The following is a 40,715-nucleotide window of genomic DNA, read 5'->3' on the forward strand; positions in this document are numbered from 1 at the left end:
GAGTAGGTCATCGTCAAGATTAAATTCCGAAACCCCAATTGCGAAAGCAGTTGGGGTTTTGTTTTGCCCGCAGGAAAGTTCTTACAGCATTCTCAGCCGCCTTGCGGCTGTCGCCGCCGGCCGACAATGCTAAGGTTCAGCCCTAGCTTTTGTACTTTTCCAAGGAAGCCTTCATGCCGGACACCCAGTCCCTCAACGCTGCATTCATGGTCGTTCAGAGCAACAGCCTGGATGAACTGCGCAGCCTTGTGATCAGCATCATGCGGCGCTATCCACTGGCTCCCCTGGAGAACGAAATCGCGCTCGTACAGAGCAACGGCATCGCTCAATGGCTCAAGCTGGCACTGGCTGAGGACCCTGAAGAGGACGACTCCGGCGGCTGTGGTATCGCCGCCGCTATTGATGTGCAACTGCCGGGCAGTTTCATGTGGCAGCTTTACCGGATGGTTCTGGGACGAGAGGAAATTCCGGCAAAGTCGCTGCTCGACAAGGCACCGTTGACCTGGCGTCTGATGCGCCTGTTGCCACAGGTCATCACCCGTCCGCATTTCGAACCGCTACAACGCTTTCTCACCCATGACACCGATCTGCGCAAACGCTACCAGTTGTCCGAACGTCTGGCAGACCTCTTCGACCAATACCAGGTTTACCGCGCTGATTGGCTTGAGGACTGGGCAGAGGGGCATCATCAACTCCGAAATGTAAGAGGTGAAGCGAAGCCGCTCTCGCCGACCAGTTGCTGGCAGGCAGAATTGTGGCGCGCTCTGCTGGACGATGTGGGCGAGCAAGGCATGGCCCAGAGTCGCGCGGGCGTGCACCAGCGGTTCATGGAGCGCATCAACAGTCTTGAACGCGCACCGACCGGACTTCCACAGCGAGTGATCGTTTTCGGAATTTCCTCGTTGCCCGCCCAGGTACTGGAAGCATTGGCCGGGTTGTCTCGTTTCAGCCAGGTTTTATTGTGCGTCCATAACCCCTGTCGTTATCACTGGGCCGATATCGTTGCCGACAAGGATCTCTTGCGTCATCAGTACAAGCGGCAGGCCCGAAAAAACGGCATGCCTGTGGTGCTGGATTCGGAATCGCTCCACCAACATGCTCACCCGCTCCTCGCAGCGTGGGGCAAGCAAGGTCGCGATTACATCAACCTTCTCGACAGCTACGACGAGCCGGACAGCTATCGCGCAGCATTTCGCAATGGACGTATCGATCTGTTCAGCGAAAACCAGCCGAAGAACATGCTCAATCAGTTACAGGACGACATTCTGGAGCTGCGGCCGCTCAGCGAGACTCGAACGCTCTGGCCGGCAGTCGATCTGACTCAAGACGATTCGATCCGCTTTCACATAGCTCATAGCGCCCAGCGCGAAGTGGAGATTCTCCACGACCAACTCCTGGCCCGTTTCAGTGCCAACCCTCAATTACGCCCTCGCGATGTGATCGTGATGGTGCCTGACATCGATAGTTATGCGCCGCATATCCGCGCCGTATTTGGCCAACTGGATCGTCAGGATCCACGCTTCATTCCTTTCACCATGGCCGATCAGGGGCAGCGCGGACGGGATCCATTACTGATCGCTGTCGAGCATCTGCTCAAGCTGCCGGACAGTCGTTTCCCCGTCAGTGAAATTCTCGACCTGCTCGACGTTCCTGCGTTACGCGCCCGGTTTGGTGTGCAGGAGCGAGACTTGCCGACTCTGCATCGCTGGATCGAAGGGGCCGGCGTACGTTGGGGGATCGATGCCGGGCAACGGGCCGAACTGGGATTGCCCGACGAACTGGAGCAAAACAGTTGGCGCTTCGGCCTGCGTCGGATGCTGCTCGGCTATGCCGTCGGCAGTTCCGGAGCCTGTGGGGATATCGAACCCTACGATGAAATCGGTGGTCTCGATGCCGCGTTGATCGGCCCGTTGGTAGCGTTGCTGGATGCACTGGAACTCTCGCATCAGCAACTGATGAAACCCGCGCAACCGCAGGAATGGGGACATCGGCTTCAGGCGTTGATGCAGCTGTTTTTCAAGCCCGAAGATGAGCATGACGACTATCTGCTGGCTCAACTCGAGGAGTTGCGCGAAACCTGGCTGGAAACTTGTGAAGCCGTCGGTCTGCTGGACGAGCTGCCACTGACCGTCGTCCGCGAGGCCTGGCTGGCGGGACTGGATCAGGGGCGTCTGTCGCAGCGCTTCCTGGCCGGTGCCGTGAACTTTTGCACACTGATGCCGATGCGCGCGATCCCGTTCAAGCTGGTTTGCCTGTTGGGAATGAACGATGGCGATTATCCACGCGCCCAACCGCCGCTGGACTTCGATCTCATGGGCAGCGACTACCGGCCGGGAGATCGATCCCGTCGGGAGGATGATCGCTATCTTCTGCTCGAAGCGCTCTTGTCCGCCCGTCATCAGCTTTACATCAGTTGGGTGGGCCGCAGCATTCGCGACAACAGCGAGCGGCCAGCCTCTGTGTTGATCGGCCAGTTGCGCGATCATCTCGCCAATGGATGGCGATCGGTCGACGACAACGAAGATCTTCTGATTGCCATGACTCAGGAGCATCCGTTGCAGCCATTCAGTTCGCGCTACTTCCATGAGGAAGACAAACTGTTCAGCTATGCCAGCGAATGGCAAGTGCTGCATCAGCATCACGAGCAGAATGACGTCGCAACAATGCTTGCCCCCCATGTTCAGGAGGAACCGTTGAGTCTGGAGCTGCTGCAGGACTTCCTGCGCAATCCGGTTCGACACTTTTTCACTCAGCGACTCAAGGTTTACTTTGAAGCGGCGCAGGTACCTCAGGCTGACGAGGAACCCTTTGTGCTGGATGCGTTGCAGCGATACATGCTCAGCGACAGCTTGCTCGGGGCAGCCTTGAGACACCCGGACAATGTTGATCAGGCGCTCGAGTCTCAAGCCCGACGCCTGCAGAACAGCGGACTGCTGCCCATGGCCGGGTTCGGTGAATGCCTTCAACGAGAGTTGATCGAGCCTTTGCCAGACTTGTTGCAACGATATCAACAGCTGTTGGCGTTATGGCCGACACCGCTAACCAACGCGCTACCGATCAATTTTGAATGGCAGGAACTGCGCCTTGAAGGATGGCTAGGCGGTTTGCACCGGCGCGCCGATGGCGGCGTACTGTCGGTCACAACAATCCCCAACAGCATAGGCTCGATCAAGAGCCGCAAATGGCATCGCATGACCAAGCCCTGGGTCAGCCATCTCGTCGCGTGCGCCAGTGGACTCTCCCTGACGACCGCACTGGTGGCCAGTGATGACACGCTCCTTCTTGAACCTCTTGAGCGGACTCGAGCGGGGCGAATTCTCGAGGATCTGCTGCTCGCCTGGCAGACGGGCATGTGCCAGCCACTTCCGGTCGCGGTGAAAACGGCTTTTGCATGGCTGGCCCAGACCGATCCGGTCAAGGCTGAAGCGGCTGCCCGTAAAGCCTATGAGGGCGATGGTCAGACCAGCGAAGGCGAGCGGCGTGAAAGTCCGGCTCTATCCCGACAATTCGTCGACTTCGATGCACTGCAGGCGGATGAAACATTCTCCGGTTGGTGTGATGCACTGTATCGCCCTTTGCTTGAGGCACCGTGGCGTTCATGGACCCAAGAGGAGGCAGGCGCATGAGCAACCAACAGCCGCTCGCCCTGGCATTCCCGTTAAGAGGCAGTCAACTAATCGAAGCCAGTGCGGGCACTGGCAAGACGTTCACCATTTCGGCGTTGTATCTGCGGTTGATCCTCGGCCACGGAGGCGAGGCGAGCGGTTTCGGTCGTGAGCTGTTGCCCCCGCAGATTCTCGTGGTGACCTTCACCGACGCGGCCACCAAAGAACTGCGCGAACGTATACGCACGCGTCTGGCCGAGGCCGCCCGTTTCTTTCGTGACGAGACGCCTCCCCCTGATACGCTGATCGATGAACTGCGTGCACAGTTCGATCCGCAACAATGGCCCGGTTGCGCGAACCGCCTGGATATCGCCGCGCAATGGATGGACGAAGCCGCCGTTTCGACGATCCACAGTTGGTGTCAGCGAATGTTGCGCGAGCATGCGTTCGACAGCGGCAGTCTGTTTACCCAGACCCTGGAAACCGATCACAGCGACCTGCTCGGCGAAGTGCTGCGCGATTATTGGCGGCTGTTCTGCTATCCGATGCAGGGCGATGCATTGAGCTGGGTCCGCAGTCACTGGGGAGGTCCGGCGGCCCTGTTACCGCGAGTGCGTGGGCTGTTTGGCACCGAGCGCGAAGCGGACTCTGACAAGACCCCCTCCGAGCTGATCGAAGAATGCCTGCAGGAACGCCGTGCGGCATTGGTGGAGTTGAAGGGACCATGGCGGCAGTGGGCCGATGAGTTGCTCGCGATCTGTCATCAGGGCGTCGCCAACAAAACCGTGGACGGGCGCAAGATGCAAGCCCGCTATTTCGAACCCTGGTTCGAAAAGCTCAAGGCCTGGGCCGAGGACGAGTCGTTCGAGCAACTGGATATCGGCACCGGGTTCGCCAGGCTCACGCCGGAGGGCATGGCTGAAGCCTGGAAGGGCGAGCCGCCGAGTCACCCGGGCCTGGATGCCATGCCTGTGCTCAAGTCGAGCCTCGACAATTTGCCGACGCCCGATGCGGCCGTGCTGCAGCATGCTGCCAAATGGGTCGGTGCCCGCTTTGAAGACGAGAAGCGCCGTCGAGCCGAAATGGGTTTCGACGACATGCTATTGCGTCTGGACTCGGCCTTGCAATCCGACGGTGGGGAGCGGCTCGCCACGCTCATCCGCGAGCAGTTCCCGGTCGCCCTGATCGATGAGTTCCAGGACACGGACCCGGTGCAGTACCGGATCTTCGAAAGCATCTATCGCGTTGAAGAGAATAACCCCGAGACCGGGCTGTTCCTGATTGGCGACCCCAAGCAGGCGATCTATGCCTTCCGTGGCGCGGACATCTACACCTACCTGCGAGCCCGCCAGGCCACAACCGGACGCCTGCATACCCTGGGCACCAACTTCCGCTCCAGTCACGGGATGGTCAGTGCGGTCAACCATGTTTTCGAACGTGCCGAGTCCCGTGAGCAAGGGCGCGGAGCATTTCTGTTCCGAGAGAAAAGTGGCGATAACCCGGTGCCGTTCCAGCCTGTGGAGGCTCAGGGTCGTAAAGAACATTTGCAGGTATCCGGGCTGGACGTACCGGCGCTGAACATCTGGCATTTATCCACCGACAAACCACTGTCCGGGGCGGTTTATCGCCAGCAGTTGGCGGCGGCCTGCGCCAGTGAGATCACGACTCTGCTCAATGGCGGGCAAACCGGTCGTGCCGGGTTTGCGCAGGACGGCAAGGATTGGCGTGGGCTGCGGCCAGCGGACATTGCGATCCTGGTGCGCGACGGTAAAGAGGCGCAGGCGGTACGCGGTGAGCTTGCAGCGCGCGGAGTCCGCAGCGTTTATCTGTCGGACAAGGACTCGGTCTTTGCCGCACAGGAAGCCCATGACCTGTTGTCGTGGCTCAAGGCGTGCGCCGAGCCGGATGTCGAACGCTCCCTGAAAGCGGCGCTGGCGTGCATCACGCTGAACCTGCCGCTGGCTGAACTGGAGCGCCTGAATCAGGACGAACTGGTCTGGGAATCCCGGGTCATGCAGTTCCGTGGTTATCGTGAGCTCTGGCGCAAGCAAGGGGTGCTGCCGATGTTGCGGCGCCTGCTGCACGACTTTCAACTGCCGCAGATGCTCATTGCCCGCAGTGATGGCGAGCGGGTGCTGACCAACCTGTTGCATCTGTCGGAGTTGTTGCAACAGGCCGCGTCGGAACTCGATGGCGAGCAGGCACTGATCCGTCATCTGGCCGAGCATCTGGCGCTGTCAGGGCAGGCAGGTGAAGAGCAGATCCTGCGTCTTGAAAGCGACGAACAACTGGTCAAGGTCGTGACCATTCACAAGTCCAAGGGGCTTGAATACCCGTTGGTGTTCCTGCCTTTCATCTGCTCGGCCAAACCCATGGATGGCAGTCGATTGCCGCTGCATTACCACGATGAGTCCGGCAAGGCCCGCATCAGTCTGAAGCCCGACGCCGAACTGATCGCCCTGGCGGACAACGAGCGCCTGGCGGAGGATCTGCGTTTGCTCTACGTCGCGCTGACTCGCGCACAACATGCGTGCTGGCTCGGGGTGGCGGATCTCAAACGCGGCAATCACAGCAGCTCGGTGCTGCATCTTTCTGCACTGGGCTATCTGTTGGGCGGTGGCGCAACGTTGGGTGAATCCAGCGGTTTGGCCCGTTGGCTGGACGATCTGCAACAGGGTTGTTCGGCGCTGAGCGTTGTTGAAATGCCGGCGGCCACCAGCGAGGAGTATCAGCCTCCGCGTAACGAAGCCATGCTACGTGCCACCCTTTTACCGAGCCGCAGGGCCAGCGAAAACTGGTGGATCGCATCGTACAGCGCCTTGCGCATCAGTGACGTGCTGAGCGTCGGCAATGACGAAGCTCCTGACAGTCCGCAAGCGCAAAAACTGTTCGACGACGAACGCCTCGATCCTGAAGCTCCGCGCGAGATCATCGCCGGCGGGGCCGATATTCACCGCTTCCCTCGCGGGCCGAATCCGGGAACGTTTCTTCACGGTTTGCTGGAGTGGGCAGGGGAGGAAGGGTTCGCGGTCACCCGCGAGTCGCTGGACGATGCGATCGCCCGGCGTTGCAATCGGCGGGGTTGGGAAGGCTGGATCACCACCCTCGGCGACTGGTTGCAACACTTGCTCAAACTGCCACTGCCCGCAGGGCTCGACCAACCGCCAGTGGTGCTTGGGCAATTGAAGCAGTATCGGGTCGAGATGGAGTTCTGGTTTGCCAGCCACAAAGTCGACGTGCTCAAGCTCGACGAACAGGTGCGTCAGTTCACCCACAACGGCGTGGCCCGGGTCGGCGCCGAAGCGGTGCAGCTCAATGGCATGTTCAAAGGCTTTATCGACCTGACGTTCGAGCACGAGGGTCGTTACTACGTGGCCGATTACAAATCCAACTGGCTGGGCGTCGATGACGCTGCGTACACCGAGCGGGCCATGGAGCAGTCGATCCTCGACAACCGTTATGACCTGCAATACGTGCTGTACCTGTTGGCACTGCATCGTCAGCTCAAGGCGCGGCTCGCCGATTACGACTACGACCGGCATATCGGCGGCGCGTTGTATCTGTTCCTGCGCGGGACACGGGCCCCTGGCGGTGGCGTTTACTTCGCGCGACCACCAAGGGCGCTGATCGAGCGTCTGGACTTGATGTTCCAGGGCAAACCGCAACCCAAGGCCGAGCCCGCGTGGGAACAGGGAGTATTGCTATGAACCGGACATTCGCCGACCTGCTGCCAACGCCGCTGACCGCCGACAGCCTCGCGCAACTGACGCCCCTGACCCGTGCCGATGATCTGTTGCTGTTGCTGACCCAATGGGTCGAGCGTGGCTGGTTGCGGGCACTGGACAAGGCATTCGTGGCCTTTCTTCATGAGTTGGCACCCGATGTCGATCCGCTGGTGTTGCTCGCCGCCGCATTGACCAGTCACCAGCTCGGCCATGGTCATGTCTGTCTGGATCTGTTCGAAACCCTCAAGGCGCCGGATTTCGCTTTGTCCCTACCGCCAGAGGGGGATGCACAACCCGGCGTGTTGCTGCTGCCATCGCAACTGCTCGAAACCCTCGACGGAGCGCACTGGTGCAAGGTACTGGCCGGCAGTTCGCTGGTGGCACTGGCCGCCGACGAAAGTGCGTCGTCGCAGGAACGCCCGCTGGTGTTGTCCGGCAAGCGCTTGTACTTGCGGCGCTATTGGGCCTACGAGCGGCGTATCGACAGCGCATTGCGTCAGCGGCTCGCGGAGCAGGAAGCGACACCATCCGATCTTGCACGGCGGCTGGACGAGCTGTTCGATCCAGCGCAGCGTGCGGATGTCATCGACTGGCAGAAACTCGCCTGCGCCCTGGCCACCCGAAGTGCCTTCAGCATCATCACGGGCGGTCCAGGTACCGGCAAGACGACGACGGTGGTCCGTTTGCTGGCGTTGCTCCAGGCACCTGCGGTCGAGGCGCATCAACCATTGCGCATTCGGCTCGCGGCGCCTACCGGTAAAGCGGCGGCGCGGCTGACCGAGTCCATCAGTCAGCAGGTGCAATCGCTGAAGGTCGCTGATAGCGTCCGGGAAAAAATCCCGACCGAGGTGACCACGGTGCACCGCCTGCTCGGCAGTCGTCCCGGCACGCGGCACTTTCGCCACCATGCCGGTAACCGTCTGCCCCTGGACGTTCTGGTGGTCGATGAAGCGTCCATGATCGACCTGGAAATGATGGCCAACCTGCTCGATGCCTTGCCGCCTCATGCCCGATTGGTGTTGCTGGGCGACAAGGATCAACTGGCCTCGGTGGAGGCTGGTGCGGTGCTGGGAGATTTGTGCCGCGATGCCGAAGCCGGTTGGTACAGTCCGCAGACCCGCCAGTGGCTGGAGAGTGTAAGCGGCGAATCCCTGCAGGACAGCGGCTTGCACGAAGGCACTGACGGTTCGCACCCGCTGGCCCAGCAAGTGGTGATGTTGCGTCACTCGCGGCGTTTCGGCGAGGGCAGCGGCATCGGCCAACTGGCGCGGCGGGTGAATCAGCAACTCCCGGACGAGGCTCGGCGGTTGCTGGAAGCCAAGACTCATGGAGATGTGTTTTCGTTGCCGCTTCAGAACGAGCACGACCGGAAACTTGAGCACCTGGTGCTCGATGGACACGGCGAAGGCCCTCACGGTTATCGACATTATCTGAGCGTCTTGCGCGATCGACGTCCGGCGATTGGAACGCCGCTCGAACATTCAGGCTGGGTCGACTGGGCGCGTGACGTCCTGCGGGCCTTCGATACCTTCCAGTTGTTGTGCGCAGTGCGCAAAGGGCCGTGGGGTGTCGAGGGGCTGAACCAGCGCATCACCGACGCGTTACTCAAAGCGCGGCTGATCGAAAGTGATCAGCAATGGTACGAAGGCCGGCCGGTGCTGATGACCCGAAATGACTACGGTCTGGGGCTGATGAACGGTGACATCGGTATCGCCCTGAAATTGCCCGAGCGCGATGGCCCGGATGCCGGCAAGTCGGTGTTGCGAGTGGCGTTCCCGCGTAACGACGGGCGCGGCGGGGTGCGTTTCGTGCTGCCGAGCCGGCTCAACGATGTCGAGACCGTCTATGCGATGACCGTGCACAAGTCGCAGGGCTCGGAGTTTGCCCATACCGCGTTGATCCTGCCGGACGCCCTGAATCCCGTGTTGACCAAGGAGCTGATCTACACCGGAATTACCCGGGCCAAGGACTGGTTCACCTTGATCGAACCTCGGAGCGGCGTGTTTGAAGAAGCGGTGCAGCGCAAGGTGAAGCGCCTGAGTGGACTGATGCTGGAACTGGAAGAAGGGGCGCCGCATAAAGGATGAAGGTGCCTTCGATTGCCGCCGATAATTGATCGACCGGTCAGAGGTCGCTGTATCGCTGGTGTTCCAACCCTGTGCTATCGTTGCGGCATCATTTCGTAACGATCCAAGAGAATCCCTGCATGAAGGTGGCTGTCTGGGCGACAGAGCGCGTAGTTGGCTGCAAGCGGGCGTTGCTTGCCGGTGTGCTCTGTTTGCTCACGGGTGTGGCCGCTGCCCAGGCTCAACCCCCGACGGGCATGGCCGAACAGCGGGCCAAATCCGTCACCCAGGTTGTCCTCGGTATCCTCAGTTACGCGCGCTGGCCGGTAGAGCCGGCGCAATTACGTTTGTGCATCGTCGGCCCGACCGAATACACCGACGACCTGGTCAAGGGCACGACCCAGGCCACGGGCCGTCCGGTCATCGTGCGTCGACTGTTGGCCGACAATCCGGCCATCGTCAGCGAGTGCGACGCGGTCTACATCGGTAAGCTTACGACCGACGAACGCAGCCGGCTGTTCGCGTCCCTGATCGGCCATCCGGTGCTGAGCATCAGCGAAGGCGGCGATCAATGCACGGTCGGTAGCCTGTTCTGCCTGCGGGTTGGTGATGAACAAGTGTCGTTCGAGGTCAATCTCGACTCCGTTGCCCGCAGCGGTGTGCGCATTCATCCCAGCGTGCTGCAGTTGTCGCGCCGCAAACCGGCGGTGCCATGAGACGCGACAAATCCACAGGGCGCCCGACCCTCGGCTCGGTCATCGGCCGTGGCAACCTGATTGTGGCGCTGGTCGCCGTGGCAATGGCCAGCGTGTCGCTGACGCTGCTCGGGGTGCTGGCGCTGCGGGTCTATGCCGATCACAACCTGCACTTGATCGCCCGCTCGATCAGTTACACCGTGGAAGCCGCCGTGGTGTTCAACGACAAGGCCGCCGCGACCGAAGCGCTGGCGTTGATCGCCTCGACCGAAGAAGTGGCCGATGCCCAGGTGCTGGACACTCAGGGCCAATTGCTCGCGCGCTGGCAGCGTCCGGAGAACGGCCTGATTTCCGAGCTGGAGATGCAGGTCGCGCGAGTGATTCTGGAAAAACCCATCAACCTGCCGATTCAGCATCAGGATCGCGAGATCGGGCGCATTTTACTGATCGGCCACGGCGGCAGCCTGATGCGCTTTCTGTTGAGCGGTCTGGCGGGGATCATTCTCTGCACGGCGATCAGCGCCTGGGTCGCGCTCTATCTGGCGCAGCGTCAGTTGCGCAGGATCATCGGCCCGTTGCACAGCCTGGCGGCGGTGGCGCATGCGGCCCGCAGCGAGCGGGCACTGGATCGACGGGTGCCACGGGCGAAGATTGCCGAACTGGACAACCTCGGCAATGACTTCAATGCCTTGCTCGATGAACTCGAAGACTGGCAAACCCACCTGCAAAGCGAGAACGAAACCCTCGCCCACCAGGCCAGCCACGACAGTCTCACCGGCTTGCCGAACCGGGCCTTTTTCGAAGGCCGCCTGATCCGTGCGCTACGCAGCGCCCACAAACTCAACGAGCGCGTGGCGGTGCTGTTTCTCGACAGCGACCGCTTCAAGGACATCAACGACAACTTCGGTCATGCCGCCGGTGACGCGGTGCTGGTGGCGGTGGCTAATCGGGTGCGGGCGCAGTTGCGTGAAGAGGATCTGGTGGCGCGTCTGGGCGGTGACGAGTTCGCCGTTCTGCTCACGCCCTTGCACAAGACCGAAGACGCCGAGCGCATTGCCGACAAGATCCTCGCCAGCATGGACACCCCGATTGCGCTGCCGGGCGACAGCAGTGTCGTGACGTCGCTCAGTATCGGCATCGCGGTTTACCCCGATCATGGCGTCACGCCCGGCACCTTGCTCGATGCGGCCGATGCCGCGATGTATCAAGCCAAGCGTTTGTCGCGCGGCGCCCAATCCACGGCCGGGTCGGAGCACCCGGTCGATCCCGTTCAAACCAGGAGCTGATGCCCGTGTTCTCACTTTCCTTTCGACTGTTTTCCACCCTGTTGCTGACGGCCATGCTGGCCCTGACCGGTTGCCAGACCGCCCCGCAAAAAGGCCTGACGCCCGCCCAGGTTGCGGTCCTCAAGCAGCAAGGCTTCGAGTTGACCGATGATGGCTGGGAGTTCGGCCTGTCGGGCAAAGTGCTGTTTGGCAGCGATGTCGAAAGCCTGAACCAGCAAAGTACCGAAATCGTCGAGCGCATCGGCAAAGCGTTGCTGGGTGTCGGCATCGAGCGCGTGCGGGTCGATGGCCATACCGACGCTTCGGGCAAGGAAACCTACAACCAGCAGCTGTCTCTGCGTCGCGCGAAAAGCGTCGGTAAAGTGCTGACCTCGGTCGGCATGAAAGAAGAGAACATCCAGCTGCAAGGACTCGGCAGCCGCGAACCGGTCGCCTCGAACGACACCGCCGCCGGCCGCACCGAAAACCGCCGGGTGTCGATTGTGGTCAGCGCCGATTAATCGGCGAATTGCATTTCGCGGGTCTCACCCATCAACAGCGCCTGATTGCGCTCTGTCACCTCACGGATGTAATCCCACAGCAACGTGATCCGCTTCAACTTGCGCAGATCCTCCCGGCAGTACATCCAGAACTGCCGGGTGATGTCGATTTCCTCCGGCAACACCGGCAGCAGGCGCGGATCCTGTGCCGCGAGGAAGCACGGCAGAATCGCCAGCGAGCGCCCCTGCTGCGCTGCGACGAACTGCGCAATCACGCTGGTGCTGCGCAGATTGGCGCTGGCGCCGGGCAACACGTTCGCCAGATACAGCAGCTCCGAGCTGAACGCCAGATCATCCACATAACTGATGAATTGATGCTTGCCCAGGTCGGCGGGGCGGCGGATCGGCGGGTGCTTGTCCAGGTATTCCTGGGTTGCGTAGAGCTGCAAGCGGTAGTCGCAGAGTTTGCAGCACACGTACGGCCCGTGTTCCGGGCGTTCGAGGGCGATGACGATGTCTGCCTCGCGTTTGGACAGGCTGATGAAGTGCGGCAGCGGCAGGATGTCCACCGAGATCGCCGGGTAGGCGTCGACGAAGTGGCTCAGTTGCGGGGTGATGAAGAAGCTGCCGAAACCTTCGGTGCAACCCATGCGCACATGCCCGGACAGCGCGACGCCGGAGCCTGAGACCTGCTCGCAGGCCATGTGCAGCGTGCTTTCGATCGACTCGGCATAACTCAGCAGGCGCTGGCCTTCGGCAGTCAGTACGAAACCGCTGGTACGCGACTTTTCGAACAGCAAAGTGCCGAGCGCCGCTTCCAGCGAACTGATCCGCCGCGACACGGTGGTGTAGTCGACCGCCAGGCGCTTGGCCGCCGTGCTGGCCTTGCGGGTACGGGCGACTTCGAGGAAAAACTTGAGGTCGTCCCAGTTCAGCGAACCTAGAGACGTGATGTTTTTTTGCATGATGGACGGGCTTATATGTGCGTTCTTATTAGAAGTTTGCACATCTATACTCCAAAAACAGTCCGACAACCAATTCGTGACACACGCCTCATCTCAAGGCGAACCTTTCGCCTTGGCTCCTAAGATAAAAACAAGTTCTGGAGACCAGCATGAACGCATCGCTTACGCCCAACGAAACCACGATCCAGAAGGTCAAGCTGCTGATCGACGGCGAGTGGGTCGAGTCGCAGACCACCGAGTGGCACGACATCGTCAACCCGGCGACCCAGCAGGTTCTGGCCAAGGTTCCGTTCGCCACCGCCGCTGAAGTCGACGCCGCCGTCAGCGCCGCACAGCGCGCCTTCCAGACCTGGAAACTGACCCCGATCGGCGCGCGCATGCGCATCATGCTCAAGCTGCAGGCGTTGATCCGTGAGCATTCCAAACGCATCGCCGTGGTGCTGAGCGCCGAGCAGGGCAAGACCATTGCCGATGCCGAAGGCGACATTTTCCGTGGCCTGGAAGTGGTCGAGCACGCCTGCTCCATCGGCAGCCTGCAAATGGGCGAGTTCGCCGAGAACGTGGCCGGCGGCGTCGACACCTACACCTTGCGCCAGCCGATCGGCGTTTGCGCCGGCATCACTCCGTTCAACTTCCCGGCAATGATTCCGCTGTGGATGTTCCCGATGGCCATCGCCTGCGGCAACACCTTCGTCCTCAAGCCATCCGAACAGGATCCGCTGTCGACCATGTTGCTGGTGGAACTGGCGATTGAAGCGGGCATTCCGGCCGGTGTTTTGAACGTCGTCCATGGTGGCAAGGACGTGGTCGATGGCCTTTGCACCCACAAGGACATCAAGGCGGTTTCGTTTGTCGGTTCGACCGCCGTCGGCACCCACGTTTATGACCTGGCCGGTAAGCATGGCAAGCGCGTGCAATCGATGATGGGCGCGAAGAACCACGCGGTGGTGCTGCCGGATGCCAATCGCGAGCAAGCGCTCAATGCGCTGGTCGGCGCCGGTTTCGGTGCGGCCGGTCAGCGTTGCATGGCCACCTCGGTGGTGGTGCTGGTGGGTGCGGCCAAACAATGGTTGCCGGATCTGAAAGCGCTAGCGCAGAAACTCAAGGTCAACGCCGGCAACGAGCCGGGCACCGATGTCGGCCCGGTCATTTCGAAAAAGGCCAAGGCGCGGATTCTCGATCTGATCGAAAGCGGCATCAAGGAAGGCGCAAAACTCGAGCTGGACGGTCGCGACATCAGCGTGCCGGGTTACGAGGAAGGCAACTTCGTCGGCCCGACCCTGTTTTCCGGGGTGACTACCGACATGCAGATCTACACCCAGGAAATCTTCGGCCCGGTGCTGGTGGTGCTGGAGGTCGACACCCTCGATCAGGCCATTGCGCTGGTCAACGCCAACCCGTTCGGCAACGGCACCGGCCTGTTCACCCAGAGCGGTGCGGCGGCGCGTAAGTTCCAGACTGAAATCGACGTTGGCCAGGTCGGCATCAACATCCCGATTCCGGTGCCGGTACCGTTCTTCAGCTTCACCGGTTCGCGCGGTTCGAAACTCGGCGACCTCGGCCCGTACGGCAAGCAAGTGGTGCAGTTCTACACCCAGACCAAAACGGTCACGGCGCGCTGGTTCGATGACGACAGCGTCAACGACGGCGTGAATACCACCATCAACCTGCGCTGAGGAATGGCCATGAAAATCGCATTTATCGGTCTGGGCAACATGGGCGCGCCGATGGCGCGCAACCTGATCAAGGCCGGGCATTCGCTGAATCTGGTGGACCTGAACAAAACCGTGCTGGCGGAACTCGAGCAACTGGGCGGCACTATCCGCGCTTCGGCTCGCGAGGCCGCTGAAGATGCAGAACTGGTGATCACCATGCTGCCGGCGGCGGTGCATGTGCGCAGCGTCTGGCTCGGTGAGGACGGTGTGCTGGCCGGGATCGGTAAAGGCGTGCCAGCAGTGGATTGCAGCACCATCGATCCGCAGACCGCACGCGATGTGGCAGCGGCGGCCGCCAAACAAGGCGTGGCCATGGCCGATGCACCGGTGTCCGGCGGTACTGGCGGCGCCACGGCCGGGACGCTGACCTTCATGGTCGGCGCCACTCCTGAACTGTTCGCCACCCTGCAACCGGTGCTGGCGCAGATGGGCCGCAACATCGTGCATTGCGGTGAGGTCGGCACCGGCCAGATCGCCAAGATCTGCAACAATCTGTTGCTCGCCATTTCGATGGTCGGCGTCAGCGAGGCGATGGCGCTGGGCGATGCGCTGGGCATCGACACCACGGTGCTCGCCGGGATCATCAACAGCTCGACCGGGCGTTGCTGGAGTTCGGAAATGTACAACCCGTGGCCGGGGATCGTCGAAACGGCGCCGGCCTCTCGTGGTTACACCGGTGGCTTCGGCGCCGAGCTGATGCTCAAGGATCTGGGGCTGGCCACCGAAGCGGCGCGTCAGGCCCATCAGCCGGTGGTGCTGGGCGCGGTGGCGCAGCAGTTGTATCAGGCGATGAGTCAGCGCGGGGAAGGGGGTAAGGACTTCTCGGCGATCATCAACAGCTATCGCAAGCCGCAGTAATCGTCGTCAGGCCTGCGCTCGTCGCAGGTCTGCAATTCAGATGCAGTAGGTGTTGCCGGGAAATCACGTCGGGTGGTTTCCCGGCTTTTTTGTATCAGGCGAACACGAAATATTTGCGCACGGTCTCGACCACTTCCCAAGTGCCCTTCATGCCTGGCTCGACCACGAAGATGTCGCCGGCGCGCAGGTGAATCGGCTCCATGCCGTCCGGGGTAATCACGCAGTAGCCTTCCTGGAAATGGCAGTACTCCCACTTCACGTAATCCACCCGCCACTTGCCCGGCGTGCAGATCCACGTGCCCATGATCTTGGTGCCGTCTTCGCTGGTGTAGGCGTTGAGGTTGACGGTGTGCGGGTCGCCCTCGAGTTTTTCCCATTTGCAGGCGTCGAGTACGGGCAGGGGATGGGTGTCGCGCAGAACGGTGATAGGTGCGGGCATGACGGCTCCAGGCCAAAGGGAGTTGGAGCCGTCACCGTAGCCTTCGCGGGTGCTGTTGGAATGTCTTGGGTCGACCTCCAGATGCCTGTAAGCGCTGAGGAGATCTGCGCATCTACCGAATTGCACCAACGCTGTGCATATAAAAAGGTTTTGGTACAAGCGTGCACCATAAAAGTTCAATCAATTTTTAGACTAAAACGAGATAACCATTCTGACACCTATTGCAAAACAAAATCGTCTGTACTATAACATTCGTACTAAAGAACTATTCCTCCAAAGGGAGCTTAACCTGAGTCACGGACAGACTTGAATCGGCTTTTTCTCATCTCGAAACTGACTTGGCTCTTGGCTCAAGTGTGAACTTCTACCTGTTGTTAATGAATAATGACAGTTGAATGAACCGGACAGTTAATAAGCGGCGCGGACGCAATGTCTCGCGTGCTTTGAGTTGAAGCCTTAAATAAACAGTTAATTATTATTTGTGCGCTGGCGGATTTATATCTGCGGGATATGCACGTCTATCGAATTTTTATGTGCCCGGCATCAATGGAATGAGGCTTTATTGTGGACGACATAAACGTAATTGAAGTTTCGACGATTGTTGATAGTGCGAGTGAACTTGGCCGGCACGTCTGGGTGCGTGTCGGCAGTCGCCTGACACATGTGCAGATAAGCGATGACTGCTTCATCGGCTTCAGGTGCGATTTGCGGTATGCGTCCATCGGCAAATCCAGCATGTTCGCCACCGGCGCCCAGTGCCTGGGGACGGCGCAGTCTCCGGTTCGGATTGCCGAAAACGTCTGGCTGGGCGCAAAGGCCACCGTGGCCGCCGGTGTTTCCATCGGTGCCGGGGCCGTGGTGGCGGCTGGCGCGTTGGTGACAGCGGATGTGCCGCCGAACGCAATCGTCGTCGGTCGTCCGGCGCGGGTCATTGCCCGGCGCACCGTGGTCGAGGACGGCCGGCCGAGCCCGGAACCGGTGCTGGCCAAAGTCCGGGACCGGGCGCGCCAAGGCTTGCCGTCAATGCTCGATCGGTCCACGCAGTCGGTCGCGCGGCTCAAGTCGCTGAACCCCGACACCCAGACCTGGGACATTAGCGACGACGCCCTGATCGATGCCGAATTGCGCGGCGGAGCGTCGGTGGAAATCGCCCGGGACTGCATTCTGATCGGGCGCAGCAACCGCCAGGGCGGCATGTCTCAACTGGGCGGCATCGAATTGGGCACCGGCGTGCGACTGGCTGCCGGTGTGGTTATCGAGGCGGCCGGCGGCGTATCCGTCGGTGCTTTCAGCGAGTTGTCCGAGGGGGTCACGATCGTTGCCTCCACTCATGATCATTCATTCCGCTCACTGCCCTGGGAGGAGGCACCGGTGCGCATTGGAAGTCGTTGCGTTATTGGCGAGGGCGCCATCTTGGTAGGTCCACTGAATATTGGTGACGGTGCCGTTATCAAACCGTACTCGGTGGTTATAAGGGATGTATTGGAAAACACTGTGGTTCATGGCGTTGTTCAACTAATGGAGATTCAGGAATGATTTTATTTGCCCCCAATCCAACCGGTTCCGGTCACAACATGCGCGCGCTGTCCATCGCTCAGGCGATCAAGAAACAGCGTCCGGACATGCCATTGACCGTTGCACTGGCTTCCTTGCAGCCAACCTTCACGCCGATGTTCGAAAAGTCTGGCGTAGAAGTTGTGGATATTGCCGGTCGTTTGGTCGATTACTCGAAAAAGAGCAACTTGTCGAAAGAACTCGACTGGAATAATTACATTGGCGGTTATATCGCCAATACCTTCTTGTCCGGCGAGCGGATTCTGTCTTACCTGGCCCTGATCGCCGAGTACAAACCGACCGCTCTGGTGTCGGACTACAACATGGCCGCCTGCCTGGCCGCGATTTTCAGCGGTACGCCGCTGGTGTTCGTCACCGAGCGCTACGACTTCACCCTGTGCCAGCTCGAAGACCATGATCTGGCCGACGGCGGTTTCGAAGTCAACGCGCTGGAAATGGCCCGGGCCCGCACCGCGCTGCACAGCCAGTTCAACTGGATGATCAATCAGAGCCAACTGGTGCTGACCGACAAACCGTACGTGGCTTCCCTCGATCAGGGCACGCCGGTGGCCGAAGCGCTGGTCAGCGGCAAGGCGCATTTTGTCGGCCCGATGATCCGCGACATCAATGTGCAGACCGGCTTGAACGTGCGCGAGCAACTGAACCTCGGCGACTCGCCGTTCATTGTGGCTTCGATCAGCGGCACCACGATGTTTGCCCAGAACAAGGATGCGCTGCTCGCTGCGTATCTGGACAGCTTCAAGATCCTGCGCGAGCGCAATCCGGAACTGAAACTGGTGTTACTCGGCCGTCAGGATATCCAGGCTCAGGACGGCGTCGTCTGCGTGCCGTACTACCCGGACTGGATGGGCCTGCTGCGCGAAGCCAGCCTGCTGATTTCGGCGCCGGGCTGGATCACCGTGACGGAAATCGCCGCACTCCAGATTCCGACGCTGTTCGTGCTGCCGTCCAAATCCGAGTACCACGAACTCGAAGCGCTGCGCCGTCTGGAGCTGCTGGGTTTCCCGACGCATCTGGGCCACGACCGCGATGCGATCGTCGAACTGATCCAGGGCGAACTGGAAAAAGACACCGACGCATCGACCTACTACGCGCCGCATCAGCAAGTGGCCGCGCCGGATGGCGAAGGTGCCGCCCGCGCCGCGACGCGCATTATTGAGTTGTGCCAGGGCAGCGTTGTGTCGCTGACTGAAAGCAAAGCCGCTTAACCTCAAGGAAGAGGGATTCACCATGTCACTGCATCCGCAGTTTCAATTTGATCAAGGCCTCAAGGACATCGACCACGGCGGCTTTTTCGCCGTGACCGATGCCAGTGGCGAGGTTGCGATTTCCAGCGACAAGCAGTTGCAGGATCAGGTCGCGGCGACGCTCTACCAGGCCGAGCACGGCGACGATGTCGAACTGCGTTTTGCCCATGACGGGCTGATGCGTTTGCATGATGCTTCGAATGGCGGTTTCCATGAGCTCGCCGACCGCTACTGGACGCCGCACGGCTCCGGACGCTGCCGCACGCTGGCGCTGCAACTGGATGCGCTGGCGGCATTGATTGCCTATCAGCGCCGGGTGCCGCAGGACGCGGCGAACAATGCCGCGATCCACGGCCTGCTGGAAAAGGTCGGAGCGCTCTACGCCCGTTCCACGGTCGCCGGCCTGTACAGCAGCGACTGGTCGACTCCGCTGGAGCTCGCGACCTCGATCGATCTCGACATCAGCGCCACGGCCTTGCTGGCGCGTATCGACAATCAGCCGTTGGGTCTCGGCTTGGTCGGGCACTTGCAGATTCATGCAGAAAACCTGATCGGCCGGGTGGCCGGCAGCGACAGCCAATCCTGTGTCGATGTGGCGCTGACCCGTTGCGGTGTGCGGGCTCAGGTAAGCCTGGTGCTGGCGCAACTGGCTGATACGCGGGACGACAATGCGCTGTCGAATCTGGCCCGTTCGTTCCTGCTGCAAACCCTGGCGCTGTTCCGCGATCCGGCGTACGGCGGGTATTGGGATCGGGTCGGGATCAACGGCAAAGTGCGTTGCGACTGGCACACTTCGTACAAAAATCACGAGTCGCCATTTCCGATCAAGACTGCCTACGACGTGGCGTTGCTGTTGCAGGCGATTCAAGCCTTGCCGTCCGGCGCGAGCGAAGCCGACCGGGCTTCGGTGACGGCAGCGTTGCTGGAGTTTCACGACGCCCGCAATGGCGGGCTGTTCATGGGCAAGGGCTATTTCTGGTCGACCCCGGATGACCCGACCGTGCCGTTCATTCGCCAGTTTTGGGCGCCGCCGCGTCAGCCGGGGATTTTCAGTATCGGCAACCTGACGTACCTGCCGTTGCACCTGAAGAGTCTGAAAACCCAGCTCGCCGCGGCCCACGCCTTGCAGTCCATCGAACCGGCCGCTGCCGTCACTCATCATGACGATGCGGCGTTGGTAAACCGTGAGCTGCAAGTGATCGATGGCGGTGGTGATGTGCAGCGCATTCATCCGAATGGCGTGCCGACCATCAATGTCGATCTGCAGCGTTATCTGGCGTGGCTGGCCAAGGCCCGGGCGTCGAATGAAACGCCTTACGGGCTGACCGCCGAAACCGCGCCGCTGGGTTTCCGTGCCGACAAGACCTGGCAGGTGTTCTCCGGGTTGCACGTGATCTCGGACTTGCACGCGCTGGGTCTGCAAATCGAAAACAAGGCCAGCCTGATCGATTGCATCAGGGCCTCGCAAAACACCGACGGCGGATTTGCCGAGCAACCGGGTCACCTGAGCGATGTGTTCGCGACCTACTGCGCAGTGTTGTCGCTGCGAGTGCTGGGCGCGTTACCGAACGATATCGGCGGTTGCGTGCGTTACCTGCAAGCGTGCCAGAACCCGGACGGCGGGTTCGGCGATGTGCCGGGTTTCGGCTCGGACATCTGGCACACCAACCTGGCGGTGCTGTCGCTGCATGCCCTTGAAGCCAAGGCGCCGGACGAGCAGGGCGTGATGGCGTTCGCCTTGCGCTGCCGCTCGGCCGATGGCGGTTTCGCCAACAAACCCGGGTATCCGCCGGACGCCTTTTCGGTGTACCGCGTGGTGTCGACGCTGTTCATTCTCAACCGACGCATCGTCGATGCCGAACAGACCATCGCCTGGCTGCAAAAGCTGCAACTGGCCAACGGCTCGTTCCACTACCGGCCGGGCAAAGCGGTCAGCCTGGTGGGTACTTACATGGCTATCGCAGCAATGTATCTGCTCGACGCGCAGCCGACGTATTTGCAGGAATCGAAAGACTGGATCGCTGCCCATCAGAAGCAGGACGGTGGTTTCGGCCCGCTCAACGCAACCTCGGCAACCACTGACGAAAGCTTCGTCTGCATCCAGACACTGCTGATTCTCGAACAAGGGCTGTCGCAATACTGGGTCGCGTTGTTGAACTGACCCGCACACAGCATCGAAGGACGTTCAATCATCATTTTGCCAGGGGAGGCGCTGATGAAAATTTTAGTGACAGGGGGCGCGGGCTTCATTGGCTCGGCCGTGGTGCGGTTTCTGATTGAAGAGACCGAATGTGAAGTGATCAACGTCGACAAACTGACCTACGCCGGCAACCTTGAATCGCTGGCCGATGTGTCCGATTCGCCGCGTTACCGTTTCTGCCAGGTCGACATCTGCGACAAGCCGGCGCTGGACGAACTGTTCGCGCGCCTGCAACCGGATGCGGTGATGCACCTGGCCGCCGAGTCCCACGTGGACCGCTCGATCGATGGTCCGCAAGCCTTCATCGAAACCAACATCGTCGGCACCTACACGATGCTCGAAGCGGCGCGTGGTTACTGGAACCGACTGGACGCGGCGCGACAGGCGGCGTTCCGTTTCCATCACATTTCCACCGATGAAGTGTATGGCGACCTGGAACCCGAAGATCCGGCGTTCACCGAGCGCACGCCGTATGCGCCAAGTTCGCCGTACTCAGCGACCAAGGCCGGTTCCGATCATCTGGTCCGCGCCTGGCATCGCACCTTTGGCCTGCCGGTGGTGATGAGCAATTGCTCGAACAATTACGGGCCGTATCACTTCCCGGAAAAACTGATTCCTCACGTCATTCTCAATGCGCTGCAAGGCAAGCCGTTGCCGGTGTACGGCGATGGCGCACAAATCCGCGACTGGCTGTTCGTCGAAGATCACGCCCGCGCCCTGTACGCGGTGGTCACGCGCGGTGAGGTCGGGCAGACCTACAACATCGGCGGCCACAACGAGAAGACCAACCTGGAAGTGGTGCAAACCCTGTGCGATTTGCTTGAGGCACGCGGCGCGGAAAAGCCGGCGGGTGTTGCTCACTTCCGCGATCTGATCACCTTCGTCAAGGATCGTCCGGGCCACGACAAACGCTATGCCGTCGATGCCGGGAAAATCCACGCAACGCTGGGCTGGACCCCGCAGGAAACCTTCGAAAGCGGCATGAAAAAAACCGTCGACTGGTATCTGGACAACCGCGCCTGGTGGGTGCGGGTGATGTCCGGTGCCTACGCGCTGGAGCGCCTCGGCGAGCAACGCGACGAAGCCCTCGTGGCTTGAACATTCAGTCATTCAAATCTCACTGCTTGAAAGGAAAAAAGCATGGCCAAGTACAAAGGAATTCTGCTGGCGGGCGGCGCCGGTTCGCGTCTGCACCCGATCACCCTGGGCGTCTCGAAACAGTCGCTGCCGGTGTATGACAAACCGATGATCTACTACCCGCTGTCGGTGCTGATGCTGGCGGAAATCCGCGAGATCCTGATCATCTCCACCCCGGAAGATCTGCCGGGCTTTCAGCGCATGCTCGGCGACGGCAGCCAGTTGGGCCTGAGCCTGAGCTACGCGGTACAACCGAGCCCGGACGGTCTCGCTCAAGCGTTCATCATCGGTCGCGAATTCGTCGGTGAAGACAACGTCTGCCTGGTGCTCGGCGACAACATTTTCTACGGCGCCGGCTTCGGCGAAACCCTGCTGCTAGCGGCGGCGCGTGATGAAGGCGCTACGGTGTTCGGTTACTACGTGGCCGATCCCGAGCGCTTTGGCGTGGTGGAATTCGATGCTGCCGGCAAGGCCTTGAGCATCTGCGAAAAACCGAGCGATCCGAAGTCCAACTATGCCGTCACCGGCCTGTATTTCTACGACAACGAAGTGCTGAAGATTGCTGCCGACATCAAGCCATCGCCGCGAGGTGAACTGGAGATTACCGATGTCAACAACGTCTATCTGCAACGCGGGAAATTGAACGTATCGGTGATGGGTCGTGGGATGGCCTGGCTGGATACCGGAACCCACGATGCGTTGATTGAGGCCGGCAATTTCGTGCAGGCCATCGAGAAACGCCAGGGCCTGAAAATCGCCTGCCTCGAAGAGATCGCCTACAACAAGGGCTGGATCGACGACGCGCAGTTGCTGGTGCACGCGGGCAGCATGAGCAAGACCGGTTACGGTCAGTATCTGGCGCGTTTGATCCACGATGACGTGGTGGTGGCGATGGATGCGCAGCGCCCGTTGAAAGGCGCTGCCTGATCAAGTGTGGGAGTGAGCGTGCTCGCTCCCACAGGTTCAGTGGCCGGTCACGCTGTCGAGTTGTGCAGCTTTGGCCGTGGAGTGCGGATCGGCCGACAGGGTTTGCAAACGGGCCAGGCGATTGGCATGTGTCGGCGCTTCGGCCGCCAGCGGCGAGCGGCGTTTGCGGGTTTCTTCACGCAACACCGGCAACACTTCCTTGCCGAACATGTCGAGTTGTTCCAGCACGGTCTTCAGCGGAATGCCGCCATGGTCGAACAGGAACAGCTGGCGCTGATAGTCGCCGAAGTACTCGCGGAAGGTCAGGGTCTTGTCGATGATTTCCTGAGGGCTGCCGACGGCCAGCGGGGTCATTTCCATGAACTCTTCCAGAGATGGACCGTGGCCATACACCGGGGCGTTGTCGAAGTAGGGACGGAATTCCCGGCGTGCATCCTGCGAGTTGCGGCGCATGAAAATATGCCCGCCGAGACCGACGATCGCCTGCTCCGGTGTGCCGTGACCGTAATGGGCAAAACGCGCGCGGTAGAACTCGACCAGCGCCATGAAATGCTCACGGGGCCAGAGGATGTGGCTGGCGAAAAAACCGTCGCCGTAATACGCGGCCTGCTCGGCGATTTCCGGGGTGCGGATCGAGCCGTGCCAGACGAAGGGCGGCAGGTCATCGAGAGGCCTCGGGATCGAGGTGAAGTTTTTCAGCGGAGTGCGAAAGCGTCCGCTCCAGTTGAGGTCTGCTTCGCGCCAGAGCCGGTGCAGCAGGCGATAGTTTTCCATCGCCAGTGGCAGACCGTCGGCGATGCTCTTGCCGAACCAGGGATAGACCGGTGCGGTGTTGCCCCGGCCGAGCATCAGGTCCATGCGCCCGCCACAGAGGTTTTGCAGCAGCGAATACTCTTCGGCCAGGCGAACCGGATCGTTGGTGCTGATCAGGGTGGTGGACGTCGAAAGAATGATGCGTTGGGTCTTGGCTGCGATGTAGGCCAGCAGCGTGGTGGGAGAGGAGGTGATGAACGGAGGATTGTGGTGTTCGCCGGTGGCGAACACGTCCAGCCCGATGTCTTCGGCCTTCTGCGCAATTTGCAGGGTGGCCTGGATGCGCTCGGATTCGCTGGGGGTACGGGCGTTGGTAGGGTCTTGTGTGACGTCGCCAACGGTGTAGATCCCGAATTGCATAAAGCCTCCTTGCCTTGGGTAAAGGTGTGTTTGAAACCCTTGCCGCGAAGAATGAATCATCGCGGCACTTGAAATGTACGCCTGTACACGTACAATCGCAATTCTGCATCATCGTCTGAACGGCTTTGAACACCTCATCGAGAGAGGAACGCGACATGGAACTGGGATTTATCGGTCTGGGCACGATGGGCGCACCGATGGTGCTGAACCTGCTGAAAGCCGGGCATCGGGTCCGCGTGTGGAATCGTTCGACGGCACCGCTGGAAGCACTGGCCAAGGCCGGCGCCGAACCAGTCGAGACACCGGCGCTGGCGGCGAAGGCCGAGGTGCTGATTTCCATGCTCGGCGATGACACGGCAATCCGCTCGGTGTTCTTCGACGCCAAGGCGCTGGACGGTCTGCAGGCCGGCAGCGTGCACGTCAACATGTCCACGGTGTCCGTGTCGCTGGCCAGGGAACTGGCGACCGTGCATGAAACACGCGGCGTCGGTTACGTGTCGGCACCGGTGCTGGGGCGGGTCGATGTGGCGGCCGCTGGCAATCTGAACATTCTCGCCTCCGGGCCCGCCGAAGCAATGGCCCGGGTACAGCCGCTGTTCGACGTGCTGGGGCGCAAGACCTGGACGCTCGGCGACACGGCTGAAGTGGCTTGCGCCGCCAAACTGTCGGCCAATCTGATGATCGCTTCGGCGATCGAATCCATGGCCGAAGCCTCGACCCTGGCCGGCGGCTACGGTATCAGTCGCGAGGCGTTCATCGAGATGATCACCTCGACCCTGTTCGCCATGCCGGTTTATCAGGGCTACGGCAAGCTGATGGTCGATGAGAAATTCGAGCCGGCGGGTTTCAAGTTGTCGCTGGGTCTCAAGGATGTACGCCTGGCGCTGGAGGCCGGTGAAGCGGCGCAGGTGCCGCTGCCGTTTGCCAGCGTGTTGAAGGACAACCTGCTGGACGGCATGGCCCATGGTCAGGCCGATCAGGACTGGGCCTCACTGTCGAAAGTCAGTGATCGGCGTGCCGGCGTGAAGTAATCCAAAAGTTTCAAGCAACGTAACTTGTTCGCAAGTTACGTGGCCTCTTGCGCCTCGCGTTATTGTCGGACAGTAATTGCTCTTTTATTTGGGAAATGAAAGAAGTCTGATAATAGTGCTTGTCAAATGTACGACTGTAGACGTACATTTTTATCGGGGTTTAACAACAATAAAAAGTTCTGTCTGTTTTTTCGTCTGCTGATCGTAAATAAATAATAGCTAGGAGCCGTTATGAAAAATCTAATGCAATGGAACAGCCTTCCCTCCGAATCCAATGAATGGCTCGAGAAGGTGCGTGCACTGAATCCGCTGATTATTCAGCACCGCGATTACAGCGAGCAGACCAACGCGACGCACAAGGATGTGATGTCCCGATTCTTCAAGGAAGGTTTTGGCCGTACCTCGGTGTCCAAGGCGTTCGGCGGATCCCAGGTCGATATCCAGACCACCTCGGCCCTGCTGCTGGAATTCGCCCGGTTTGACGCTTCGCTGTCCTGGCAGCTGGCGGTGCAAGTGGCGATGGGGCGCCTGTCGGATTACCTGCCGGAAGCCACTTCCGAAGCGATCTACAACCACTGCGACGGTTTCGTGATCGGCGCCATCCACTCCGGTGGCGAAGCGCTGCCGATGGGCGACGAGTACCTGCTGAGCGGCAAATGGGCGTTCGCCAGCGGCTCGGCCCACGCCGACTGGCTGGTCTGCACCGCCACCGTCAAAGGCACCGAAAACAACACTAATCCGGAAGTGCGGATGTTTTTCGTCCCCGCCAGCCAATGCACCATCCTGCCGACCTGGGACACCCTGGGCATGCGCGGCACCGGCAGCCATCACTTCCAGTGCTCCAGCGTGATCGTCCACAAGTCTTTCTCGCTGGATGTCGAAACCCTCAAGCAATCCCCCGAAGCGCGCAGCACCCGGGCCTACGCCACCGGTTACTACGAGTTCGGCACCTTGGCGGCGATGTCCACCGTGCTGGGCGTGGCCCGGGCGGCGGTCGATCACTTCCGCAATGACCGCGCCGTGAACACCGACCCGGGCCTGGAAGGGGTGATCTTCGAGAAGACCGGTCGCGCCATCTCCTCGGTGCATACCGCACAACTGCTGCTGGAAGATGCGATCCATCAGGTGATCAACCGGGGTGAAACCATCGGCGAACCGGTCAGCGCCCGTGTCGGCCTGGCAGCCTCGGTGCTGACCGAGAACTCGGTCAATGCGGTCAACCAGATCTATTCGATGGCCGGTTCCAAAGCCGTCTACAAGTCGCACTTCCTGGAGCGTTGCTTCCGCGATATCCACACCGGTTCGAAGCACTTCACGTTGTCGCCTTTGAACTTGCATGGTATCGGCAAGTATTACCTGGATAAAACCAACGTACTGGCCGCGGCGTAACAGCGGATAAATAAAGCGGGCGCGTTTACAAGTGAAAGTTCACAGGGATCGATAACGCGCCCGCCTTAAGTTGCACCTTTATTTTCTTAAAACTCAAACTTTTGTGCTCGCAGCAAAGAGTCAAGGGAGTGCCACATGCTTGCTCGAAACATTATCAAGTCGCTGATCTTTATTATTCTTGTGGTGGTGTTGTCCGCTGCACTGGGCTGGCGTTTCTGGTCGCCGCCACCGGCGGCGGCCGAGCAACGGATTCCCAGCACCCGGGTCGGTCTGGCCGTGGTCAAGAAACAACCGTACACCTACTACCTCGAAGCCATCGGCAAACTCGAAGCCCAGCGCCAGGTGCTGGTGTCGGCTGAAGTCAGCGGCAAAGTGGTGGACATCGATTTCGAGTCCGGCGATGAAGTGAAGGCGGGGCAAGTGCTGCTCAAGCTCAACGATGCGCCGGAGCAAGGCGAACTGGTTCGCCTGAAAGGCGAGTACGAATCGGCCAAGGCCCAGTTCGCCCGGGTCCAGGAACTGGCCAAGACCGGCGCCGAAAGCCGTCGCGCCTTCGACAGTGCCCGCGCTCAATACGACGCGGCCAAAGGCGACATGGAGCGCATGCAGGCGCAGATCGCTCAACGGCATATCCGCGCGCCGTTCGCCGGCACCCTCGGCATTCGCCAGGCGCACCTGGGCCAATACCTGCAGGCCGGCAGCGCGGTGGCAACCCTGACCGATCCGGGCGTGCTGCGCGTCAACTTCACCCTCGCCGAGCGCGATGGCTCGCAAGTGCAACTGGGCCAGACCGTGCAGGCCAAGGTCGATGCCTGGGGTGATGTGACCTTCGCCGGCAAGATCGTCGCGGTCGATCCGCAGATCAACCAGTCCCACACCATCAACGTGCAAGCGGTCATTACCGACACGCAAAAACGCCTGCGTCCCGGCATGTACGCACGGGTCTCGGTGACCCTGCCGCAGACCGCCGAGCTGCTGATTCCGGAAACCGCGATCACCTACAACGCCTACGGCGAGAGCGTGTTCTCGGTCTACACCGACGAAGCCGGCGTGCAGAAGGTCAAGCGCGAAAGCATCAAGGTCGGCGAGCGCCGCGATGGCTGGGCGGTGGTCGACAAGGGCCTGACCGAGGGCGTGCAGGTGGTGACGTCCGGCCAGCTCAAGCTCCACGACGGCGTGGCGGTGGAAGGCGTGCCGGACACGATTGCTCTTAAACTCAGTGGGCTGGAAAAATGAATTTCACCGACCTCTTTCTTCGCCGCCCGGTGCTGGCCGTGGTGGTCAGCACGCTGATCCTGCTGTTCGGGGTGCGCGCGCTGATGAACCTGCCGATCCGCCAGTACCCGATGCTGGAGACGTCGACCATCACGGTCACGACCCAGTACCCCGGCGCCTCTTCGGAGCTGATGCAAGGCTTCGTCACGCAGCCGATCAGCCAGGCCGTGGCCTCGGTCGAGGGCATCGACTATCTGTCGTCGACTTCGACCCAGGGTCGCAGCCAGGTGACGATCCGCATGGCACTCAACAGTGACTCCATCGCGGCGCTGACCGAGGTCATGGCCAAGGTCAACCAGATCAAATACCGCTTGCCGAAGGATGCTTACGACCCGGTGGTGGAACGCACTTCCGGCGGCTTCACCAGCGTGGCCTACGTCGCGTTCGCCAGCTCCAACCTGACCATTCCGGAGATGTCGGATTACATCTCCCGCGTCGTCGAACCGATGTTCGCCGGCATCGAAGGCGTGGCCAAGATCAACATCATGGGCGAGCAGAAACTGTCCATGCGCCTGTGGCTCGATCCGCAGCGTCTGGCCGGTTACGGCATGACCGGGCAGGACGTGTCGGCGGCCATCGAGGGCAACAACTTCCAGGCGGCTCCCGGTCAGGTCAAAGGCCTGTACGTGGTCAGCAACCTGCGGGTCAATACTGACCTGAACAGCGTCGAAGATTTCCGCGACATGGTGCTGCGCAACGACAACGGCCACATCATCCGTGTGCGTGACGTCGGCACCGTGGAGTTGAACGCCGCCTCCACCGACACCAGCGGCGCGATGAGCGATGTGCCGGCGCTGTTCCTCGGTCTGGACGCGGCACCGACCGGCAACCCGCTGGTCATCGTCAAACGTGTGCGTGAATTGCTGCCGCAGATCCAGGAAACCCTGCCACCGGGCGTGACCGTGCAGATCCCGTTCGAAGTGGCGCACTTCATTCAGTCGTCGATCGACGAGGTGAGCTACACCCTGCTCGAAGCGTTGGTGATCGTGGTGCTGGTGATTTACCTGTGCCTGGGCACGTTCCGCACCGTGCTGATTCCGCTGGTGACCATCCCGCTGTCGATGCTCGGCGCGGCGATGCTGATGCAGATGTTCGGCTTCAGCCTCAACCTGCTGACCTTGCTTGCCATGGTGCTCGCCATCGGGTTGGTGGTGGACGACGCCATCGTCGTGGTGGAGAACGTTCACCGTCACATCGAAGAGGGCAAGACGCCGTTCGACGCCGCGCTGATCGGCGCCCGTGAAGTGGCCGGTCCGGTGGTGGCGATGACCTTCACCCTGGCGGCGGTGTACGCGCCGATCGGCTTGATGGGCGGCCTCACCGGCACGCTGTTCAAGGAGTTCGCGCTGACCCTGGCCGGCGCCGTGGTGATTTCCGGCATCGTCGCCCTGACCCTGTCGCCGATCATGAGTACCCGCTTGCTGGACGCGAAAACCAGCGAAGGTTTCATGGCGGTGAAGGCAGATCGGTTCTTCCAGTACCTGTCCCGTCGTTATGGCGCACTGCTCGGCGGTTCGCTGGCGCGTCGCTGGATCAGCCTGAGCGTGGCGCTGGTGATCTTCTTCAGCCTGCCGTTCCTCTATCGCTCGGCGCAGACCGAACTGGCGCCGCTGGAAGACCAGAACATCCTGCTGACCGCGATCAAGGCACCACAGCACGCCAACCTGAACTACCTCGAAGCCTACGCACACGAGCTGTACAAGACCTTCAACGAAATCCCCGAGGGTTACAGCAACTGGGTGGCGAACGGTTCCGACGGTCTGTCCAACAGCGTCGGCGGGATCAACCTGGTGGACTGGGAAAAACGCGGCCGCGATGCCAACACCATCCAGCCTGACTTGCAGGCTCGGGTGAACCAGATCGAAGGCACGAGCATTTTCGTGTTCCAGATGCCGCCGTTGCCGGGCTCTACCGGTGGACTGCCGGTGCAGATGGTGATCCGCAGCGATCAGGAATATCTGGCGCTGTACAACGTGATGGATCAGCTCAAGCAGGCGGCGCAGGCCAGCGGTCTGTTCGCGGTGGTCGACAGTGATCTGGACTTCAACAACCCGCTGGTGGAAATCCAGGTTGACCGGGCCAAGGCCAACGCCCTGGGCATCCGCATGCAGGACATCGGCGAAACGCTCAACAGCCTGATCGGCGAGAAGTACGTCAACCGGTTCTCGTTCCACGGCCGTTCCTATGACGTGATCCCGCAGTCTGTGTCGGCGGATCGCCTGACCCCGGAAACCCTGAAGCTGTATTACGTGAAGGATCAGAAGGGCAATCCGGTCCCGCTGTCGACACTGGCCACCCTCAGCGTCAAGGTCGAGCCGAATCGCCTGACCCAGTTCAACCAGCAGAACTCCGCCACGTTCCAGGCCATTCCGGCGCCGGGCGTGACGTTGGGTGATGCAGTGGGCTTCCTGCAAAAACAATCGGAAGGCTTCCCGGCCGGCTTCAGTTTCGACTGGCAGTCCGACGCCCGCCAATACGTGCAGGAAGGCAACAGCCTGGCGTTCACCTTCGGCCTGGCCCTGGTGATCATCTATCTGGTGCTGAGCGTGCAATACGAGAGCTTCCGCGACCCGTTCATCATTTTGATCAGCGTGCCGTTGTCGATCTGCGGAGCGCTGGTGCCGCTGGCGCTGGGCATGACCTCGATGAACATCTACACCCAGATCGGCCTGATCACGCTGATCGGTCTGATCAGTAAGCACGGGATCCTGATGGTCGCGTTCGCCAACGAGTTGCAGCGCCAGCAAGGCATGGACCGCGTGCAAGCGATCCAGCACGCCGCGCAGGTGCGTCTGCGGCCGATTCTGATGACCACCGCTGCCATGGTGGTCGGCCTCGCGCCGCTGTTGTTCGCCAGCGGTGCCGGCGCCAACAGCCGCTTCGGCCTGGGCCTGGTGATTGTGGTGGGGATGCTGATCGGCACCTTGTTCACCCTGTTCATTCTGCCGTCGGTGTACACGCTGCTCAGTTCGATCAAGCAACCGAGCCACGCACCCGAAGCCGAGCCGGCCGGCGTGCCGCAACCCATCCTGTGAGGACGTGACATGCATTCGATTACACGTTTGATGCTGGCGCCGCTGGCGGCGTCCATCCTGTTGGCGGCGGGTTGTGTGAACTACGCCGGGATCGATCATCAGGGCAAACTGCTGGCGGTCGCCGATGCGCCGTCCGACAGCCTGAAAGACAAGTTGCCGCCGGCCCAATGGCCGCGTGCGGACTGGTGGACATCGCTTGGCGATCCACGTCTGGGCGCGCTGATCGAAGAGGCGTATGCCAGCAACCCGGACTTGCAGGAAGTCGCTGCCCGGGTCGCCAAGGCCAACGCATTTCTCGACCTGCGCGACGCCGAGCGTTATCCGGAAATGGACGCGTCGGCGGGTGTCACTCGCGGTCGGCTGTCGCGCTTCGAGGACTACAGCGGCGAGGGTCACAAGTACTTCACCGCGCGTAATCTGGCGGTCAATTTCAGCTACACCTTCGACCTCTGGGGCGGCCAGCGCGCCGCGTGGGAATCGGCGCTCAACAGCGCACGAGCGGCGGAAGTCGATCTGCAATCGTCGCGGCTCATTCTGGCGGTCAACGTGGTCAAGGCTTACAACCAGTTGGCGTATGCGTGGCAGGTCTCGGAGCTCAACCAGCGCGATCTCGAACGCTTGAGCAAACTGGTTGACCTGACGGATTCACGTTACGGCTCGGGCCTCGACAACCTGTCGCAACTCAAGCAGGTGCAAAGCCTCAAGGCGCGTTCGGAATCGACCCTGATCGGCGCCAACGAAGACATTGAAATTGCTCGTCTCCAGTTGTCGGCGCTGATCGGCAAAGGCGTTGATCGTGCGCACACGCTCGAGCGCCCATCGAATCTGCAAGCCAGTGTGGTGGCCTTGCCGGCGCAGTTGCCAGCCCAGTTGTTGGGCCGTCGTCCGGACCTCGTCGCCGCACGTTGGCGCGTGGAGGCCGAGACTAAAAACGTCGAGGCGGTGAAGACCACGTTCTACCCGAACATCAATCTGGTGGCGGCGGCGGGTTCTCATGCATTGACGGGAGATGCGCTGTTCGCCGGGGTCAGCAAGTTCTGGAATGTGGCGCCGACGGTGTCGCTGCCGATCTTCGATGCCGGGCGCCTGCGCTCGGATCTCAAGGCCGGCAATGCCGAACTCGACAGCTCCATCGCGCAGTACAACCGGGTGTTGAATTCGGCCCTGCACGAGGTGGCGATTTCGGTGACGCAGTTGCGTTCGTTCGAGCAGCAGATCGTCGTGCAGCGCGATGCCTGTGCGATTGCCCAGTCGTCCTACGATCTGTCGCAGTCGCGCTACAAGGCCGGCGAGGACACGTTCCTCGATGCGCTTAACATCGAGCAACAATTGATTCAGGACGAAATGCGCCTGGCTTTCCTCAACAGCAAGCACATCGACAGTTCGGTTTCGTTGATGGCAGCGCTGGGCGGCGGGTTCCAGGCGCCCGCGCTGGAGACAGCGCAGAGCAGCGATTTGTAGTTGTTTTGCGGGACGCCGCCTCCGGGGCGGCTGTCGCGGGGAAAAAACATCTTGTGTATAGTCTTACTGTTCTCGTATAGACGAATACAAGCCGGATTTTTCCCGCCTATATCATCAAGGGTACCTACCTATGAACGTCCCGAATCATCCCAATCAGGATCAGATCCTTCTGGAAAATGTGCTGAACGCATTGGGAAGCCCGCTACGCCTGACCGTGTTGAAAGTGTTGTCCGATGGCCAGGAACATCCGTGCGGCCGGATCCTCAAGGGCGCATCGAAGTCGACCATGACTCACCACTGGCGGGTTCTGCGCGACAGCGGTCTGATTTGGCAGCGCCCTTACGGCCGGGAAAACCTGCTGTCCTTGCGTCGTGAAGACATGGACGTGCGTTTTCCTGGATTGCTCGACTCGCTGCTGGCGGCGGTCAAGACCGATGAACAGACCATCAGCGTCATCAGCAAACACGAAGTGACCGAAGAAAACGGAGCCGAGTGACAGACACCGCCGGTGAAGGGTTGGCCTTCCACGGCAACCAACAATTCACCATCACCAGGAAGGTGTGAGCGGGTATGGATACAAGTCATTACTGGTCATCGCGACCGCTGTCGGAATTGACCGGCTCCGAGCATCACTGGCTGTTTTTGCCCGGGGCACTGACCCCACGTCTGAAAGCCATGGGCGATTATTCAATCGAAGTCGTCGAGCAGTCCCATGGCCCGCTCAATCCTGAAGAAGCGCAAGCGCTGAACGTGCCGCCGGCCACCCTCGGCTGGGTGCGTGAGGTGGTGATGAAGCTCGATGGCGAAGCCTGCGTCACCGCGCGCAGCCTGACCAGCGTGCCGGCACTGAATGGCGACTGGGCGGATCTGAACGGCTATGGTCGTCGACCGCTCGCCGAGATTCTCTACACGTCGGAGCAGACCCTGCGCGAGCCTTTCCAATGTGCCTTGCTGCCGCCCGGTGCGCCGTTGGCCGCGCTGTCCTATCGCTACGCGCCGCAAGCCGAACGTCTGTTGGCCCGGCGTTCGCGTTTCACCCGCAATGGTTCGGCGCTGCTGGTCAGCGAGTGCTTTCTGCCAGCGTTCTGGGCTCGGGTCGAGTACGCTCAGGCGCTCAAGTCGGCCTGATGAAATGAAACCTGCGGAAGCGAACCCCCGCAGGTTTTTTTTCGCCGGTTTTTCAGAGCCGGATCACCGCTTCGATTTGCTTGATGGCTGGCGTCAGCGCTTGCGCCAGTTGCTCGGCTTTCGAGGTCGGGCGCATGGTTCTCGACGAGCGCAGAAACAACGGATCGTCGAAGCGCTTGCGCAGCCGTGCCAGCGATCCGCTGATGGCGGGTTGTTTGACGTGCAGACGTTCGGCCGTGCGGGACACGCTGCGTTCGCGGAACAGCACCAGGAAAATGATGATCAGGTTCAGGTCGATATCCGCGAAGTTGTCTTCATTGAATAGCATGGTTACATCCCTGTCATGACCCGCCGGCGTCAGCCGAGGCCAGCGGGTGTCTGGATCACTGCTCGGGTGCCAGGCGCAGTTCGTCGTTCAGACGGTAGTAACTGCGGTTGAAATAGACCAGGCCTTCCGTGGCCTCGCTGTGCTGCTGCAGTTCGAGGATTTCACAGTAGAAGATGCTGTGGGTGCCAACCTCGTCGACCTTGCTGACCCGGCAATCCAGGCTGACCAGCGCCTCTTCGATCACCGGCGAACCGGTTTTCAGGGTCTGGCAATTCACGCTGGAAAAGCGCTCTTGCATGCTCAACTGTCGATTAGCGAACGCCCCGGAGGTCGACTGGTGGTCGCCGGTCAGGACGTTCACGCACAGCACGCCATTGGTCTTGAAATGCTCGTGATTGGACGACGAGCGATTGACGCACACCAGCAGCGTGGGCGGTGAATCCGTTACGCTGCACACCGCGGATGCGGTAAAGCCGAAACGCCCCGCAGGGCCATCGGTCGTGACGATGGTGACGGCACTCCCCAGCATCGCCATTGCATTACGAAACTCCGTTGAATCAACCATCGCGTCACCTCATTCCATGTAGGTTTAATGGAGCCGATCCGTTCTTCCTTGTCCGTTGTCGTTGTGCGAAAACGGGTATCGGGCAACACGTTCGCTCTGGCGATATAGTACGTATGTATACGTACCTTGCAAGCTATTCCTTGTGCTTATTTTGTGGTCGATACGCTCGACAGGCATTGCTGTTGCGCGTGTTCAAGACTGGCCTCCAGCGCGCTCAATTCCTCTTGCTGTCGGCTGAGTTTCAACAGCTGCGCCGCGATCTCCTGTTGCTTGCCGGCAATCGCGCGGCGGGCTTTTTCATAAGGCGTCAGTTCGGGCTGGCCGGCAAAGATCGCCTGCAATTCCCTGAGGCGAAAACCCAGCGCCTGCGCGCATTTGATAAAGCTCAGCAGTTCGACCGTCTGCGGGTCGTAAACCCGGTATTTGCCCTGGCGCCGGGCCTCGGGCAGCAGGCCGATCGACTCGTAATGGCGGATGGTCTTGATCGTGGTTCCCGAACGCTGTGCGGCCTGGCCGATGTACATGTGCAAATCCCTTTTCTCCGTCAGCGGGCATGCGCACCAATAGCGGAAAACTCAATGGCGGGCAATCGATCCGGCCTGCTTCAGCCAGGTTTCGCGTTGATGGTCGCTGGCGCCGAGCACTGGCCCGAAGGTCAGCGTCCGGCGCGGTTCGATCCCGCAGAACGCCAATGTGTTCTTGCGCACTTCGTGCAGGCCGGGCATGCGATAGATCCAGCGGTAATACCAGGGCGGCGTGTCCATGGTGACTAGCAGGTGGGCGCTGCGACCGTGCAGGAGTTTGTCGGGAAATGCTTTGCCCTGGCGGTATTTGAAAGCGAAACCGGGAAGCAGGACCCGGTCGAAAAAGCCTTTGAGCAGCGCCGGAATCCCGCCCCACCAGATCGGGTAGACCAGCGTCAGGTGTTCGGCCCACAGCAGGTCGGCCTGAGCCTGGAGCAGATCCGCTTCAAGGGTTTGAACCTGACGGTAACCTTCGCGCAGGATCGGGTCGAAATCGAGTTGGCCGAGGGCGATTTCCCGCACTTCGTGCCCGGCCTCGCGGGCCGATTTTGTGTAGCGTCCGGCCAGTGCCGCGCAGAAACTTTCGCTGGATGGATGGCCGAGAATCAGCAGAATCCGCTTGCCCATAATCACTGTCCTTGAAGAAGAAACCCCAAGGGTAAAGTCTGCCCCTCAGGGCAGAGTCAAGGCGTCGAGCAAGGCGCGGGCATAGGCGGGGAGGGCGGAGAAGTCCCGGGCACACAGCAACAGTTTGCGCCTGGCCCAGCCTTCATTCATCGGCAAGGTCTTGAAGGCTTGCGGCGCAGCGCGCTGAACCGCCGCCAGCGGCACGATGCCCAGACCGGCACCTCGGGCCACCATGCGCATCACGCCGTCGAAACCATCAGCACGGATGCGGATCTGCATCCGCGAGCCGTTGTGCAGCGCCTGCTCTTCCAGGTAAATCGCCAAAGCGCTGTCGGCTTGCAGCCCGACGAAGTCATGGCGCAGAGCGTCGCTGAAACTGACTTCGGTCGCGTCAGACAGTGGATGTTCCAGCGGCAGAATCAGCACCAGCGGATCATCGCGAAAGGCTCGGGTCTGCAAGTCGGTGGTGTCGATCGCATCGGACACAATGCCCAGATCCGCTGCGCCCTGACGCAAGGCATGGGTAATGCGGGCGCTGGGCAGTTCCTGCAAATCGATGTCGAGATTGGAATGCTCACGCAGGAAATCCGCCAGCACCTCCGGCAGGTATTCGCTGAGTGCCGTGGTGTTGCACAGCAACCGCACCTGACCTTTGACGCCGCGGGCGTACTCGGCCAGATCCTGTTGCAGACGTTCCGCCTGTTGCAGCAACACCCGCGCATGTTGCGCCAGGGCTTTACCGGCCGGCGTCGGTCTGACACCACGGCGCCCGCGCTCAAGAAACTCGGTGCCCAGCGACGCTTCCATCGCCCGGATCCGCGCACTCGCCGCCGCCAGCGACAGATGGCTGCGCGCGGCGCCGGCGGTGATGTTGCCGCTGTCGATGATGTGCAAATAGAGGCGCAGGTCGGTGAGGTCGAAGTGCATGACGCGTGGCTCTTGCTGAGAGAGAGGCTGCCTCAGTGTATGACAGATTTTCAGTTCACCCGCGCAGGCGCACAGTATCGCCATGAACGCACTCGCAGATTTCTATCAAAACCTCGGTCTGACCTTGTCATTGCTGGTGATCACGACCTTCGTGGTTGCCGGCCTGATCAAGGGTGTAATCGGTCTCGGTCTGCCCACCGTCGCCATGGGTTTGCTCGGTCTGGCTATGGCACCGTCGCAGGCTGCGGCGTTGCTGATCATTCCAGCAACCTTGACCAACGTCTGGCAACTGGCGTTCGGCAGGCATTTGCAGGGGCTGGTGAAACGCTTGTGGCCGATGCTGCTGGCGATCTTCCTCGGCACGGCCATCGGCACCTTGTGGATCGGCATGGCCGGCGGGCATTGGGTGGTGCGCGGGCTCGGCGCGGCGCTGTTGCTCTATGCGTTGAGCGGATTGTTCCTGCCGACGCTGAGTGTCAGTCGCCGCCATGAACCATGGCTCGGTCCGCTGTGTGGCGTGATCACCGGCGTCATCACTTCGGCGACGGGTGTGTTCGTGATTCCCGCCGTTCCGTACATGCAGGCCCTGGGCTTGAGCCGCGATGAACTGGTGCAGGCGCTGGGCCTGTCCTTCACCGTGTCGACCCTGGCGCTAGCCGCTGGATTGCTCTGGCGCGGGTCGCTCGGCGGCGCGGAGCTGAGCGCCTCGCTGCTGGCGCTGATCCCGGCGGTTTTCGGGATGTTGCTCGGCCAATGGCTGCGTCAGCGCATCAGTGCCGTTCTGTTCAAGCGGGTGTTCTTCATCGGTCTGGGCGCACTCGGCGCCCATCTGCTGATCAGCGGCTAGCGGACGAATCGCTGAGCATGTCGATCGGGCGGATATCGAAATCACGCTCCAGGTATTCCATGCGCTGAGCCAGAAACTGCTGCATGTGCGGCAGGTTCGAGTGCACGTCCAGATGCGCCTGGCTTTCCCAGATCTCGTAGAAAATGAACAGGCTCGGGTCTTCCTTGTCGCGCAGCATGTGGTACTCGATGCAGCCGGGTTCGGCGCGGCTCGGTTCGACGTAGGCGCGGAAAAACGCTTCGAAAGCCTCGGCTTTTTCCGGGCGGGTCTTGGCGTGCAGGATGAAACCCTGGCGTTCGCTCATCGCAAAAAACTCCTCAGATTCAGATGGCGGCCAATCCTACGGCAACAATCGGCGTTCGATTCGTGCGTTTTACTCAAATGAATTTTGCGCAATCGGTGCTTATTCCGCGCGAGGCGGATCGCTAATCTGCCGCCATTCAATTTTTCCCCTTCTCCATCCAGCGCTCTGCGCTGCGCATCGGAATCCGATCGAGGCTCTCCCATGAAAAAAGTGCTGCTGCTCAATGGCGGTAAAAAATTCGCCCACTCCGACGGTCGCTACAACACCACCCTGCACGAAGCCGCGCTGAGCGTGCTGGATCGCGGCGGTGTCGACGTCAAGACCACCTTCATCGACGAGGGCTACGACGTCGCCGAAGAGGTTGCCAAATTCCTCTGGGCCGACGTGATCATTTATCAGATGCCGGGCTGGTGGATGGGCGCACCGTGGACCGTGAAAAAATACATCGACGAAGTCTTTACCGAAGGCCACGGCAGCCTCTACGCCAGCGACGGTCGCACCCGTTCCGACGCGTCGCAGAAGTACGGCAGCGGCGGTCTGATCCAGGGCAAGCAGTACATGCTGTCGCTGACCTGGAACGCACCGCAGCAGGCGTTCGATGATCCGACCGACTTCTTCGAAGCCAAAGGCGTGGACGCCGTGTACTTCCCGTTCCACAAGGCCAACCAGTTCCTCGGTATGACCGGCCTGCCGACGTTCCTCTGTGTGGACGTGATGAAACGCCCGAACATCGAAGCGGATGTGGCGCGTTACGAGCAGCATCTGACCGAGGTGTTTGGCCTCAAGGCCTGACGCTCGGCTACTATCGAAGGCCTGAGCTTGCGCAGCAGGCCTTTCGATTCGAGGACACCCGTGAAAGCCAGATCCGATGAGTTGCAGATTTTCGTCTGCGTGATCGAATGCGGTTCGATCTCCGCCGCCGCCGAGCAGGTCGGACAGACGCCGTCGGCGGTCAGCCGCACGCTGTCGCGGCTGGAAGCCAAGCTCGACACCACGCTGATCAACCGCACCACACGGCGCATGGACCTGACCGAGGAGGGCAAGTATTTCTTCGAACAGGCCAAGCTGATCCTCGACCAGATGGACCAGCTCGAAGAGCGCCTGTCTTCGCGCCAGCAGACGCCATCAGGGCGACTGCGGATCAACGCCGCGTCGCCGTTCATGCTCCACGCCGTCGTGCCGTACATCGACGAATTCCGTCGGCTGTACCCGGACATCCAGCTCGAACTCAACAGCAATGACCTGATCATTGACCTGCTGGAACAAAGCACCGACGTCGCCATCCGCATCGGCACCCTCGCCGATTCGACGTTGCACGCCCGTTCGCTGGGGTGCAGTCCGCTGTTGATCGTCGCCAGCCCCGAGTACCTTGAGAAGCACGGCGCGCCGCAGGAAGTGGCCGATTTGAGCGAGCACACCTTGCTTGGCTTCACCCAGAACGAAGGCCTCAACCAGTGGCCGCTGCGTTACGTGCACGGCGATCGCTGGCCGATCACCCCGGCGATCAGCGCCTCCAGCGGCGAGACGGTTCGCCATCTGGCGCTGGAAGGCCAGGGCATTGCCTGTCTTTCGCACTTCATGACCATCGACGACATTCGTGCCGGGCGGCTGAAGGTGTTGCTGGCGGAATTCAACAGCGGTTATCGCCAGCCGATCAACGCGGTGTACTACCGCAACTCGCAGTTGGCGCTGCGCATTCAGTGTTTCCTCGACTTCATCCAGAGCAAACTCGCGGCTTACGCCAGCGCCGATTTCAAAGGCTGATTCGTGACCCCTGCGCAACAGTGATTTGGTTATGGGCGGGTTTTTCTACCGGGCTCGCCGGTCGATACTCGTTGCATCACTTACTCACGCAGGGAGTTTCTCCATGAACGTATTCGTCACCGGCGCTGCCGGCTTTATCGGCGGCTCCATCGCCACCGGCCTGGTCCAGGCCGGCCACACCGTCACCGGTCTGGTGCGCAGCGCCGAACAGGCCAATGAGTTGAAAGCACTGGGCATCACCCCGGTGATCGGCACCCTCGACGACAACGCATTGCTGGCCGAACAGGCCCGTGCCGCCGACGCCGTGATCAACGCCGCCAGCAGCGATCATCGCGGCGCCGTCGAAGCCTTGCTCGATGCCCTGCGCGGCTCGAACAAAGTGTTCCTGCACACCAGCGGTTCGAGCATCGTCGGCGACGCCTCGGGCGGCAAATCCAGCGACGTCATCTACTTCGAAGACAATCTGCCGGAGCCGACCGTCGACAAGGCCGCACGGGTGGCCATCGACAACCTGATCCTCGCCGCAGCGAAAGACGGCGTGAACTCGGCCGTCATCTGCAACACCCTGATCTACGGCCACAGCCTGGGCGTCAATCGCGACAGTGTGCAACTGCCGCGCCTGCTGAAACAGGCACGTAAAAGCGGCGTGGTGCGTCACGTCGGCACCGGCCAGAACATCTGGTCTAACGTGCACATCGAAGACGTGGTGGCGCTGTACCTGCTGGCCCTGATCAAAAACGTCCCGGGCACCTTCTACTTTGTCGAAAGCGGCGAAGCGTCGTTCATCGACATGACCACCGCCATGGCCGAAGCCCTGAACCTGGGCCAGCCACAAGACTGGCCGCTGAAAGACGCCGAAGCCGAGTGGGGCTACGAAATGGCCAACTACGGCCTGGGCTCCAACAGCAGGGTTCGCGGCAAGCACGCCCGCGAATTGCTGGGTTGGGCGCCGAAGCGCACGTCGGTGGTTGAATGGATTCGTAACGAAATGGTGTGAGTTCACGCTGAAAAGCTGACGCCCCCGAGACCGGTGGAAACAAGCTTGCTTGTTTCCACCGGTTTTTTTGTGCCCGAAAACCATGAAAATCCCACCCCGCGATTTTCATTATTCGCGACAAGACATATCCAAAAACGACAACCCTTATCCCTCCACGAAAATTACTTTCACTTGGTTTGAAAACTCGGTCTCGAAATGATTTATGAGTTTCACAACCCATTCGAACGTGACCCTTTCGAGGAGTACCGCATGACACCGTCCTTCGGTTATTGGCTGCTGGTGTACGCCGCCATTGCCATCATCGCCCTGATCGTTCTGATCGCCCGTTACCGGCTCAATCCGTTCATTGTCATCACCCTGATTTCCATTGGCCTGGCGCTGGTGGCAGGGATGCCGCCGTCCGGGGTGGTGGGGGCGTATG

Annotated in this window: 33 protein-coding genes and 1 pseudogene; 25 read left to right on the forward strand and 9 right to left on the reverse strand. The window is 60.8% G+C overall.

Annotation, left to right across the window (positions count from 1 at the left end):
- Nucleotides 1–173 precede the first annotated feature (173 nt).
- From recC to C1X29_RS24750, 6 genes are all read left to right on the forward strand, one after another.
- Nucleotides 174–3,626, forward strand: coding sequence for an exodeoxyribonuclease V subunit gamma (recC, locus tag C1X29_RS24725; RefSeq protein WP_102718591.1), 3,453 nt, complete (start codon nucleotides 174–176; stop codon nucleotides 3,624–3,626).
- Nucleotides 3,623–7,312, forward strand: a complete 3,690-nt coding sequence (gene recB / locus C1X29_RS24730) for an exodeoxyribonuclease V subunit beta (protein ID WP_102718592.1) — start codon at nucleotides 3,623–3,625, stop codon at nucleotides 7,310–7,312. Before recC ends, recB begins: the two co-directional genes overlap by 4 nt.
- Nucleotides 7,309–9,417: an exodeoxyribonuclease V subunit alpha gene (gene recD, locus C1X29_RS24735; RefSeq protein WP_102718593.1), complete on the forward strand. Its 2,109-nt coding sequence runs from the start codon at nucleotides 7,309–7,311 to the stop codon at nucleotides 9,415–9,417. The genes recB and recD overlap by 4 nt, the downstream gene beginning before the upstream one ends.
- Before the next feature lie 119 nt (nucleotides 9,418–9,536).
- Nucleotides 9,537–10,112, forward strand: coding sequence for a YfiR family protein (locus C1X29_RS24740; RefSeq protein WP_085746835.1), 576 nt, complete (start codon nucleotides 9,537–9,539; stop codon nucleotides 10,110–10,112).
- Nucleotides 10,109–11,377, forward strand: coding sequence for a diguanylate cyclase (locus tag C1X29_RS24745; RefSeq protein WP_085746836.1), 1,269 nt, complete (start codon nucleotides 10,109–10,111; stop codon nucleotides 11,375–11,377). Before C1X29_RS24740 ends, C1X29_RS24745 begins: the two co-directional genes overlap by 4 nt.
- The gene (locus tag C1X29_RS24750) at nucleotides 11,377–11,877 is read left to right on the forward strand and encodes an OmpA family protein (protein ID WP_170844893.1); all 501 of its coding nucleotides are present in this window, start codon (nucleotides 11,377–11,379) and stop codon (nucleotides 11,875–11,877) included. The genes C1X29_RS24745 and C1X29_RS24750 overlap by 1 nt, the downstream gene beginning before the upstream one ends.
- Here the strand turns inward: C1X29_RS24750 and C1X29_RS24755 are convergent.
- Nucleotides 11,874–12,821 (reverse strand): LysR family transcriptional regulator, encoded by a 948-nt coding sequence (locus C1X29_RS24755; protein WP_039772937.1) that lies wholly within the window; start codon nucleotides 12,819–12,821, stop codon nucleotides 11,874–11,876. The two genes, C1X29_RS24750 and C1X29_RS24755, sit on opposite strands and share 4 nt — an antisense overlap.
- 149 nt (nucleotides 12,822–12,970) lie before the next feature.
- On the opposite strand from C1X29_RS24755, the gene C1X29_RS24760 reads away from it, so the two are divergent.
- Together C1X29_RS24760 and mmsB are read left to right on the forward strand one after the other, a co-directional pair.
- Nucleotides 12,971–14,497 carry a CoA-acylating methylmalonate-semialdehyde dehydrogenase gene (locus tag C1X29_RS24760; protein WP_102718594.1) on the forward strand — a complete coding sequence of 509 codons (1,527 nt, stop codon included), beginning with the start codon at nucleotides 12,971–12,973 and terminating at the stop codon, nucleotides 14,495–14,497.
- A 9-nt stretch (nucleotides 14,498–14,506) separates the two neighbouring features.
- Nucleotides 14,507–15,394, forward strand: coding sequence for a 3-hydroxyisobutyrate dehydrogenase (gene mmsB, locus C1X29_RS24765; RefSeq protein ID WP_039772935.1), 888 nt, complete (start codon nucleotides 14,507–14,509; stop codon nucleotides 15,392–15,394).
- Nucleotides 15,395–15,488: 94 nt separating this feature from the next.
- Here the strand turns inward: mmsB and C1X29_RS24770 are convergent, their stop codons facing one another.
- A complete protein-coding gene (locus tag C1X29_RS24770) occupies nucleotides 15,489–15,833 on the reverse strand; it encodes a cupin domain-containing protein (protein ID WP_102718595.1) in 345 nt (114 codons plus the stop codon).
- Nucleotides 15,834–16,397: 564 nt separating this feature from the next.
- On the opposite strand from C1X29_RS24770, the gene C1X29_RS24775 reads away from it, so the two are divergent.
- The 5 genes from C1X29_RS24775 to rfbA are packed head-to-tail and all read left to right on the forward strand — an operon-like array spanning nucleotide 16,398 to nucleotide 22,919.
- Entirely contained in the window at nucleotides 16,398–17,369 is a 972-nt protein-coding gene (locus C1X29_RS24775; RefSeq protein ID WP_102718596.1) for a DapH/DapD/GlmU-related protein, read from the forward strand.
- Nucleotides 17,366–18,616, forward strand: coding sequence for a hypothetical protein (locus C1X29_RS24780; protein WP_007953861.1), 1,251 nt, complete (start codon nucleotides 17,366–17,368; stop codon nucleotides 18,614–18,616). Before C1X29_RS24775 ends, C1X29_RS24780 begins: the two co-directional genes overlap by 4 nt.
- Nucleotides 18,617–18,638: 22 nt before the next feature.
- Complete coding sequence (locus tag C1X29_RS24785) at nucleotides 18,639–20,816, forward strand: prenyltransferase/squalene oxidase repeat-containing protein (RefSeq protein ID WP_102718597.1); 2,178 nt, start codon at nucleotides 18,639–18,641, stop codon at nucleotides 20,814–20,816.
- 54 nt (nucleotides 20,817–20,870) lie between these two features.
- Nucleotides 20,871–21,953 (forward strand): dTDP-glucose 4,6-dehydratase, encoded by a 1,083-nt coding sequence (gene rfbB / locus C1X29_RS24790; RefSeq protein WP_218275697.1) that lies wholly within the window; start codon nucleotides 20,871–20,873, stop codon nucleotides 21,951–21,953.
- Nucleotides 21,954–21,995: 42 nt separating this feature from the next.
- Complete coding sequence (gene rfbA, locus C1X29_RS24795) at nucleotides 21,996–22,919, forward strand: glucose-1-phosphate thymidylyltransferase RfbA (RefSeq protein WP_085746840.1); 924 nt, start codon at nucleotides 21,996–21,998, stop codon at nucleotides 22,917–22,919.
- A 36-nt stretch (nucleotides 22,920–22,955) separates the two neighbouring features.
- Here rfbA and C1X29_RS24800 read toward each other — a convergent pair whose 3' ends face one another.
- Nucleotides 22,956–24,092, reverse strand: coding sequence for an LLM class flavin-dependent oxidoreductase (locus C1X29_RS24800; protein ID WP_102718598.1), 1,137 nt, complete (start codon nucleotides 24,090–24,092; stop codon nucleotides 22,956–22,958).
- A 125-nt stretch (nucleotides 24,093–24,217) separates the two neighbouring features.
- Between C1X29_RS24800 and C1X29_RS24805 the strand changes: the two genes are divergently transcribed.
- The 7 genes from C1X29_RS24805 to C1X29_RS24835 all read left to right on the forward strand — a co-directional run bounded on the left by C1X29_RS24805 (nucleotide 24,218) and on the right by C1X29_RS24835 (nucleotide 33,411).
- A complete protein-coding gene (locus C1X29_RS24805) occupies nucleotides 24,218–25,123 on the forward strand; it encodes an NAD(P)-dependent oxidoreductase (protein WP_256584392.1) in 906 nt (301 codons plus the stop codon).
- A gap of 231 nt (nucleotides 25,124–25,354) precedes the next feature.
- Nucleotides 25,355–26,512: an oxidoreductase gene (locus C1X29_RS24810; protein ID WP_102718600.1), complete on the forward strand. Its 1,158-nt coding sequence runs from the start codon at nucleotides 25,355–25,357 to the stop codon at nucleotides 26,510–26,512.
- Between the two features lie 135 nt (nucleotides 26,513–26,647).
- Nucleotides 26,648–27,748, forward strand: coding sequence for an efflux RND transporter periplasmic adaptor subunit (locus C1X29_RS24815; RefSeq protein WP_085607993.1), 1,101 nt, complete (start codon nucleotides 26,648–26,650; stop codon nucleotides 27,746–27,748).
- Nucleotides 27,745–30,822: a MexW/MexI family multidrug efflux RND transporter permease subunit gene (locus tag C1X29_RS24820; RefSeq protein WP_102718601.1), complete on the forward strand. Its 3,078-nt coding sequence runs from the start codon at nucleotides 27,745–27,747 to the stop codon at nucleotides 30,820–30,822. The genes C1X29_RS24815 and C1X29_RS24820 overlap by 4 nt, the downstream gene beginning before the upstream one ends.
- A gap of 9 nt (nucleotides 30,823–30,831) precedes the next feature.
- Nucleotides 30,832–32,283 (forward strand): efflux transporter outer membrane subunit, encoded by a 1,452-nt coding sequence (locus tag C1X29_RS24825; RefSeq protein ID WP_102718602.1) that lies wholly within the window; start codon nucleotides 30,832–30,834, stop codon nucleotides 32,281–32,283.
- Between the two features lie 130 nt (nucleotides 32,284–32,413).
- The gene (locus C1X29_RS24830; RefSeq protein WP_102687318.1) at nucleotides 32,414–32,779 is read left to right on the forward strand and encodes a helix-turn-helix transcriptional regulator; all 366 of its coding nucleotides are present in this window, start codon (nucleotides 32,414–32,416) and stop codon (nucleotides 32,777–32,779) included.
- A 74-nt stretch (nucleotides 32,780–32,853) separates the two neighbouring features.
- Nucleotides 32,854–33,411: a chorismate lyase gene (locus tag C1X29_RS24835; protein ID WP_102718603.1), complete on the forward strand. Its 558-nt coding sequence runs from the start codon at nucleotides 32,854–32,856 to the stop codon at nucleotides 33,409–33,411.
- 52 nt (nucleotides 33,412–33,463) lie between these two features.
- On the opposite strand, the gene C1X29_RS24840 is transcribed toward C1X29_RS24835, so the two are convergent.
- The 5 genes from C1X29_RS24840 to C1X29_RS24860 all read right to left on the reverse strand — a co-directional run bounded on the left by C1X29_RS24840 (nucleotide 33,464) and on the right by C1X29_RS24860 (nucleotide 36,382).
- Nucleotides 33,464–33,739 (reverse strand): LysR family transcriptional regulator, encoded by a 276-nt coding sequence (locus tag C1X29_RS24840; protein WP_007953837.1) that lies wholly within the window; start codon nucleotides 33,737–33,739, stop codon nucleotides 33,464–33,466.
- A gap of 55 nt (nucleotides 33,740–33,794) precedes the next feature.
- On the reverse strand, nucleotides 33,795–34,304 hold the full coding sequence (locus C1X29_RS24845) for a flavin reductase (RefSeq protein ID WP_007953834.1): 510 nt from the start codon (nucleotides 34,302–34,304) through the stop codon (nucleotides 33,795–33,797).
- A 146-nt stretch (nucleotides 34,305–34,450) separates the two neighbouring features.
- Nucleotides 34,451–34,828, reverse strand: coding sequence for a MerR family transcriptional regulator (locus tag C1X29_RS24850; RefSeq protein ID WP_085746847.1), 378 nt, complete (start codon nucleotides 34,826–34,828; stop codon nucleotides 34,451–34,453).
- A 51-nt stretch (nucleotides 34,829–34,879) separates the two neighbouring features.
- The gene (locus C1X29_RS24855) at nucleotides 34,880–35,455 is read right to left on the reverse strand and encodes an NAD(P)H-dependent oxidoreductase (protein WP_102718604.1); all 576 of its coding nucleotides are present in this window, start codon (nucleotides 35,453–35,455) and stop codon (nucleotides 34,880–34,882) included.
- 45 nt (nucleotides 35,456–35,500) lie between these two features.
- Nucleotides 35,501–36,382 carry a LysR substrate-binding domain-containing protein gene (locus C1X29_RS24860; RefSeq protein WP_102718605.1) on the reverse strand — a complete coding sequence of 294 codons (882 nt, stop codon included), beginning with the start codon at nucleotides 36,380–36,382 and terminating at the stop codon, nucleotides 35,501–35,503.
- A gap of 82 nt (nucleotides 36,383–36,464) precedes the next feature.
- Between C1X29_RS24860 and C1X29_RS24865 the strand changes: the two genes are divergently transcribed.
- Nucleotides 36,465–37,229 carry a sulfite exporter TauE/SafE family protein gene (locus C1X29_RS24865; protein WP_102718606.1) on the forward strand — a complete coding sequence of 255 codons (765 nt, stop codon included), beginning with the start codon at nucleotides 36,465–36,467 and terminating at the stop codon, nucleotides 37,227–37,229.
- Here C1X29_RS24865 and C1X29_RS24870 read toward each other — a convergent pair.
- Entirely contained in the window at nucleotides 37,219–37,533 is a 315-nt protein-coding gene (locus C1X29_RS24870) for a putative quinol monooxygenase (RefSeq protein WP_102718607.1), read from the reverse strand. The genes C1X29_RS24865 and C1X29_RS24870 overlap by 11 nt on opposite strands.
- Before the next feature lie 201 nt (nucleotides 37,534–37,734).
- On the opposite strand from C1X29_RS24870, the gene C1X29_RS24875 reads away from it, so the two are divergent.
- From C1X29_RS24875 to C1X29_RS24890, 4 genes and pseudogenes are all read left to right on the forward strand, one after another.
- Nucleotides 37,735–38,325 (forward strand): NAD(P)H-dependent oxidoreductase, encoded by a 591-nt coding sequence (locus C1X29_RS24875; RefSeq protein WP_102718608.1) that lies wholly within the window; start codon nucleotides 37,735–37,737, stop codon nucleotides 38,323–38,325.
- A 60-nt stretch (nucleotides 38,326–38,385) separates the two neighbouring features.
- The gene (locus C1X29_RS24880) at nucleotides 38,386–39,297 is read left to right on the forward strand and encodes a LysR family transcriptional regulator (RefSeq protein WP_102718609.1); all 912 of its coding nucleotides are present in this window, start codon (nucleotides 38,386–38,388) and stop codon (nucleotides 39,295–39,297) included.
- 103 nt (nucleotides 39,298–39,400) lie between these two features.
- The gene (locus C1X29_RS24885) at nucleotides 39,401–40,294 is read left to right on the forward strand and encodes an NAD-dependent epimerase/dehydratase family protein (RefSeq protein WP_102718610.1); all 894 of its coding nucleotides are present in this window, start codon (nucleotides 39,401–39,403) and stop codon (nucleotides 40,292–40,294) included.
- Between the two features lie 249 nt (nucleotides 40,295–40,543).
- A pseudogene (locus C1X29_RS24890) lies at nucleotides 40,544–40,715 on the forward strand (GntP family permease); the annotation flags it as partial.

The sequence above is a fragment of the Pseudomonas sp. GW456-12-10-14-LB2 genome, assembly GCF_002884345.1.
GTDB classification, from domain to species: Bacteria; Pseudomonadota; Gammaproteobacteria; order Pseudomonadales; family Pseudomonadaceae; genus Aquipseudomonas; species Aquipseudomonas paraglycinae.

Coding starts and splice junctions, on each gene's coding strand:
- recC (WP_102718591.1), top strand. CDS start 174: ATGCCGGACACCCAGTCCCTCAACGCTGCATTCATGGTCGTTCAGAGC.
- recB (WP_102718592.1), top strand. CDS start 3,623: ATGAGCAACCAACAGCCGCTCGCCCTGGCATTCCCGTTAAGAGGCAGT.
- recD (WP_102718593.1), top strand. CDS start 7,309: ATGAACCGGACATTCGCCGACCTGCTGCCAACGCCGCTGACCGCCGAC.
- C1X29_RS24740 (WP_085746835.1), top strand. CDS start 9,537: ATGAAGGTGGCTGTCTGGGCGACAGAGCGCGTAGTTGGCTGCAAGCGG.
- C1X29_RS24745 (WP_085746836.1), top strand. CDS start 10,109: ATGAGACGCGACAAATCCACAGGGCGCCCGACCCTCGGCTCGGTCATC.
- C1X29_RS24750 (WP_170844893.1), top strand. CDS start 11,377: ATGCCCGTGTTCTCACTTTCCTTTCGACTGTTTTCCACCCTGTTGCTG.
- C1X29_RS24755 (WP_039772937.1), bottom strand. CDS start 12,821: ATGCAAAAAAACATCACGTCTCTAGGTTCGCTGAACTGGGACGACCTC.
- C1X29_RS24760 (WP_102718594.1), top strand. CDS start 12,971: ATGAACGCATCGCTTACGCCCAACGAAACCACGATCCAGAAGGTCAAG.
- mmsB (WP_039772935.1), top strand. CDS start 14,507: ATGAAAATCGCATTTATCGGTCTGGGCAACATGGGCGCGCCGATGGCG.
- C1X29_RS24770 (WP_102718595.1), bottom strand. CDS start 15,833: ATGCCCGCACCTATCACCGTTCTGCGCGACACCCATCCCCTGCCCGTA.
- C1X29_RS24780 (WP_007953861.1), top strand. CDS start 17,366: ATGATTTTATTTGCCCCCAATCCAACCGGTTCCGGTCACAACATGCGC.
- C1X29_RS24785 (WP_102718597.1), top strand. CDS start 18,639: ATGTCACTGCATCCGCAGTTTCAATTTGATCAAGGCCTCAAGGACATC.
- rfbB (WP_218275697.1), top strand. CDS start 20,871: ATGAAAATTTTAGTGACAGGGGGCGCGGGCTTCATTGGCTCGGCCGTG.
- rfbA (WP_085746840.1), top strand. CDS start 21,996: ATGGCCAAGTACAAAGGAATTCTGCTGGCGGGCGGCGCCGGTTCGCGT.
- C1X29_RS24800 (WP_102718598.1), bottom strand. CDS start 24,092: ATGCAATTCGGGATCTACACCGTTGGCGACGTCACACAAGACCCTACC.
- C1X29_RS24810 (WP_102718600.1), top strand. CDS start 25,355: ATGAAAAATCTAATGCAATGGAACAGCCTTCCCTCCGAATCCAATGAA.
- C1X29_RS24815 (WP_085607993.1), top strand. CDS start 26,648: ATGCTTGCTCGAAACATTATCAAGTCGCTGATCTTTATTATTCTTGTG.
- C1X29_RS24820 (WP_102718601.1), top strand. CDS start 27,745: ATGAATTTCACCGACCTCTTTCTTCGCCGCCCGGTGCTGGCCGTGGTG.
- C1X29_RS24825 (WP_102718602.1), top strand. CDS start 30,832: ATGCATTCGATTACACGTTTGATGCTGGCGCCGCTGGCGGCGTCCATC.
- C1X29_RS24830 (WP_102687318.1), top strand. CDS start 32,414: ATGAACGTCCCGAATCATCCCAATCAGGATCAGATCCTTCTGGAAAAT.
- C1X29_RS24835 (WP_102718603.1), top strand. CDS start 32,854: ATGGATACAAGTCATTACTGGTCATCGCGACCGCTGTCGGAATTGACC.
- C1X29_RS24840 (WP_007953837.1), bottom strand. CDS start 33,739: ATGCTATTCAATGAAGACAACTTCGCGGATATCGACCTGAACCTGATC.
- C1X29_RS24845 (WP_007953834.1), bottom strand. CDS start 34,304: ATGGTTGATTCAACGGAGTTTCGTAATGCAATGGCGATGCTGGGGAGT.
- C1X29_RS24850 (WP_085746847.1), bottom strand. CDS start 34,828: ATGTACATCGGCCAGGCCGCACAGCGTTCGGGAACCACGATCAAGACC.
- C1X29_RS24855 (WP_102718604.1), bottom strand. CDS start 35,455: ATGGGCAAGCGGATTCTGCTGATTCTCGGCCATCCATCCAGCGAAAGT.
- C1X29_RS24860 (WP_102718605.1), bottom strand. CDS start 36,382: ATGCACTTCGACCTCACCGACCTGCGCCTCTATTTGCACATCATCGAC.
- C1X29_RS24865 (WP_102718606.1), top strand. CDS start 36,465: ATGAACGCACTCGCAGATTTCTATCAAAACCTCGGTCTGACCTTGTCA.
- C1X29_RS24870 (WP_102718607.1), bottom strand. CDS start 37,533: ATGAGCGAACGCCAGGGTTTCATCCTGCACGCCAAGACCCGCCCGGAA.
- C1X29_RS24875 (WP_102718608.1), top strand. CDS start 37,735: ATGAAAAAAGTGCTGCTGCTCAATGGCGGTAAAAAATTCGCCCACTCC.
- C1X29_RS24885 (WP_102718610.1), top strand. CDS start 39,401: ATGAACGTATTCGTCACCGGCGCTGCCGGCTTTATCGGCGGCTCCATC.